Below are 56,466 nucleotides of genomic sequence, written 5' to 3'. Positions count from 1 at the left end.
TGACCAGCGCCGGCTCGTCGGCGAGCGCGGCATTGCCCTCGATCACCGCGCCGGACACCGGCGAATAGACGTCGCTCGCCGCCTTGACGCTTTCCACCACGGCGGCTTCGTCGCCCTTGGACAGACCCTTGCCCTGCTCGGGCACGTCGACGAACACGATGTCGCCGAGCTGCCCCTGCGCATAATCGGAAATGCCGACGGTGCCGGTCTGGCCGTCGATCCGGATCCACTCATGATCCTCGGTAAAATAACGGCTCATCTTTACTTCGCTCCTCGGAAGTAGCGGTGGGGGACGAAAGGCATGGCGGTGACGGTCGCCGCATGGGTTTTGCCGCGCTGTGACAGCTGGATGCGGGTGCCGGGCGTGGCCATCGCGAGCGGAACGTATGCCATCGCGATCGGTGCCCCGACGCTCGGCGCGAAGCCGCCAGAAGTGACGCGGCCGATTTCGGCGCCGCTCGCGTCGATGACCGTGGCTCCCTCGCGGACGGGCTGGCGGCCCTCGACCAGCAGGCCGACGCGCTTGGTGGCGGGGCCGGACTCACGCTCGGCGAGGATGCGCGCGGCGGCGGGGAAATCGGCGGCTTCGCGGCGACGCTTGAACAGCGCGAAGCCGAGATCGGCGGCGACCGGCGTCGTTTCGGGCGAAAGATCGTGGCCGTAGAGCGGGAGGCCAGCCTCAAGGCGGAGCGAATCGCGCGCGCCAAGGCCAATCGGTTTCACCTCTGGCTGTGCGGTGAGCGCATCGGCGAACGCCTCGGCGGCCTCTGCCGGGACGGAGATTTCGAAGCCGTCCTCGCCGGTGTAGCCCGAGCGGCTGATCCACAGATCGTGGCCCTGCCAATCGAAGCTGCCTGCCTGCATGAAGACCATCGTCTCGACGCCGGGGATCAGGCGGGACAGTGCGTCGACCGCCTTTGGACCCTGCAACGCGAGCAGCGCGTGATCTTCCATGAGGTTGAGCGTGATCTCGTCGGGCAGATGCTCGATCATATGACCGATGTCGTCATATTTGGTCGCGCCGTTGACGACCATATAGACTTGCTCGCCGTCTTCCTCGCTCGCCGCCTGGCGAGTGAGCATCAGATCGTCGAGGATGCCGCCATTCTCGTCGAGCAGCAGCGAATAACGTGCGCGATTGAAGGCGAGGCCGGCGATGTCGGCGGGCATCAGCGCCTCGAGCGCGGGGACGACGCCCTCGCCGCGGAAGGTAATCTGGCCCATGTGACTGACGTCGAACAGGCCGGCGCTTTCACGCGTCCAGAGATGCTCGGCCATGATGCCCTCGTACTGGACGGGCATCCAATAGCCGGCGAACTCGACCATCCGGCCACCGCGGGCGCGGTGCCAACCATCGAGCGGCAGGGCCAAGGTTTCTATGATGACGTCTTCGTCGTGGTCGCTCATGGCGCATTCCGTCTGCAAGGGCGATCGTACCCGCTCTGGCGAGAGATACGAACCGAACCCCCTCTGTCACGGAACCTGAGAGCTTTCCTCCTGCTTGCGCGGAGTTACCCCTTCGGTGGGCCATGCCGAAGCAAGGCCGCTTTCCAGAGCGTCGAATCGGGCAAGCGCGGTCCCTGATGCCTGAGAGATTCCGGGGTGGTTGCTCCTTCGGCGGCGACGTGATGGCCTGAAAGACCTGTCGCACTCTCCCGCGCGCCCACGCCGGTTGCCCGGCATCGACCTGGCGCGCTGTGGCGGGGTGTGCGGGGCGAGTCAATCTGGCAATCGATAGGGGCCTTTGTCGCTCGTCATCATTCCAGACGTGCGCTTCTTTGGATGGCTCCCACCTAACGTCACCCGGCCTGGTGCCGGGATCCAGGGCTCCGCGAACTCAGCGGCGCCGGACGCGCGGACGGCTGGATGCCGGCACGAGGCCGGCATGACGGGGGTAGCGCGGCGGCAGCGCCGCGTCGCGTGTTAACGCTGCGCGTTGTAGCGCAGCTGGTCGTTGGTGAGCTGGAAACCGACCAAAGATTCGAAGCTCGCCGCCAACACCGCCTGCCGCACTTCCGGCGCGGCGAGTGGATCGAGCGCGGCATCCTGATCACCCGCCTTGCGCTTGCGCGTCAGCCGGTCGCGGACGTCCTGCGGCAGGGTTGCGGCGGCGCGGTTGACGTTGGCCGACGCCTGCGCGCTGGTGCTCGCCAGCGCCTGACCGGTATCAAAGTGCAGCGCAACCTGACCGATGCGCTTCGCCACCACCTGCGTACCGCCGCGCACCACTGTGATAAAATAGGGCAAGGTCACGTCGCGCGGGCCGTCTGTGCGCGTGCGGCGCGCGCGCACGTCGAACGTCACGTTGCTGACCACTTCGGCACCGGTTTCATCGCAGGTGCCGCGCACGTTGGTGAGCACCGCCGTCACGTCGATCGCGCTGGCATCGGTGCTGGTCGCCGGATCGAACAGGGTGATGTCGCCCGTGCCCGCAGGCACGCCGACGATCGGGCAAGCGGTGCGCACCGCCGTGATGCCGACACCCCCGTCAAGCGAGAGCTCACCGGTCTTGGCGCACCCGCCGACGAGCAGAGCAAGAGCGACGGGAGCGGCAATGAGGCGGAATGACACGGGCTAAGACACCTTGATACGATACCGACGCGCTCATAACCGCCTTCCGTGCGGGCAGGCAATCGCGTAAGCGGCGGGCCATGACAGACAAGCCCGTGCTCGAACTGCTGATCGCCGCGCCGCGCGGCTTCTGCGCCGGGGTCGACCGTGCGATCCGCATCGTCGAGCTGGCGATCGAGAAGCATGGCGCGCCCGTCTATGTCCGTCACGAAATCGTTCACAACAAGTTCGTCGTGGACAGCCTCAAGGCCAAGGGCGCGGTGTTCGTGGAGGAACTGAACGAGGTGCCCGACGGCGCGCCGGTGGTGTTCTCCGCGCATGGCGTGCCCAAGTCGGTACCCGCGAACGCCCAGGCGCGCGGGCTGGACTATCTGGACGCCACCTGCCCGCTCGTTTCCAAGGTGCACCGCCAGGCGGAGCGGCTGGTAGCAGCGGGGCGGCATATCGTGTTCATCGGGCACCAGGGGCATCCCGAGGTGATCGGCACCTTCGGCCAGGTTCCCGAGGGATCGATGACGCTGGTTGAGGATGTGGAGGATGCGGAGGCGTTCGCGCCGGCCGATCCGGACAATCTCGCCTTTCTGACTCAGACCACCTTGTCGGTGGACGACACGGCGGAAGTGGTGCGCACGCTACAGCGCCGCTTCCCCAACATGCAGCCGCCGCGCGGCGAGGACATCTGCTACGCCACGTCGAACCGCCAGGCGGCGGTGAAGGCGATCGCAAGCGCCTGCGACGCGGTGCTGGTGATCGGGGCACCCAATTCGTCGAACTCGGTACGGCTGGTGGAAGTGGCGGAGCGCGAGGGCGTTCGCGCAGCGCTGATCCAGCGCGCGAGCGATCTCGACTGGGCGTTCCTTGAGGGCGTGGGAACGCTGGGGGTGAGCGCCGGGGCGTCGGCGCCGGAATTGCTGGTGCGCGAACTGGTCGATCTGCTCTCGACGCGGTACGAGGTGACCGAGCGCGAGGAAGAGACGACGCGCGAGACCATTGCGTTCAAGCTGCCGCGCGCGCTGGAAGCGGCGGCCTGACCTTCCGTTCGGGCTGAGCTTGTCGAAGCCCTGCCCTTCCTCTTGAAAAAGTACAGCCCTTCGACAAGCGCAGGGCGAGCGGGGTATGTGGTGGCCGTTTACACGCATGTTTCTGCCGAAGCGCTTTCGGCCTTTCTCGCGCGTTATGACGTCGGCGAGTTGGTCTCCGCCAAGGGCATCGCCGAGGGGGTGGAGAATTCCAACTACCTCGTTGATACAACGCGGGGCCGTTTTATCCTGACCCTGTACGAGAAGCGAGTGGCGGCAGATGACTTGCCGTTCTTCATGGCGTTGCTCGATCATTTGGACGCCAAGGGGCTGCCGGTGCCGCCGGCGATCAAGGATCGCGACGGGCGTGAGATCCAGGAACTGGCGGGTCGGCCCGCTTGCCTGATCAAGTTCCTGTCGGGCGTGTCGCTATCGCATCCCACGCCGGCGCAGGCGCTTGCGGCGGGCGAGGCGATGGGGGCGATGCACCGCGCGGTTGCGGATTTCGCGCCGACACGCGCCAATTCGATGGGCGTCGAGACGTGGCGGCCGCTCTTCGAGCGCTGTGGGCGCAGCCTCGATGACATCGCGCCGGGGTTGTATGATGATCTCGGCAAGGCGCTGGAAAGCGTGCTGGCGCGCTGGCCCGGCGATGCGCTGGATCGTGGCGCGATCCATGCCGATCTGTTTCCGGACAATGTGCTGATGCTCGGCGATCAAGTGGCGGGGCTGATCGACTTCTACTTCGCGTGTACCGACATCCGTGTTTATGACTTGGCCGTGATGCACAGCGCCTGGTCGTTCGACGCGCAGGGGCGCGGCTTTGATGCGGGCGTCGGTGACGGGCTGATCGCCGGCTATGAACGGCACTTCCCGCTGTCGGCGTTCGAGCGCGCGCAGTTCAACACGCTGGCGAGCGGTGCGTGCATCCGCTTCGCGCTGTCCCGGGCCTGGGATTGGCTGAACACGCCGCCGGACGCCCTGGTCGTGCGCAAGGATCCGCTCGCCTATGTCCGCCGCCTCAAACATTATGATCCGGAATTGGTAAAGCGTTCTGCATGAGTGAAATGACGAAGGTCGAGGCGTTCACCGATGGCGCGTGCAAGGGCAATCCTGGCCCTGGCGGCTGGGGCGCGGTGCTGCGCATGGGTGAGCATGAAAAGGAATTGTCAGGGGGCGAGCCGCTGACCACCAACAACCGCATGGAACTGACGGCCGCGATCGAGGCGCTGCGCGCGTTCACGCGGCCATGCCACGTCACGCTCTACACCGACAGCCGCTATGTCATGGACGGGCTGACCAAGTGGATTCACGGCTGGCGCAAGAACGGGTGGAAGACAGCGGACAAGAAGCCGGTGAAGAATGCCGAGCTTTGGCAGGCGCTTCTCGACGCAAGCGAGCGCCACCGGGTGGAATGGCAATGGGTAAAGGGCCATGCCGGGCACCCGGAGAATGAGCGTGCGGATCGGCTGGCCAGCGATGCTGCAATGGCGGCGGGGCGGCGGTAGTGATAGATAGAGCATAAGTTGTCCCGCCGAGGCGTCCCACAAGCCCCGGACTACGAGAACACGACGCCCAGATCACTAGAACTTGCGGGTTTTCCGTTGAAATCGAGACAACTTCGCTTGTCATAGAACACCATAAGTTGTCCGCGGGGCTCGTCTTAGCCCTGCGAACTGGCGCGGGGCCTCATCAGAGCCGCTGACGCGTCACGGCAATCGTCGCCGCGGGAATCGTGGCTTCGAACAGCACACGATCGACCGAGACCGCGCCGACGACGCTCGTCGACGCTCGCCCACGCACATCCACAAACCATGCAACGGAGGAATTCCATGGATTCCGACGAACCGAACCTGCGGCTCGTCGCGCCCCATCGGCGCGAGGAGGTTTCCCGACGCATCCGCGTGCTCCGCGGCTACCTCAAGGCACCTGGGCTGGCGGCCGCCAAGGCAGCATCCGCCGAGCTCGGTCTGTCGCTCAGCTCTTTCTACAATCTGGCGAGGGCCTGGTCGTCCATGCAGCAGCCAGAGATGCTGCAAGGCGCAGGTAAGCCGCGCCACCGCAGGGACGAGCTGTCCGACGAGCAGCGCGACATCTTCGAGGAGGTCTCGAAAACCACGACCGAGACGGTGCTGCAGCGCGTGATCGACCAGGCCTCCGAATTGGGAGCGGCGCGCGGCGTCGAGATGCCGAGCTGGAACACGTCCCGCACCCATCTGCGCAAACTGCTTGGGGCGCGCCTTCCCGACACGTCCTTCGCAGCCGGCGCCACGTTCGCCATCGATCACGTGGCGCTCGACCTGCCTGTCAAAGATGGTGACCGCGTCACAATGCCCGTGGCATCCTTGGTGCTGCGCATGGACGACGCATCGGTCGTAGGCGTCGACCTGGACCTCGACAGCCCATCCGCCATGGCAGCCCGCACCGCCGTCGCGATCGCCAGGTCGACGATGGTGGCCGATATCACACCCGAGGCCATGCTGGCCGCCGAAGTCTTTCCCGGCGACGAGTGGCAGCGACTGGCCGACGATCTGCGCGACATGCCGCTGAAGTTGCGGCTCTTCGATCGAGAGCGGCTGGGACGAAAGGGGCCGGCGATGACGATGCTCGCCGAGCGCATCGCAGGCATCAGGATCAAGCCGCGACTCGCCGGTCGCGCCCGAGACCAGCGCCCAGCGACGCTGCCGGCCGGAGCGACGCCACTCTCGCTCAATGAGGCTAAGGCCCTCGTCCTGGAGCGCTGGATCACGCACTGACCAGCAGAACACAGGCGACTGGCTGGTCACGGCTGTAGCGGGATACGAACGGACATGCGGGCCGCGAGGATGTCGGCACAGCGCCCGGCCTGAGCCGCCGCCGCGGCGATGCGATCGCATCCGTCTCGCCATGACGGCACTGCAGACAGAACGGTCCGCACCGCAGTGATGTGATCCAACCCTTCGGTCTGCAGACTCAGTTGTCCGGCCAGGGCCGGATCCACCTTGGAGACGGCATCAATAAGGGCGACGCGGCGCTCAAGATTATGGTCACGCACGGCCTCCCCCATTAGTGCGGCTGCGTCGATAATGCGGAGCGTGCGGGCGCCCGAACCGTGGATGGGCGGTTCGCCCCGCGAATACGCGCGGGGATGTAGGCTGACGCGTCCGACCCTGTGGCCGAGAAGCCCAACGAGACCACGTCCAAAGCGACGCTCGCCGTCTGACAGTGCATCCACGACGCCGCCAGGCACCGCCGAGAACGCCACAGCTCCGAATGCCGCGAGTACATCGGGTAGAATGACCTTCAAGCGGCCGAAGGCGCGTTCGGATTTCCCGACGTTGCCAAAGCCCTCCTCGAAGCCGCGCCACGTCTCCAACAGCATGGCCTCCGAGCGCACGATCGGCCCAGCAGCCCATCCTACGATAACCCGGCTGGCGGTTTCGACACCTAGGCAGACGGCCAGCATACCGCCTCCGTCCTCGGGAAGAATGCGCATGGCGGTGCCGCTGAAGTCCACAAGGGCTTCCCTTCCGAGTGTCGTGGCCAGCTCCTCGTATCCGGCGGAGAGGCGCGCCGAAGCCTCCCGCAGTAGCCTCGTCGCCGTCTGCCTCGACATCGGCGCGGACGCCTCCGCAACCAGTCGGTCGGCGAGATGCGGGGCAGTCACCACGCCGCCTTCCGCCTTCAGCAGTTCCAAGGCCATGCCCGCCTCTTCCTGCCTGCCATGGCCCACCTTGCGCGGGGCACGTCCCATGAAGGGGACGACCGACCGAAGCGAACGGCTGCGTTTCCATCGCTGGCGCAGACGGAAGAAGGCGATCCGGTCCATGCCCAGTCTCGCTGCGGCATTCGACAATGACCGGCCTCGCTCCTCGTCCAAGACGCCATCGAGACGCTGGGAGGCAACGAGCCGACGATCAGGGGACATCGATCGCGCTATCGCCAACTCCTCGATCGGAGGCCCACCGGGCCAGGCCTCGTGCATCAGCGTTTCGAGCCAATCATCCGGATCGTCTTGGGACATCGCCATGTTGCATTCTTAGATGAGTATGTTGACCGAAACCAGCACCGCACCTAGATCGGCCATGTTGCACTCTTAAAAGAGTATGTCTCATGGGCCTCAAGTTTGATGCGGAAGGATGGCCTGACGGGCTGAACATCTCGCTCACACCGCTCCGCCGGGTGATCAGGCGCTCCTCCGTCATCTGCAATGGCTGGAGTCGCACTCAAAAGCACCCTCTCGGATACCTGCCCGGCGAGTCGCAGAACGAGCTACTGGTCTCGATGCTGGCAGAGATGGATCCCGGCATCACCGCCATCACGGCGCAGCCTACCAAAATCACCACCTCCACGCGCTCGGGCATCCTGTTCTCCCACGTGCCTGACTACGCCATGGTGCTGGATGGCGTCGGCGTACTGGTGGAGGCCAAGCCCGACGACAAGGCGGCTCGTCCCGACACCATCGAACGTCTGCGTTGCGCGGCCAAGTTGGCAAATGACTGTGGCTACGACTACCGATTGGCGCTCGGCGGCGAGATGCTCGCGGACCGTCGGCTGCCTGGCATCGAGACGATCTGGCGCCAGTTCCGCCCCGACATTCCCGAAACGCTGCGCCTGCGGCCGGCAGCATCCTGCGCAAGGGAAGGATGGTGATTCGTGACCTGCTCACCGAAGTCAGGCGCACTGGCGGCATGGACGGGACGACCTTCGAGCAGGTCTTGTCGCTGATCGCGTCCGGTCATGTCTTCTTCGATCACGACGCGCCGGTGGACGAGGGTGCGATGGTGCGCTTCCCAGACCGCCGCGCCCTGCCCGACACGTTGCTGCCTAGCAGGCGGCCGCACGATCCAATCGGGTCCGAGGTGACGCCATGAGCTATGCGAACATCGTAGTCGGCGCCTCCATCAAATACATCAATTAGCACTGGGACTTTCAACGGCGCCAGGAAGCACGCACGGAGTGGCGGTCCGACACGACCTACGAGGTCGTCAACTTCACTGATTTCGAGCTGCAGAAGCGGATCCGTCTTGGCGAAGTCGTCCTTGACGACGGGGATGGCGTCGTGCCCGCCGACGGCAAGCCCTCGGCGATCCATGGGGTGACGAAGGCCAGTCCGGAGGACCTCGAGGAGGGTCGACGGGCCCTCATCTACGTCAAAGCCATCCACGAATGCGGTCTCTACGGCACTAGGAACCGGGCTGGCGAGTGGAAGTCCTGCATTGCGGACACCTGGAAGCGCCACGGTCAGAACTGGACTAGGCTGCGCGGTCGCCGAATGGGCAACCCCGTGCCGGCCCCTTCGCTGAAGACCGTACAGCGGCTGGTGGTGAAGGGCGGGACCAACCCGACGCTTGAGAAGCTAACGCCTCGTCACCGGGCGAAGGGCAATCGTGACCGCCGCTACGACGAGGACTTCCTCGAGTTCATCATCGCCAAGGTCGACGAGCAGTATCTTCAGCGGCCGGCGATCAACATCTACGACTTCAAGGCTTGGCTAGCGGTCGAGACGAAGAAGGAGAACGTCAAGCGGGCGGCCATCGGCTTGTCGGCGTTCCCCGAGGCCGGGGTCACCGCCATCGAGAACTGCGTCGCGGAGTTCGACCAGGAAGAGGTAGTCAGGCGCCGCTATGGTGAGCAGTCTGCCTTCATCACCTACGGCTCGGCCGAAGCGCAGAAGGCACCTCAGGCGCCACTCGACCGGGCAGAGTTCGACGCCACCGTGACCGACCTGTTCGTAGTTGACGACGAGACGATGCTGCCGCTGGGACGCGCGACGTTCGTGGGTGGCAAGGACCGCTGCACCGGCATGCCGCTCAGCTGGACGACCACCTTCGAGAAACCGAGCATCCTGGCGCTCAGCCAGAGTCTCCGCAATGCCGTCCTGAGCAAGGATTACGTCGAGGAGCTGAACGAGACCGCCGGCTGGACCATCCGCCACAAATGCGAGACGTTCGGCGTGCCAAAGACGCTGGTGCTCGACCGCGGACTCGAGAATCTCGCCGAAAGCATCGCCATGATGGCGACCAAGCTCGGCATCAACCGCATCCTGATCATGGCCCGAAAGAAGCCGTGGCTGAAGGGCGCGATCGAGCGGATGATCCGAACCATGTCGGAGTCCGTCCTCCACATCGCTCCGGGAACGACCTTTCACAACGCGCTGATGAAGATGGGCTACGATCCGAAGAGGGACACGGTCGTCACCGTGTCGGCCCTCGACCACGCGCTGCACAAGTTCTTCATCGACATCTATCCGAGGGGCGGAGAGCGAACTCATAACAACAAGCGCCGCATCGACGTTTGGCGGGACCTGACACGCAAGTTCCCCGTGCGGAGCGTCGGCGATGTCCAGCGCGTCAACCACCTGTTCGGACGGACCGAAACCGCCGTCCCCGGTCGGCATGGCATCAACTACGAGAACATGCAGTTCTTCTCCAAGCGCCTCCTCGCCGAGCGCAAGTCTGCCAAGTTCCAGAAGGCGCTGGATCGTCAGGGGGGCGTGATCCAGTTCCACGTCGACCCGGCGAATCTCGGCGTCATCCACGTGGTCCTGCCCCACCTAGACGAGACCATCCGCGTGCCCGTCGCGCCCAAGTGGCAGGACTACGCCAACGGCCTGTCGCTGTGGCATCACAGGCGCATCCGCGAGTTCGCCCGCGAGAGCAGCAGGAGTGCCAACGAGGCGGACTCGCTGACGGAGTGCAAGGCCGAGCTCATCGCCATGATGCGCGAGCAGATGCAGGGCCGCCGTGGCACCGTCAGGGCGGCACAGACCGTCGCGCGCATGGAGGGCGTCAACCGCATCGCGCGTGCGGGAAGCGACGCCTCCACGGCAGTGCCCGGCTCCGATGCGCACACGCGTCAGGAGGAGGCGAAGGTCGCCGAGAAGGCGAAGAAGGCCGTCGCCAAGGCTGCGGCCAAGCCCGCTCCACGGCAGAACCGTAGGAGACGCGGCGATCCGCGCGGGAAAACCAGCATCAATCTTACGGCCACCAAGACGGTCGACACCAGCGCGCCGGGCGTCCTCGACACCGACGGGGCGGCACCGACCAGGAAGAAGGGCTACAGGGCATGAGCGACGATATCCCGTGGTCGCAGATGCCACAGGACATTCGCCTGCAGCATCTGGGCAAGCTCTTCGTCGAACGCGACATCGAGACGCAGATCGCCTCGATGCTCGACCGGATGCGGCAGTCCCGACGGATCTACGACGAGCCGCGCAACGCCGTGATCACCGGCGAAACGGGCGTGGGCAAGTCCAAGATCTTCGCCCGCTATCTCGCGGCCAACCCCACCAGGCGTGACGACGACGGCAACATCGTCCGGCCGGTTATCCTGGTGGACATCCGCCACAGCTCGTCACCTCGCGCCGTCGCGCAGTCCATCCTCAAGGGCCTCGGCATCACCAAGGGATTGCAGGCGGCGAACGTGACCGATCTCGCCCGCCAGGCGAAGTACAACCTCGTGAGACAGCGCGTGGAGCTCGTGATGCTCGACGAATTCCACAACACGCTGACTGACGCCGGAAACATCCGGGAGGAGACCCGGTCCAACCGCATCGCCGAATGGGTGAAGGATCTCTGCAAGACGAAGGACCGCACACCGGAATGGCCCGACGGCACGCAGGACGAGAACATCCCTTTCGCCATGATCGGCACCCGCAAGGTGCTGAATATCGTCAACGCCAATCAGAACCCGGAACTGGCCAGCCTCACACCGTTCAACATTAGCATCCCGCGCTACCGGTTCGAGGGACAGGAAGGCATCAAGGAGTTCGAAGCCTTCCTCCAGAAGCTGGACAACGAATTGCCCTTCGACGACTTCAGCGGCCTCGCGAAGGGCGGCCTGGCCGAGAAGATCCACATCGCCACCTACGGTCTGTTGCGCCAGATCCACCACCTGATCACCTACGCCGCCGAACTCGCCATCGTGGAGGGGGACGCCGGCATCCGCGAGCACCACCTGCACCGCTCGATCGAGGACCAGCGCAACCTGCTGCAGTCCAACCTGCTCGTGGACGAGGACGAGAAGGGTCGCGTCGTCGTAAACCCCTTCCCTGCACCCATCCTGTCCTCCGCCAAGGGTCCTGCGCGGAAGAAGAGCGGCTGGAAGGCCGAGTGACCGTGGCACGTGAAAGCGGCATGCTGCCGCTCGTCGTCCGACCGATGGAGGAGGAGAGCGTCGTCGGACTGATCGGCCGCCAGGCCGACGCCCTCTGTGCATCGTTCGCCGCAATGCTCAAGCACCTCGGTGTCCGGGCGAGCTTCATGCTCTCTGACGAGCAGTGGACGCGATTGGCGGGAGCACTGGGCCTCAACGAGGCCACCCTGTCCGGCATGCGCCGCCACGAGGTCCGGCTCGGCAGGGAAAGCGGCGCCATCCGCATGCTCGGACAGACCCTGCGCTATCACCTGGTCGTCCACGGAGCGCTGCGCGTCTGTCCCGCCTGCCTGGCGGAGGGTCGACCGATGCTCGAGCGCTGGGACATCGCCCACGCACCGGTGTGCCTCAGGCATTCCAAGCAGCTGGTCGACACCTGCCGATGCGGGAAGCCGCTCTCACCCCGCTATAGGGGCAGCAGGATCTCGACCAGCTGCCTCTGCGGCTCACCCTTCGCGACACTTGATGCCAGTCCGGCTAGGCCAGGCCTGATCTCGATGGAAGGATCGTCGACAAGGCGATCTCCGGATGCGACCACGACGAACTCGATCCGGTGCTTCGTCGGCTGCCGCTGTCCGACATCCTCAGCATCGCGCACGTCGTGGGCGTGGCCGACACCACGCCGGCATCGGAAGATCGGCATGTCGAGCCGAGGGGGGCGGTCTACGGCTCGGTGCGCGTCGCCGCCGACCACGCGGACGTTGCCAGCATGGCGGACCTCATTGAGGCAGCGGCACCGTACCTCATGTCGTGGAGCGATGCCTATCCGCGTCTGCTGTCCAATGTCGCCTGTCGCAACGAGGCGGCCGGCACCAACGACGCCGACAGCGTGTTCGCCACCGCCATCGGTCGCACGCTGCGCCGTCCTCCCCGCGGCATCGACGGCATCCCACTCGCCTGCATGACGGAGGCGGTGGAGCTGTTCTGCCAGGAGAGGCACGGCGTGAAACCGCGCAAAGCCTCGCATCGACGGGACAGCCCGGTCGGGCGCAAGATCGCGCCGCATCTGACGCGCCGCAAGCTCGCCGCCGCCATCGGAGTGGCGCCGCAGGCCCCGTTGCTCGCGCGCATCTTCGACGGCGTGATTCGACTGTTTGATGACAAGGACTACGCCAATCGCCACGAGGCAGAGCGTCTTGCAGATCTCGTTGAGCAGGAGGTGCTGCGTCGCTGGAACAACACCCACGAGACGATCTCGCTTGATCGAGCCGCGCGATCCCTGAACCATCCGACATCGACGCACCGACCGACGGACTGGATGATCGAGGAACTGCTGGTGCCAGTCGACGTGGAAGAACTCGGCATCGACGACGTGCTGGTCGCTCGGCGCGGAGGACGCAACTTCCTCAAGTCTGATGTCGACGCTCTCATCGATCGCATCGCCTCCCGAGTCGAGTTGGTGGACAGCGATACGGAGATGTTCGGGTTCGAGATCTTCGCGCGATGCCGAAAGTTCCACGGCGGCGGTTGGCCGCGCTTGGATTTCATCAGGGCGTTCCTCGATGGACGCATCCGTGCACGATCGACCATCGAGCGGCCGAAGCTCGCGGAGATGTGGTTCCACCTCGACGACGTCCGCAACCTAGCGCTGGAGCACCGCGTCAAAGCGGTTCTCGAGAAGGACGTGTTCGCTATCGCGCACCGCTGCCGCACATTCGTCACCGCCATCTGGGATAGAAATCCCGATCATTTCACCGACTACCACCTGCGCCATCTCCGGCGCACCGAAGCCGTGCGGTTCGTCGACGTCCGGAACACGACCGAAGGACGCGACCGGCCGTTATATCACTTCTCGCTCGTCGACCTCCTGGAGCGTGCGGCACTGCTTCAGGGCCCGTCGCTCTCGCCGCTGGTAGACAAGGTTCTGCGAGACCACCGCAACGCGAAAAAGCCGTGCGATCGCGTGGTCGTTGGCCCGACGGAGCAGGAGGCTAACACATACATCTCAGCCATCGCCGCTCAGATGAAGAATACCCTCGCAGGCGATGGGATGCGACTGCCATCACCGAACCCCCACGTGCCTACCCTGCCGGGCTGGCGCCGAACGGGCGACCGGGCACGCGCTTCGCGTGCCCCCACCTGCAAGGCGCCAAGCGCTGCCGGCGTTGCCCTGCCTCGGGACAAGTTATGCGATTGAACCATCATGGCGCTGGACAACTTATGAGGAGGTGCCGAACATCTTCTCCAATCGATGGGTCGTCCACATCACGAGAGAGGAAAAGGCAGTGGCGGGACAACTTATGCCCGATCCATCAGGTAGATCCTCTTTTTCCTTCCCGCGGCGCGGGGAGGATGGGGTTAGGTGAACCGCGTTGGTGCGTAGCGTTCGATGTCAAGATCCAGGTTCGGATCTTCACCCAGCAGCAGGGCCGCGCCGATCCGGGCGGCGGCAGGAGCGGTCTGGATGCCGAAGCCGCCTTGCCCGGCGAACCAGAAGAAGCCGGGCGTGTGTGCGGCAAATCCGTAGATCGGCAAACGATCCGGGGCAAAGCTGCGCAGGCCGGCCCATTTCCGTTCAACTTGCGTGACTCGCCAATCGACCGCCTGCTCGAATCGGTCGATCGCCACGGCCACGTCGAGCTCCTCCGGCTGGGCATCGGTCGGATCGGACGGAGCCTCGTCATGCGGGCTCAGCCACAGCCGCCCGCCCGCCTCCGGTTTGAAATAGAAGTCTCCGCCGACGTGAACAACGTGCGGCACGCCCGCAGCCGGCGCGGGGTCGGTTTTCAGCTGCACCATGGTGCGGCGGTACGGCTGGACGCCGAGCGGCGATGCGCCGGCAATGCGGGCGACGCCATCCGCCCAGGCGCCAGCCGCATCGACCAGCACTGCGGCTTCATAGCCACCGCCCGTGGTCCCGATCTGCCAGCGGCCATCCACACGCTGCGCCGACGTGAGTGCTGCACGCAGGACGAGTTGCGCCCCGCCCTTTCGCGCACGCGCCAGCGCATCGGCGTGAAGCGCCGCGACATCGATATAGGAGCAGGTCGGCTCCATGATGCCGATCGTCCAGCCCGGCCGCAGCCCGGGAACGTAATCGTGCGGATCGACCGCGTGCAGCGCCACGCCGCTGCCTGCAAAACCATCCAGCAACGCCGCCGCCTGCGCCTTGTCACTCGCCCGACCGATATGCAGCGAGCCGAGCGGATCGAGGAAACCGCCGGCGCGCAGCGCGTCGCCCGACGCAGTCGTGAGCGGCTGGATGCCCGGGCCGCCGTAAGTCTCGGACCAGAACGCCGCCGACCGGCCGGTCGCGTGATAGCCGGCTACATCCTCCGCTTCGATCAGCAGCACGCGCGCACGATCGCCGATTTCGGCAGCGAGCGTCGCGCCGGCGATGCCAGCGCCGACAATGGCGATGTCCCAAATCATCGGGCGTTTGTGGCGAGAAAGGTGTCGATCGCGGCCAGCGCACGGTCGCGTACCGGATCGACCTCGCGCAATATCTCATGCGCCGATTCATGCCCGAAGCGCAGCAATTCGGCGTTCGGAAGCCGCCCGGCGACCTCGACCGCGGCCCTCGGATCGACCAGGCCATCGGCATCGGCGACCAGCATCAGGATTGGGATCCCCAGCGTCGCCAGCCGCGGATCTTCGCGTTGCGCACGAGTCGAGGCAAAGGCTTCGACCAGCCATGACCAGCTCGGCGGGCCGAGCCTGATCTCCGGCGTCTGCTCGTACCAATAATGCTCGTCCGAATAGCGTTCGGGATGGTTGGTCAGCAGTTTTTGGCGTGACGTGAGGCTCGCCGGGCGCTCGTTCGCCTTCCACGCGGGGCGCGCCGGATCACCTAGCGCCCGCATCAGCCGTGCGAGCCGCTCGGCCAAACGCGACCCGATCGGTCCCTTCAGGCCGAGCATCGGTGCGATCAGAACAGCCGCGTCGGGCTTCACGACACCTTCCAGCATCGCGCGCAAGGCCAAATGGCCGCCCATCGAATGCCCCATCAGCACGCGCGGCCCCGCCACATCCCATTGCTGCCAGAAAGCGGCGAGGTCAGCGATCAGCGGCGCGAAACTATCGGCATGGCCGACATGGGGATCGGCGGAAAGTCGGCCCGATCCGCCCTGCCCGCGCCAGTCGAATGCGGTGACGGACCAGCCGGCATCATGCCAATGCGCGAACGATTCGAAATACTTCTCGAACACATCCGCCCGCCCGGTCTGAAACAGGATGCCGCCACGGCTCCCCGCTTTGGCGGCGCGCCAGTCGAAACGGCGAAGCTGCCAGCCATCGCGTGCCCGCCAATGGGCGATCGTCGCGTCGGCGGGGATCGCACGGCGGGTCGGGGCATGCGTATTCATCGCGAGATCGCGTGGTTACGGTTTCGCAAGCCATTCCGTCTAGTGCTTGCCCGGCATGGGGTGGGATTTTCTTTCCTGGGGGCTGCCGGCGGTGCTGGGGCTGCTGCTCGTTTCGGCGGGCATTGAGGATGCGCGCGTGCGCGAGATCGCCAATTGGAAGAATGCGGTGATCGCGCTGCTCGCCCCATTGTGGTGGGTGTCGATCGGCCTGGCGCCGTGGCCGGACATGGCATTGCAGCTTGGTATCGCCCTGCTGGTGCTGGTGCTGTTCGCGGTTGCTTTCCACTTCGGTCAGATGGGCGGCGGTGACGTGAAGCTGATCGCCGCGATCGCATTGTGGCTGCCGATCACGCCGTTGCTTCGATTGCTGGTCGTCATGTCGCTAGTTGGCGGGGCACTGACGATAGTGATGCTAATTGATCACAGGTTCCGGAAAGCTGGCGGCACGCCGGAAATCCCATACGGCGTTGCCATCGCAATAGCCGGTTTGATGGGGCTGCGCGAACCGCTTCTTAACCACTTCACGTAATTATACCGCATCTTGGGCAACATTGGCCAGCGCCGAGGCGAAAGGCACGTTATTTCATGGATAGTCGCAAGGTCATATTGCTGGTGGGGGCGCTCATCGTCGCGGCGATCACTGCCTTCATGGCACGCACGCTGATCATGGGCACCAGCACGCCGACGGCGATGGCCGTGCCGGGCGAGGCTCCGGTACCGACGGGACCGAAGGTGTTGGTCGCCACGCGAGCGCTTCCCATTGGCACGATCATCGATCCCGGATCGATCAAGTTCCAGCCGTGGCCGGCCGAGCTGGTCGAAGGGGCCTACTTCCAGGAAGGCGCCGAATTCGACATGAAGAACGTGCTCGGCACGGTGGTGCGCAACGCCATCACCGCGGGGCAGCCGGTGACGCAGGGCGCGCTGGTGAAGCCGGGCGATCGCGGTTTCCTCGCCGCTGCGCTCGGGCCGGGCATGCGCGCCGTGACCGTGCCGGTGTCGACCCAGTCTTCGGTCGCGGGCTTCGTCTTTCCGGGCGACCGCATCGACCTGCTGCTGACGCAGACCGTCGAGGGCGGCGGCGATGGCCCGCCGCTGAAGGCCGCCGAGACGATCATGCGCAACCTGCGCGTGCTCGCCACGGACCAGAGCACCAAGCAGGAAAAGGATGAGGCCGGCAACACCGTCGTGCGCACCTTCTCCACCGTGACGATCGAGGCGACGCCCAAGATCGCCGAGGAGATCGCGGTGGCGCAGACGCTTGGCTCGATCTCGCTGTCGCTGCGCTCGATCGCGGACAACGCCGCCGAGCTGGAGCAGGCGATTGCCTCGGGCGCGGTGAAGGTGCCGGACGGCAGCGATCCGAAGGCCGAGCGCGCGATGATGCTGCAACTCGCCAGCGCGCCGCAGACCGGCAACTCCACCTATGCCGTCGGTGCCGACGTGTCGCGCTTCCAGCGCCGCACGGTTCCGGGGAAGAGCGAGCAGCCGTCGATGGTGATGGCCGGGCCGCCGGGTCCGGGGGCCGCGCCCGCCACTGCCTATCCGGGGGCTCCGGTGCGTGTCTCCGGACCGGTGGTGCGGATCGCGCGAGGAAACAACGTGACCGAAGTGCCGGTCGGGGGGAAGAACTGAGATGCGCCTTCGTTCAACAACGATCGGCCGGCCGCTTGCCGTGGCGCTTGCCGCCGCCGCAATGACGATCACGCCCGCCGCCGCCCCAGCGCAGAATGCGGCGGTGCGCAGCGAGGGCGGCACGCTTCAGGTCGCGACCAATCGCGGGCAGCTGATCACGCTGTCGCGGCCGATGAGCGACCTGTTCGTGGCCAATCCGGAAATCGCCGACGTCCAGGTCCGCTCGCCGACGCAGCTGTATGTGTTCGGCAAGAAGGCCGGCGAGACGACTGTCTCGGCGACCGCGAAGAGCGGGGCGGTGGTCTATGCCACCACCGTTCGGGTCGGGAACAACTTCGATTCGCTCGGCCAGATGCTGGCGCTGGCGATGCCGGAGGCTAACGTCACCGCGACGACGCTGAACGGCATCGTGCTGCTGACCGGCACCGTTGCCAGCCCGGATGACGGCGCGGAGGCCGAGCGACTGGTGCAGGCTTTCGTCGGGGAAGGCACGACGGTGGTCAGTCGCCTGCGCACCGCGACGCCGCTGCAGGTAAACCTGCAGGTGCGCTTCGCCGAGGTGACGCGCAGCTTCGCCAAGAACATTGGCGCGAATCTAACAACGATTGACGGAACGGGCGGATTTAAGTTCGGCGTCGGTAGCGGTCGTCCGGTCGGGACCATCACTACTGATCCACGACTCCCACTTGGGGTCGGTGGCACCGTGCAAGGCTATACGATCGACCCCACATCGATCACCTATCTGCCTAACGGTCAGATCGATCCAACTTCGATTAGAATGGTACAGCGCGCAGGAACGACGATCACGCCGGGTTCAGACCGTACGACGCTCGGCTTTCTCACCAAACTGCTCGGGTTAAACCTTGCTGGCGCGCTCGACCTGGGTGAGCGGATTGGCCAGGTGACGAGCCTTGCCAACCCGAACCTCACCGCGTTGTCGGGCGAGACCGGTACCTTCCTCGCCGGCGGCGAAATCCCGATCCCCATCGCGCAAGGGCTTGGCGGCGTAGGCGTCGAGTATAAGCAATATGGCGTCAGCCTGGCCTATACCCCGACGGTGCTGGCGGATGGCCGCATCTCGCTTCGGGTGCGCCCCGAAGTGTCGCAGCTCGATTATTCGAACGCGGTGACGGTGAGCGGTGCGCAGGTCCCGGGTCTGACGACGCGGCGGACCGAGACGACCGTGGAGCTCGGTTCCGGACAGAGCTTCATGATCGCCGGCCTGCTGCAGAACAACCATAACAATTCGATCGAAAAGACGCCGGGGGTCGGCGATGTTCCGATCTTGGGCGCGCTGTTCCGCTCCAACGGCTTTCAGCGCGGCGAAACCGAGCTGGTGATCGTGATCACGCCGTATCTGGTGCAGCCGGTGAACGGCAACGACATCAAGCTGCCCACCGATGGCTACAAGTCGCCCACCGATGTGGAGCGCATCCTGATGGGCCAGCTGTCGTCGGGCACCACCGGCGGCGACCGGCCCAAGCCCTCGCTCGAAGCAGGCCCGCCCGCCGCGCCCGCGATCGGCGCGACGACGCCGATCATGCCGGCAATCCCCGTGCCGCTGCCCGGCAAGGAGGATGACGGCAAGGACGCCAAGGCGAGCCGCAAGGGGAAGAAGGGCAAGAACGCTGCGCCCGTCCCCGGCTTTTCGATCAACTGATGGCAACGGTGAGGAACAGCACCATGCGCACGCACACTTTCCTTCTCGGCCTTGCCCCGGCCCTGCTGATCGGCGGGTGCGGTGGCACGCAGAACCGCGGGCTCGAGTCGGTCCACCAGCCGGTCGTCGCTCGCGCCGATTACGCCTTTGACGTCGGCAGCGGCCCGGACGGGCTTGCACCGGGCGAGGCACAGCGGCTTGGCGCCTGGATGGGCTCGCTGCGGGTCGGCTATGGCGATCGCATCGCGGTCGACGATCCATCGCGCGATGCCGCGACCCGCGCGGATATCGCCAATGCGGCAGCAAGATTCGGCCTGCTGGTGTCTGACGAGGCGCCAGTCACCCCTGCCCCAATTGCGCCGGGCACCGCGCGCGTGGTGATCAGCCGGGCGCGCGCTTATGTGCCGGGCTGCCCCGATCACAGCCGCATGTATCAGCCCGATTACGACGCGCACACGTCGTCAAACCAGGGTTGCGCGGTGAATTCCAACCTCGCCGCGATGGTCGCGAACCCGACCGATCTGGTGCGCGGCGAAGGAGCACGCGGCTTCTCCGATCCGGCGGTCGCGACCAAGGCGATCGACCGCTTCCGCAAGGCCGAGCCGACCGGCGGCGGTGGCACCACGGTGCGCGCGGAGAGCGCAGGCGGTGGCGGCGGCGGTGGCGGCAGCTCGGGCGGGGGGCGCTGACATGAACGCACCCTGGAAACCAGCGGGCGCAGCCAACCGCGAACCGTTCGTGGCTTATGTCTGCGACGAGAATACGGCGGAGGCGCTTCGCCCGATCGTCAGCGAAATGGGCTGGTCGGCGGAAAAAGTGAATCGCGGCGGGCTGCGCAATGCCGTGCAGTCACTCTCCGTCACCGCGTCGCCACACGTTTTGTTCGTCGACCTCGCCGAATCGGGCGATCCGCTCAACGACATCAACTCGCTCGCCGAAGTGTGCGAACCCGGCACGATCGTGATCGCCGCCGGGCAGGTCAACGACGTGCGCTTGTATCGCGATCTCGTCGCCAGCGGCATTCAGGATTATCTGCTCAAGCCGCTCAGCCCCGATGTGGTGCGCGATACCTTTGCGCATGCGCAGGCGCTGCTCAGCACGCCCAAGGTGATCGAAGCGGTTGCCGAGCATCCGCATTGCTCGGTGGCGGTGATCGGCACGCGGGGCGGCGCCGGCGCATCGACCATTGCCACCTCGCTCGCCTGGCTGATGAGCGACAAGGAGCGGCGCTCGACGGCGCTGCTCGATCTCGATGTCCATTTCGGCACGGGTGCGCTTGCGCTCGATCTGGAGCCCGGGCGCGGCCTCACCGACGCGATCGAGAATCCAAGCCGCATCGACGGGCTGTTCATCGAACGGGCCATGGTGCGAGCCTCCGACAAACTGGCGGTGCTGTCGGCCGAAGCGCCGATCAACTCGCCGGTCGTGACGGACGGCGGCGCCTTCCACCAGTTGCAGGAGGAGATGCGCGCCGCATTTGAAGCGACGGTGGTCGACATGCCGCGCGGCATGCTGGTCACCCATCCGCACCTCGTTCACGACATGCAGACGGTGGTGATCGTCACCGAACTGACGCTGGCGGCGGCGCGCGACAGCATCCGCTTGCTGTCTTGGCTGAGATCGCATGCGCCCGAAGCGCAGGTGCTGGTGCTCGCCAACAAGGTGCATCCCGGCCAGCAGCTGGAGATCTCCCGCAAGGACTTCGAGACATCAATCGAACGCAAGATCGATTACCTCGTCCCGTTCGATCAGAAACTGGCGGCACAGGCCGCAAAGCTCGGCAAGCCGCTGTACGAAGTGGGCAAGACATCGAAGACGGTCGCCCCGATCGCCGAACTCGTCACGCGCCTGTGCTTCATCAGCAGCGACGCTGATCCGATCAAGGGCAAGGCGCGTCGCGGCCTGACCGGCACGTCGCTGATGGGGAAGTTTGCGGATTTGAAAGGGTTGATGCCCAAGAAGCCGGGCAAGCGCTGATCCGTCACCTGGCGGACGGCTGAAGTGGGAGAACGGAGCGCGACATGCCCCTGTTACCGGTGATCACCCTGGCGATCGGCGCGCTTATCACGCTGGGCCTCCTGTACGTCGCGCTGTCCGGCCCGTCGCCGCAGCGCGCCGGCAATCGGCGGCTGGCAGCGATGCGCGAGCGCCACGCGGTGTCGCCGACCGCAGTGGTGGAGGCGCAGATGCGCCGGATCACCGGGCGTAGCGCTACCAAGGCGGATGCCGCCGCCATGCGCTTCCTGCCGCGCCCCGAGGAGTTGCAGAAGCGGCTTAACATGACGGGGAAGAACTGGACCGTCGGTAAATACGGCGGCGCCACGATTGCGGTGTTCCTCGGCACCATGCTGTTGATGTGGATGATCGGCCTGCCGCTGCTGCTCGCCTTTTTTCTGGGCCTGGCGCTTGGCGCCGGCCTGCCGCACTTCATCGTCGGCTTCTTCATCAAGCGGCGCGTCGCGGCCTTTAACGCGAAGTTCCCGGACGCGATCGAACTGCTGGTGCGGGGCCTGCGCTCGGGCCTTCCGATCACCGAGACGATGGCAGTGGTCGGCAGCGAAGTGGCCGGCCCGGTCGGCGAGGAATTCCGGTCGGTGGCTGACAAGATGAAGATCGGCCGATCGATGGACATAGCGTTGCAGGAAACCGCAGACCGGCTGGGGACCGCGGAATTTCAGTTCTTCGTCATCACCATCTCGATCCAGCGCGAAACCGGCGGCAACCTCGCCGAAACGCTGCAAAACCTCGCCAGCGTCCTGCGCCAGCGCGGCCAGATGAAGCTGAAGATCAAGGCGATGTCATCCGAATCAAAGGCTTCGGCGATGATCATCGGCGCGCTGCCGTTCATCGTCTTCATCCTGATCTGGTTCGTGAACGGCGCGTACATGCAGAACTTCTTCGTTGATCCGCGCCTGATCGTCGCTGGCGGCGGCGGGCTCATCTGGATGGGCATCGGCGCATTCATCATGGCCAAGATGGTCAATTTCGAGATCTGATGATGGAACCGACACAAGGCCCGACGTTGCTTGGCGTGGATGTATTGTGGGTCGCCACGATCCTGTCGGCGATCGCCGCGGGCGCGGTTTTCGTCGCCATCTATGCCGCGCTCAGCGTGCGCGATCCGATGGCCAAACGCGTCAAGGCGCTCAATGATCGGCGCGAGCAGCTGAAGGCCGGCATCACTGCCTCCACCAGCAAGCGACGCGCCAAGCTGGTGCAGAAGAACGAGCATGCGGATCGGATCCGCACGCTGCTCGAATCGCTCAAGGTTCTGCAGGACAGCCAGGTTAAGGAGGCGCAGACAAAGCTGCTTCAGGCCGGTATCCGAAAGAAGGAATGGGCGGTCGGCGTGATCTTCGGCCGGCTGATCCTGCCGCTCGTGATCGGCGGTTTCATGGTGTTCGTGGTCTATGGCACCAACACGTTCGCCGAATGGTCCGCGCTGAAGCGCTACGGCCTGGTCGCGGGCACGTTCATCCTGAGCTACAAAGCGCCCGACATCTATCTCAAGAACAAGATCACCAAGCGGTCGGATGCAATCCGCAAGGGCCTGCCCGATGCGCTCGACTTGCTGGTGATCTGCGCCGAGGCCGGCTTGACGGTGGACGCTGCCTTTCACCGTGTCGCGAAGGAATTGGGCAAGGCTTATCCCGAGCTTGGCGACGAATTCGCGCTCACCGCGATCGAGCTTGGATTCCTCACCGATCGGCGCTCCGCATTCGAGAATTTCGCCAACCGAGTTGCGCTGGACGAAGTGAAGGGCATCGTCACGACAATGGTGCAGACCGAGAAGTACGGCACGCCGCTGGCAAGCGCGCTGCGTGTGCTGTCCGCCGAATTCCGCAACGAGCGCATGATGCGCGCGGAAGAGAAAGCCGCGCGATTGCCGGCGATCATGACCATTCCGCTGATCATGTTCATCCTGCCCGTGCTGTTCATCGTCATCCTCGGGCCCGCCGCCTGCTCGATCAGCGACGCGTTCCTCAACGGCAACATCTGAAAGCCCTATCTGCGGCCGGGGAACGCCGTCTGGAGAGCATCGTTAGGCATCCGTAACAGGAGGAACGCCGATGCTCTTCACGACGCCGACGCAATGGCTGGCGCTGGCCGTGGCGCTGATCGCCGGCTGGCTGTTCGGGTTGGCGAGCCATCCCGGTGGCCGCAAGTGGAAGCAGCGCTACGCCGACGAACGCGATGTGCATGGCCGCAACCGCAAGGACTATGACGCGCGGCTCGCGGAGCGGGACGCGCGAATCAAAGAACTGGAGCGCGAGAATGCGCGGCTGGCGAAGGCCGCTCCGGTGGCGGCGCCTGTGACGACGCACGCGCCGGTGGCGGCTCATGCGCCGATCGCCCAGACGGCGGCACGCCCCGCGGGTACGATGCGGGCGCGTTGGTTCGACTGGCAGAACCGCGTTGGCACCAACGGGTGAGGCTGACCGGTCAGACCGGTTGAAGCGTAGGCCTCAAGAGGCCGGGGCGCAGCCTGTGAAGATGATCAGCGGCAGACCTATGCGGGGGTGTACAGCCCTACCGAACCAGCGTCATGCTGAACTTGTTTCAGCATCCACCGTGCAGCAGAACACGGCGCGTCCGCTGACGGGTGGACCCTGAACAAGTTCAGGGTGAGGCCTTCATCGGAGGCCGCGTCTTCTTCTGCCCTGAGCGAAGGCGGCGCCTGGAGCAGCTCGAAACATTCAGCCGCGACATAACGCGAGCATCTCTCACGCCGACTCCCCCTCCCCGTCCGCGACGGAGAGGGGAGCGCCACCGCTTACTTCGCCTTCAGCGCCGCCTGGGCGGCGGCAAGCCGAGCGATCGGCACGCGGTACGGCGACGCCGATACGTAATCCAAGCCTACGCTTTCGCAAAAGGCGATCGACGCCGGATCGCCGCCATGTTCGCCGCAGATGCCGAGCTTGATACCCGATCGAGTCGCCCGCCCGCGCTCGGCGGCGAGGCTGATGAGTTCGCCGACACCGTCAACGTCGATGCTGACGAACGGATCCTTGGCGTAGATCCCCTGCTCCACGTACGAACCTAGGAAGCGGCCCGCGTCGTCGCGGCTGACGCCAAGCGTGGTCTGCGTCAGATCGTTGGTGCCGAACGAGAAGAACTCGCCCGCCTCGGCGATCTCGCCTGCACGCAGCGCGGCGCGCGGCAGCTCGATCATCGTGCCGACGAGATACTCGACCGTCTTGCCGCGCTCCTCGAACACCGACTTGGCGGTGCGATCGACCACGGCCTTCATCAGCTCCAGCTCGCGCTTGGTGGCAACCAGCGGGATCATGATCTCGGGGATCGGCGCCTCGCCGCTCTTCTCCGCCACGTCGAGCGCGGCCTCGAAGATCGCGCGCGCCTGCATCTCGTAGATTTCGGGATAGGTGACGCCGAGGCGGCAGCCGCGATGCCCGAGCATCGGGTTGAACTCATGGAGCTCACCCGCGCGGCGCTTCAGCGTGTCGACGTCGACACCGGCGGCGGTGGCGACTTCGGCGAACTCGGCTTCCTCGTGCGGCAGGAACTCGTGCAGCGGCGGATCGAGCAGCCGCACCGTCACTGGCAGGCCAGCCATGACCTCGAAGATCGCCTGGAAGTCGCTGCGCTGTTCCGGCAGCAGTTTCTCCAGCGCCGCGCGACGCCCCTTCTCGTCCTCCGCGAGGATCATCTGGCGCACTGCGGTGATGCGGTCGGCCTCGAAGAACATATGCTCGGTGCGGCACAGGCCGACACCTTCGGCGCCGAAATCGCGCGCCGTCTGGCAGTCGAGCGGCGTCTCGGCATTGGCGCGCACCTTGAGGCGGCGAACCTCGTCGGCCCATTCCATCAGCGTGCCGAAATCACCGGCCAGCTCTGGCTGGATCGTCGCGACCTCACCGGCCATCACCTCGCCGGTGGTGCCGTCGATGGTGAGCAGGTCACCCTCGCGCACCTCGCGGCCGGAGATGCGCGCGATCTTCGCCTTGTTGTCGATCGAGAGCGCACCGGCGCCCGACACGCATGGCCGACCCATGCCGCGCGCTACCACTGCCGCGTGGCTGGTCATGCCGCCGCGTGCCGTGAGAATGCCCTTTGCCGCGTGCATGCCGTGGATGTCCTCCGGCGACGTCTCGGTGCGCACCAAGATTACCGACTTGCCATCCGCCGCCATCTTCTCTGCGGTGTCGGCGTCGAACACCGCCGCGCCCGATGCGGCGCCGGGGGAAGCGGGCAGCCCCTTGGTCAGCACGTCGCGCTTGGCGTTCGGATCGAGCGTCGGGTGGAGCAACTGGTCCAGCGCTTGCGGATCGACGCGCGCGATCGCCTCGTCGCGGGTAATCAGCCCTTCCGCGGCCATGTCGACCGCGATCTTGAGCGCCGCCTTCGCCGTGCGCTTGCCCGAGCGCGTCTGGAGCATCCAGAGCTTGCCCTGTTGCACCGTGAACTCGATGTCCTGCATGTCGCGGTAATGCCGCTCCAGCCGGTCGAACACGGCGGCGAGCTCGGCATAGGCCTCTGGCATGGCCTCTTCCATGCTGAGCGGCTTGGCGCCCGCCTCTTCGCGCGCCGTCTTGGTGAGATATTGCGGCGTGCGGATGCCGGCGACGACGTCCTCGCCCTGCGCATTGATCAGGAACTCGCCATAATAGGCATTGTGCCCGGCCGAGGGATCGCGCGTGAAGGCGACGCCGGTCGCGGACGTATCGCCCATGTTGCCGAACACCATCGCCTGGATGTTGACGGCCGTGCCCCAGCCGCCCGGAATGTCGTTCAGCCGGCGATAGACCTTGGCACGATCCGACTGCCACGATCCGAACACCGCGCCGACCGCGCCCCACAACTGATCGTGCACATCCTGCGGAAACGGAGCGCCCTGCTGTTCCTGGACCAGCTTTTTGAACTCGGCGACGAGCGCCTTCCAGTCATCGGCCGACAGCTCGGTATCGAGCGTGAAGCCATTATCTTCCTTAGCAACCTCAAGCGCTTCCTCGAACGCGCCGTGATCGAGCCCGAGCACCACGTCCGAATACATCTGGATGAAGCGGCGATAGCTGTCCCAGGCGAAGCGCTCGTCATTCGACGTTTTGGCGAGCCCTTCGACCGTCTCGTCATTGAGGCCTAGATTGAGGACGGTATCCATCATCCCCGGCATCGACACGCGCGCGCCCGAGCGGACCGAAACGAGCAGGGGGTCGGACGCATCGCCGAACTTCTTGCCGGTGATCGCTTCGATATGCGCAAGGCCATCGGCCACTTCCTGGCGCAGGCTGTCCGGAAACGCCTCGCCTTCTTCATAATAGCGCGTGCACATCGCGGTGCTGATGGTGAAGCCCGGCGGCACCGGCAGGCCAATCGACGCCATCTCGGCAAGGTTCGCGCCCTTGCCGCCCAGGAGGTTCTTGTCCCCGCTACCGCCATCGGAGACGCCGCCGCCGAAGCGATAGACGTAGCGTTCATCCGTCTGGGGTTTCACCGCCGTCGCCATCATCTCGTCTCCTGTATTCGTTTTGCGCTGCAACACACGGGCAAACGCCCGATTGCAAGAACAAAGCTGCCCCTGACTGAATGTAACCGTTTACCCGTGCCTTATCCCTCGATCCGCGAGAAATCGGCCACCCCGTGAACCGCATCACGCACCCGGGCGAGCAGAGCGAGACGGGCCGCGCGCTTGGCGGGATCGGCATCGTTGACCGTAACCTGGTCGAAGAACGAATCAATCGGCGCACGAAGCGTGGCGAGCGCTGCCATTGCGGCTTCGAAGTCCTCGCGCGCGATGGCGTCCTTCGCTGCGGGTTCCGCCGTGTCGAGCGCCTGAGTGAGGGCGGCTTCGGCTGTGTCGGGCGCGGCGTTGCTCGCTGCGCCCTCGGGCACCCCGCCCTCCTTCTTGAGGATGTTCGCGGCGCGCTTGTAGCCGGCGAGCAGGTTCGCACCGTCTTCGGTGTCGACGAATGCCTGGAGCGCCTTCACTCGGGCGAGCAGGCGAACGAGATCGTCCTCCCCGCCGAGCGCGAACACCGCGTCGATCAGGTCGTGGCGGACGCCGGCCTCCCGCTGCTGGACCTTGAGGCGGTCGGCGAAGAAATCGAGCACGTCGGCATTTACCGCGCGAGCGAGCGGAAAGCGAAGCCCGTTGTCGAGTACGAGCGCGACTATGCCCAGGGCCGAGCGACGTAGGGCGAACGGATCCTTAGACCCGCTGGGCTTGAGATCCGCGCCAAAGAACTGGCCGATGCTATCCAGCTTGTCCGCCAGCGATACCGCCACCGTCACCGGAGCGGTGGGCACGTCATCGCCCTGCCCGACCGGCTTGTAGTGATCGCGGATCGCAGCGGCCACGGCCGGGTGCTCTCCCTGGCGCTCGGCATAATAGCCGCCCATTACGCCCTGCAATTCGGGGAACTCGCCGACCATGCCGGTGACGAGATCGGCCTTGGCGAGCCGCGCCGCGCGCTCGGCATGCTCGGGGTCCGCGCCTGGTACGATGCCTTCGTCCACCAGCCAGCGCGCGAGCTTGGCGACGCGCTCTACCTTATCGGCGACGGTGCCGAGCTTTTCGTGGAAGACGATCTTTTCGAGCTTCTTCGCCTGCTCATCGAGCGGCACCTTGAGGTCCGTCTCGTAGAAGAAGCGGGCATCGGAGAGGCGAGCGGCCAACACCTTGCGGTTGCCCTCGACGATCTTCGCGCCATCATCCGCCGCATCGATATTGGCGGTGCAGATGAAGGCGTTGGCGAGCTTTCCGTCCGCGTCGCGGCACACGAAATACTTCTGGTTCACGCGCGCGGTGAGCTGGATCACCTCCGGCGGCACGTCGAGAAACGCCGCGTCGAAGCGGCCGAGCAGCGGCACCGGCCATTCGGTAAGGCCGGCATTCTCCGCCACCAGCCCTTCGTCCTCGACCAGCCTCAGACCGGCCTTGTTGGCCGCCATCTTCGCACCGATCGCAATGGTGGTACGGCGCTCGTCCTGGTCGACGATGACGTGACAAGCGCGCAGCTTCTCGACGTAATCCGTCGCGGAGCCGATGGTGATCACGCCGGGGTGATGGAAGCGATGGCCGACTGTGGCGGCGCCGCTCTCCACACCGGCGATGGTGCAGGGCACGACCTCTTCGCCGAACAGCGCGACAATGCCTTGCAGCGGGCGCACCCAGCGCGGGCTCTCCGTGGAAAGCGACGGAGCACCCCAGCGCATCGACTTGGGCCAAGGGAAGCCGCGCACGATCGCCGGGATCGCCTCGACGAGCACATCGGCGGTCGCACGGCCCGGCTTGTCGATCACCGCGAACCACACGCCATCACGATCGACCAGCTGCTCCTGCGAGAGGCCGGTCTTGCGGAGAAAGCCCTCCAGCGCCTGCGGCGGCGCGGAGGTGCGCGGGCCCTTGAGTTCCTCGCTCACCGCCTGCGTGGCATCGGGCAGGTTGCGCGCGATCAGCGCCAGGCGGCGCGGCGTGGCATAGGTGAGGAGTGCGCCGGCGGCGAGGCCAGCCTTGGCGAGTTCCGCCGCGAACAGGCGGGCGAGATCCTCGCGCGCCTTGTCCTGCATGCGGGCGGGGATTTCTTCCGAGCGGAGCTCAAGGAGGAAGTCGGTCATGCGTGGCGGCCTTGGATTTGTTCACGCGAAGGCGCGAAGACGCGAAGAGAAAGGAAGGTTTGCTCGCGCGGCGGCGCGGAGGGCGCAGAGGTGCTGCGCTGGTTGCCAGGGAGTGCGGCAGCAATCACTGACTTGTTGCTGCCGCGAAACAGGGCCGCAAGCGTCACGCCCCCGCGTCCTCTGCGCCTCTGCGCGAAACCAGTCTTCGCGCCTTCGCGGCTTCGCGTGAACAAACTCACGCCGCCCACCCGTTCTTCTCCATGTACGATGCGCAAGCGCCTTTCGCCAAATCGCGCACGCGGCCGATATACGCCTGCCGCTCCGCCACCGAGATCACACCGCGCGCGTTGAGCAGGTTGAAGATGTGGCTCGCCTCGATCGCCTGTTCATAGGCTGGGATCGGCAGCTTCGCGTCCAAGCAGCGCGCACATTCCGCCTCCGCCTTGCGGAACAAGTCGAACAGCGCATCGGTCTCCGCGACCTCGAAGTTCCACGTCGACATCTGCCGCTCGTTTTCGAGGAACACGTCGCCGTAGCTCACGCCGGCGTCGTTGAACCGCAGGTCGTACACATTGTCGACATCCTGGATGTACATCGCCAGCCGTTCGAGCCCGTAGGTCAGCTCGCCCGCGACGGGCTTGCAGTCAAAGCCGCCCATCTGCTGGAAATAGGTGAACTGGGTCACCTCCATCCCGTCGCACCAGACCTCCCAGCCGAGCCCCCAGGCGCCCAGCGTCGGGCTTTCCCAATCGTCCTCGACGAAGCGGATGTCGTGGCGCGTGAAATCGATGCCGATCGCCGCCAGGCTGCCGAGATACAGCTCCTGCAAGTCCGGCGGGCTCGGCTTCATGATCACCTGATATTGGTAATAATGCTGCAGCCGATTGGGGTTCTCGCCATAGCGGCCGTCGGTCGGGCGACGGCTCGGCTGGACAAAGGCGGCGTTCCACGCATCGGGGCCGAGCGCGCGCAGCGTCGTCGCGGGGTGAAAGGTGCCAGCGCCCATGCGCATGTCATAGGGCTGGAGGATGGCGCATCCGCGCGCGCTCCAATAGGAATGGAGGCGCAGGATCATGTCCTGAAAGCTCAGCGGCGCTTCTGTTGAGGTGGCGTTCATCGCCCGCCGGGCAATGGCGGATGGCTCGCCAACAGGCAAGGGCCGCGCTAGGTTGGCCCTGCTCCGCTCAGGAAGGTCTTCCACACCCGTGTTCCGCCCGTTTGCCCCCCTGTTCGCCTCGCTAGGCCTAGCCTTCGCCCTTCCCGCCTGCGCGCAGCCCGCGCCCGCGGTGCAGCCGCAGGATGCCGATCCGGCGCTTTGGGTGGTGCGGGACAAGGACACAACGATCTATCTGTTCGGCACAATTCATGTGCTGAAGCCGGGCCTCAGCTGGTTCGACGAAGCGGTGAAAAAGGCGTTCGATCGCTCGGGCACGTTGGTGCTGGAGATGGTGGAACCCGATCAGGAAACTCAGCAAAGGGTGGTCGTCTCCAAGGCGTTCGATCCCGCCGGACCAACACTGCTCGAAAAGCTGCCAGCGGAGAAGCGACCTGCGTTTGAAAAGGCGCTGGAGGACAACAAGCTATCGCGCGCCTCGTTCGAGCGGATGCAGCCGTGGTTCGCCGCGATCAGCCTGTCGGTACTGCCGGTGCAGAAGCTGGGTTACCAAGCCCTGAACGGGCCTGAAGGCATCCTGACCGCCGCTGCCGAGGCACAGAAGAAGCAGGTGATGGGGCTGGAAACCTTTGAAGGGCAGATGTCGATCTTCGACTCGCTCTCGCAAAGGGCGCAGGTCCAGCTGCTGACATCCACGGTCGAGGAACTGCCCAAGGCCGGCGAGACGATGGAACGGATGGTTTCGGATTGGTCCAGAGGCAATCCGGAAGGGCTCGCCGCAACGATGAATGAGAGCCTGAAGGAATCGCCGGAAGTCGCCAAGGCATTGCTGGTCGATCGCAATGCGAAATGGGCGGCGTGGATCGCCGAGCGGATGCGCACGCCGGGCCGGGTGTTCATCGCGGTGGGCGCGGGGCATCTCGCCGGGCCGGACAGCGTGCAGGCGCAATTGGGCAAGTACAAGCTGAAGGCGGTGCGAGTTAAGTACTGAGCCGCCGACATCCTCCCCGGCGCGGGGAGGATCGCTTGCCTTTCTGCCCCTCCCCCGCTATGCGCGCCCGCTTCCGTTCCATGGTCATCCCTGGAGGCGTGGCGCGGATAAACACACACCTGTTTCGGAGAATATCGATGAGCGACCAGCTGACGCTCGCAGCCGAGACGCGTGACCGGGTTGGCAAGGGAGCCTCCCGGGCGCTGCGTCGTGACGGCCGCGTCCCCGCCGTGATCTACGGCCAGAACAAGGAACCGACCTCGATCCACCTCGAGGAGAAGGCGCTCGTCAAGGCGCTCGGCACCGGCCACTTCATGAACACCGTGGTGATGGTGAACGGTGAGCGCACCCTGCCCAAGGACGTGCACTTCCACCCCGTCACCGATCGTCCGGTTCACGTCGACTTCCTGCGCATTAGCGCGCACGCGACCGTCACCGTCGCAGTGCCGGTGGTGTTCATCGACGAAGAAGAGGCCCCCGGCCTGAAGAAGGGCGGCGTGTTGAACGTGGTTCGTCACGAGCTGGAGCTGGTATGCGACGCGGCTGAAATCCCGTCGGAAGTCACCATCTCGCTCAAGGGCCTGGACGTCGGCGATTCGCTTCACATCTCCGCCGTCACGCTGCCGCAAGGTACGCAGTCGGCGATCGATGACCGCGATTACACCATCGCGACGGTGGTCGCGCCCTCGGCGCTGAAGTCGAGCGAAGGTGCTGCCGAGGACGCGGGCGAAGCCGCGGGCACGGCCAGCGAGTAATCGTTCAGCTTGTTGCGTACGGATGCGGGCGGGAGGCGGCGACGTCCCCCGCCCGTTTTCGTTTAAACGCTGCCCTAGGCGCCACGAAGTCATCGAACGCGATCAGGAGAATCAACGTGCAACTCTGGGTCGGCCTCGGCAATCCGGGCGCGCAATATGCGATGCACCGCCACAATGTCGGCTTCATGGCGCTTGACGCAATCGCGGCGGTTCACGGCTTCGGTGCGCCGGCCAAGAAGTTCCAAGGCTGGGTGCAGGAAGGCCGGCTGGGCACCCAAAAGGTGCTGCTCCTGAAGCCCGCAACCTTCATGAACGAAAGCGGCCGCAGTGTCGCCGAGGCGCTGCGCTTCTACAAGCTCGGCGCGGATGCCCTGACCGTCTTCCACGACGAACTCGACCTTGCCGCCATGAAGGTGAAGGTGCGCCAGGGCGGTGGGCTTGCGGGGCATAACGGCCTGCGCTCGATCGACCAGCATCTCGGGCCCGATTTCCGCCGAGTCCGCATCGGCATCGGCCACCCCGGACACAAGGACCGGGTCACCGGCCACGTGCTGGGCAATTACGCCAAGAACGAAATCGAACCGCTTAGTGATTTGCTCGGCGCGCTGGCCGCGGAGGCGGCGACGCTTGCCGCAGGCGACGACGTCCGCTTCATGAACGACGTGGCCCTGCGGCTGCAGAGCTGACCGCCGCCCTATTCCTCCGTTCGCAGCAGCACCGCTTCGCCGATCAGCAGGAACAGCAGGAACGGCGCCCAGGCGGCGAGGATCGGAGGATAGGCGCCGAGATTGCCCATCGCGAGCGCGAAATTGTCCGCAACGAAATAGGCAAAGCCCAGCGCCATGCCGATCACCGCGCGGACGAACAGCTTGCCCGAGCGCGCGATGCCGAAAGCCGCAACGGCACCGAGCAGCGGCATCAGCACCGACGACAGCGGCCCAGAGAGCTTATGCCACAGCGCGCCTTCCAGCGCCTTGGTCGGGCGGCCGGCGGCGGCGAGATCGTCGATCGCCTCGTTCAGGGCGCGGAACGACAGGCCATCGGCATTCACTGTCGACAAGGTGAACTGATCGGGCGCCACGCCGCGCGCGATGATGATCGTGCCGGGCTTCGTGACTTGTCCGCTCGCCACGTCGAAGCGGCGCGCCGGCCCGATCGCCCAGCCATCGCCGCTGCGCCGCCCGTTGGGAGCCGTGATGATCGCGCGCAGGCTGCCGCCGTCGCGCTCGTACAGCGTGATGCCGCCGAGCTGCGCGGCGGCACCGCGCCCGCGGATCTGATCGACCTGGATCAGATCGTCACCGGTGCGCACCCAGACGTTTGCGCGATCGCCGCGATCGATCGGCAGCGGCCCGTAGTTCACCTTCTGCCACTGCGCCAAGGTGGCAGTGGAGCGCGAAACGACCCGGTCGTTGAAGGCGAAGCTAAGCACGGCCACGCCGACGCTGGCGATGATCAACGGCGCCAGCACCTGATGCGCGGACATGCCCGATGCCTTCAGCGCGACGATCTCGCTGTTCTGGTTCATCGTGATCAGCGTCAAGATGGTACCCAGCAGCACAGAGAACGGCAGGAAGCGTGCGATGATCTGCGGCACGCGCAGCGACATGTAGTGCCACACTTGCGCATCCGTATTGCCCGGCACCGCCAGGATCTTGCCGGATTCGCCGAGGAGATCGAGCGCCTGAAGGACGAGCACCAGCCCGGCGAGAATGCCGAACGTGCGCACCAGGAACATCCGGCCCATGTAAAGTGCGACAGTACGCGACGGGAAGAACGATGTCATGCGCGCGCCTCCCGCGCGCTGCGGCCGGGCAAGCGCCGGGTGATAGCCTTCAGCGCCTTGCCCGCGCCCCGTTCCAGCGCGCCGATCGGCTGTCCGCCGGGGACATAGGCGAGCATGTAGTACATCCAGATGATCAGCGCCGCGAATATCGCGAACGGCCCCCACAGGGCAATGAAGGGATCGACCCGGCCGAGCTCACCGATCGACGCGGCATATTGGTTGACCTTGTGATAGGCGACGACGAAAACAATCGACAGGAACACGCCTAGTGCGGAGGTCGAGCGTTTCGGCGGTACCCCGAGCGCGACCGCTAGCAGCGGCAGCAAGAACATCATCGCGACTTCGGCGAGCCGGAAATACAATTCGGATTGGCTGGCCTGGCGCAGCTCGGCATTGTTGCTGGTCGCGCCAATGCGGGCGAGTTCGGGGATGGTATATTCAAGGTTGCGACCGCCGCGCGCACGGAACTGCTCAAAGCGCGGCAGATCGATCGGCAGATCGTGGACGCTGAAGGTCAGCACGCGCGGCGTCGGGAAATTCGCGCGATTGTGGATCAGCGTGCCATTGGTGAGGCGAAAGATGATCGTGTTGGGATCGTCGGTGGCGAAGAACTGGCCACGCTGCGCGGTGACGCCGATCCAATCCCCCGCCGGTGTCTGCGCGCGGACGAAGATGCCCGACAGCTCACGCCCCTTGTCGCGGCTACGCTCGATCCGCAGCGTCATGCGATCGCCCAGATGCGTGAACTCACCGACCTTGATCGAAGCGCCAAGCGCGCCGGTGCGCAGCTCGAAGCGCAAGCCCTCGTAAGCATAACGCGCGCGCGGCTGAATGAAGCCGACGATCGCGAGATTGATGAGCGCGAGTCCGATCGCATACATGTACGGCACGCGCAGCAGCCGGCCGTAGCTCATCCCGACGCCGCGCATTACGTCCAGCTCGGACGAGGTGGCGAGGCGGCGGAAGGCGAGCAGGATACCGAGCATCAGCCCGATCGGAATGCCGAGCCCGAGATACTCCGGCAGCAGATTGGCGAGCAGCTGCCACACCACGCTCACCGGCCCGCCCTCGGTAGCGACGAAGTCGAACAGCCGCAGCATGCGATCGAGCACCAGCAGCATCGCGGAGATCACGAGCGTCGAGAACAGCGGCAGCGCGATCAGCCGGGCCATGTAGCGGTCGATCGATTTCATGAGGCGCGGCTGAATATCTCGGTCTGGCGGACGGAGGGCCGGTATAGGCCAGCGGGTGGGGAGTGCCAGCGTTTTTCGGCTCACTCCGCCGCGATGCTGTGGGTCGCATCTGGCCGGCTGCGCCCCAAAGCCTCGGCGATGGCGCGTTCTAGTCCGACGAGGGTGAAGGGCTTGCGCAGCACATGATGGCCGCCAAACATCGCCACGTCATGCGTTTCGCCCGCAAAGCCGGTGACGAACAGCACGGCAACGTTCGCATGACGATAGTCGAGCGCGGCGATCATCTCGGGCCCGGTCTGCCCGGGCATCAGCACGTCGCTCAGGATGAGGTCGATCGGTGCCTGACGATCGAGCAGCGACGGTGCGTCCAGCGGATCGGAGCAGGAGATGGGCCGGTGGCCGAGCTCCTCCAATGCGCCCACGGTGGCCGCGAGCACACGCGGATCGTCCTCCACCACCAGCACGCGCAGGGACTGCAGATCCTGCGGCGTTGCGATCAGGGCCTCATCCTCGGCGGGCTGCTGCAACATCACGGTTTCGAGAGGAAGCATCAGCCGAACGACCGTACCGCGGCCAGGGGTGCTGTCGATCGCGACCTCGCCATCCAATTGGCGCACCAACGAGAAGACTTGGCTGAGCCCAAGACCGGTCCCCTTGCCCACCGGCTTCGTGGTGAAAAACGGCTCAAACACCCGCTCCGCAACCTCGGGCGCCATGCCGCAGCCACTGTCCTGCACCGCGATGACGACATGATCGCGACCGTTGGCGTGCCCGGACTTCGCGGTGATCGTCAGCGTTCCTCGCCCGTCCATGGCGTCGCGTGCGTTGACGGCGAGGTTGAGGATGGCGTTCTCCAGCTGCACGCGATCAACCCGGACGCAGGCGCCGTCGGCTGCGGCGACGATCTCGATCCGAATGCCATCGCCCAGTGTTCGGTCGAGCAGGTCGCGCATGCCGGACAGCAACGCGCCGACCTCAATCAACTCCGGATCGATCGCCCCTTCGCGCGCGAAGGCCAGCAGCCGCCTGGTCAGCTCCGCCGCGCGCGTGGCACCCTCCCTGGCGCTCTCGACATGACGACCGACGTCACCCCCGCCGTTCGCCAGTCCGCGCTGTGCCAGTTCCAGTCCGCCGATCACAACCGCCAGCATGTTGTTAAAGTCGTGCGCAATGCCCCCGGTCAGCTGGCCGATCGCGTCCATCTTCTGGGCTTGGCGCAGGCGCGCCTCCTGGCTGCGCAGCTCCTCCGTCGCCTCAGCCACCGCCAGCGCAAGTTCACCGGCACGCGCGCGCTGCGCATCCGCCTCGGCTTGCGCCCGCGCGCGACCGGTTAGCGCACGGACGGTGAGCCAGCCGAGCGCAATGGCACCGATCAGCAGCAGGACACCAAATGCCGACAGCACGAATGCCGCACGGGTCGAGCGGTCCACCAGCGCCATGGCTGCATTCGTGCGGCGAACCAGCAGGCTGCGCTCCCCGGCAATGATCGAGTCAAGCGCCTGATTGATATCGTCGAGCGCCCTGGACTCGCGGGCCTGGTAGAAACGCGCGAGCGCTTGGGCGTTCTTGCCGTAATTGGTCGATAGCGCGATCAGCGACAACTGCTCGCCGCGCGCCCGATAAGCCACGCGCAGCTTGTCGATCAGCACGTGCTGTTCTTCATTGTCGCGCGTCAGCTTCGACAGCCGACTGATCTGGTCGCCCGCGCGCCGCCAATCTTCGTAATAAAGCTGCCCCAACTGCTGGTCACCGGAGATGACGTAACGGCCCAGCGACGCCTCCGACCGCGCAATCGTGCCCGACAACCTGCCGGCCAGAACCATGACGTCATAGCTGTGCGACTGAAGCGAGACGGCGCGATTACGCTGCTTGTTCGCCTCACCCAGCGTCAGGATCAGCGCGACGAGAACGCCCACGCCGAGCACGCCCATCACGACAAGCGTGATAGTGCGCCAGGCCGAAGCCAGACCTCCACGGGCCCCCGCACCTTCGTCCGCGATCACGGTCGACAGGCCTAGCAGAAGCGGCGACTCGGCGGAAGCAGCCGGTTGGGCGTGCTCAGACGATCACGCCCGTAGCGCGGCCTGCGGCTTCGAACATGCCGATCACGCGCGCCATCTGCTCGCTGGTATGTTCGGCGCAGACGGAGCAGCGCAGCAGGAACATCCCCGCTGGCGTCGCCGGCGGACGCGCGACGTTGACGTAGAGCCCCGCTTCCAGCAGCCCATGCCACATGCGCACAGCCTGCTCCTGATCGTCGAGCAGCACAGCAACGATGGCGGATTCGGGCGCGTCGGTGGGCAGGCGGAAGCCGAGCTGCTTGAGGCCGGCGTGAAGCTGGCGCGTGTTGGCCCACAGCCGCTCACGCTTGTCGGCGGCGTGCATCAGCTTGCGGATCGACGTGGCGGCGGAAGCGACCACCGCCGGCGGCAGGCTTGCCGTGAAGATGTACGGGCGGCAGACGAAGCGCAGGATCTCGAAGCTGGGATGGTTGGAGACGCAGAAGCCCCCCACCGTGCCGACCGACTTGGAAAAGGTGCCGATCACGAAATCGACCTGATCCTCGAGCCCCTGATCCTCGTACACGCCGCGGCCATGTTCGCCGAAGAAGCCCATCGAGTGCGCTTCGTCGACCAGCACCATCGCGCCATGCTTCTTGGCGACGGCGACCATCTCCTTGAGCGGCGCGATGTCGCCGAGCATCGAATAGACGCCCTCGAGCACGACGAGCTTGCCCGGCTCCTTGGGCAGACGGCCCAGCCGCTTGTCGAGATCCTCGACCGAATTGTGGCGAAAGCGGACCACCTCGGCATTGCCCATCGCGCAGCCGTCATAGATGGACGCATGGCTGTCGGCATCGAGAATGATATATTCGCCCTTCGCCGCGATCGCCGAGATCACGCCGAGGTTCGCCTGGTAACCCGTTGAGAAGACGATCGCGCCCGACATGCCGTAGAAGTCGCGAAGCGCGGCTTCGACTTCCATGTGATCGTGGAACGTGCCGTTCAGCGCGCGGCTGCCGTTCGTGCCGGTGCCGAACTTGTCGAAGGCGTTCTTGCCGGCGGCGATCACGTCCGGATCGAACGTCATTCCCATGTAATTGTAGGTGCCGAGCAGGATCGTCTCGCGGCCCTTGATGATCGCGACGGTGGGGCTCTTCACCTCCTCCATGACGATGCCAAAGGGATCGCGCAGGCCGGAGGCGAGCAGCGCCTCACGCTCGGCAATCAATGGTGCGAATTTATCGAACAGGTCGCGCTCCGACGGAACGGTCGGGAGGTCGGCGGGCAAAGCTTCCGCCTGGAGGCCGGTTTCGGTCATAGATTCCTGTCCCAAACCGTTCGTGTCCGGCAACGTCGAGACGCCACGCGCAACATAGGCGGCACGTTCCTCGACATCGCTCGGGACGAACGGGTGCTTAGTTCTTCAGCTTCGCCACGGCGTCGGCGAGTTGGCCGACCGTTTCGATTTCGGCCTGCATGTTCATCGTGATGATGATGTCAAATTCGTCCTCGATCGCGGCGACGAAATCCATCACCGTCAGCGAATCCCATTCCAGATCGCCCTGGAAGGTCGTCGCCTCGGTGACCGTCACGCCCTTCTTGTTGAAAGGCTCGATCTGGGCCGTGATGGTGTCGAAGATGCTGTCGCGGTCGCTCATCGGGGTTCCTTAACGTCCGCGGGCGCAGGTGCCAATCGAATGCGGCCGAAGCGTGGTCATCCCGCGATACCGTACGACCGGGCGGTTCCGGCAAGCCCATCGGCCAGCGGGATGGTCGGCGTCCACAAGGCTGCAGGCGGACGGTATTCGGCGCGCGCAGTCCAATCGGGATGCGTCAAATAGCCCACCCGATCGGCCGTCAGCTTGGCCCCTGTTCCTCGAACGGCGCCGTCCAGCCTGGCGCCAAGCCGAAGCAGCGAGGCCGGCAGATGCAAGGGCACGACGCGCCGGCCGACTGCTCGGCCGATCGCGGCGGAAAGAGCCGCGTGGGTAAGCACTTCCCCGTCATCGACCTCGAACATCGCACGCTGCTCCGGTGCTTCGGCGAGCAGGACGAGCAGTCGCGCGAGATCGTCGACGTGGATCAGCGACACCTTCCCCGGCGGCGGCAGCAGCGCCAGGCCGTAGCGCGCCAGCCTGAACAGATCCCGCATCTCCGTGTCGCCGGGGCCATAGACCCCGCTCGGCCGAACGATCGCCCAGTCCGCACCGCTCGCCACAACCAGCTCCTCAGCCTCTCGCTTCGACCAGCCGTAGTTCGACAGATCCGGCTCTCGCGCCGACAGTGAGGAGACATGGACAAAGCGCCGCGATCCGCTCGCCGCGATCATCTGACGCGTGCCGTCGATATTACCGGTGATGAAGCCGGCACGGTCGGGCGCGTTGACCACCCCCGCGATATGGATCACCGCAACGGCCCCGCTCACCAACTCGGTCAGACTTGCAGCATCGTCCAGAGCGCCGTTCACCCAGGTAACGCCGGCGCGTGGCGGCTGCGGCCGGCGGGTCAGCGCGCGTACGTAATGCCCGGCGGCCAACGCGCGCTCGATCGTCGCACGCCCGACGAAGCCTGTACCGCCGGTGAGCGCGAGGATCACAGCAGCGCCATGTGATTGCGATGAACCAGCGCCGATCGCGGAGCATAGCCGAGCAACACCTCATGCTCCTCGCTGCGCCGGCCGAGCAGGCGCTGCATCTCGGCGGCGTCATATTCCGCCAGACCGCGCGCGATCGGCCCGGCCGGCCCGTGAATCGCAACCACGTCGCCGCGACCAAATGCCCCCTCGATCATTGTCGCGCCCGCGGCGAGCAGGCTGCGGCCGTCGGCAAGCGCCTGTGCCGCGCCCGCGTCGATCTCGATCCTCCCCTTCACCGTTAGCCGGCCGGCGAGCCAGGCCTTGCGCGCCCGGGCGCGCCGTTCGGGAAGAAACATGGTGTGGCGCGCATCGATGGAAAGCGGTCGCTCGACCCGCCCGGACGCGATGGCGAGCGCGACGCCCGCCCCCGTCGCGATCCGCGCCGCTTCGATCTTGGAAACCATGCCGCCGGATCCCATGCCCGAAGCCGAGCCATCATCCGCCATGTCGGCGATCCGCCCATCGATCCGGTCGACCTGCGCGATATGCACCGCGCCCGGCTGCGCAGGATTGCGGTCGTACAGCCCATCAATATCCGACAAGAGGATCACCCCCTGCGCGCCCGCAGCCTGTGCAACGCGCGCGGCGAGCCGATCATTGTCGCCAAAACGGATTTCGGCGGTAGCCACGCTGTCATTCTCGTTGATTACCGGCACCGTGCCGAGTTGAAGCAGGCGCCCGAGCGTGGCAGCCGCGTTGAGATAGCGCCGGCGATCTTCGAGATCGTCAAGCGTGACGAGCATCTGCGCTGCCGTCAGTTCTTCGGCGGCGAGCACCTCCGCCCAGGTCTGGCTGAGCAGGATCTGCCCGGTCGCGGCGGCGGCTTGCGCATCCTCCAGGCTGGCACGCCCGCCACGCGGCAGGCCGAGCCGCCGCGCGCCCAACGCGATCGCCCCGGACGAAACGATCGCAACCTGCTGACCCGCGCGCGTCCGGTCAGCCACGTCCGCCGCAATGCCGGCGAGCCAATCGCGACGTACGGCGCCTGACGGATCGACAAGCAACGCCGATCCGATCTTGATTACGAGGCGAGCACAGGAGGCGGGCGCGAACAGCATCGCGAACCGCGATAAGCCGGCAACGGCGGATGGGAAAGGGCGCTTGGAGCCCTTCCCCGCCCCCGCTTAGCGCGGCAACATGGTGCTGCGGGCGATCTTGGCGACTAGACCCGGCATGCCGGCATAGTTCGCCTTGTAATACGGTGAACCCTTGTCGAGCACCGCGCTGAGACGACGGTGCGCTTCGCCAAGCGCATGGTACGGCAGGCCCGGCAGCAGATGGTGCAGCGCATGGTAGCGCAGCCCGACCGGCGCCCACAAAGCCGGCAGCGTCGACGGCGGCGGAACGTTGACCGAGTCGAGATATTGCGCCGTCACCGTCATGGCCTCGCCGTCATTCTCCCACAGATGGGCGACCAGTGTGCGCAGCTGGTTGATCACCGCGACGCCCGAAGCGACCGCCATGGCGATGCCGAAGGCACGCAGTGGGATTGTGCCAGTGGCGACCAGCGCAATCAGCGCCATCGCCCAAAGCGCGCAGGCCGCCTCTATCCGGTTCCATTGGCTGGCAAACGCCCCCTCCGGCATGCGGCGGCGGAACCCCGGATTGATCGCCAGCGCCGAATAGCGCTCGACGACGATCCGGCGCAGGCCCGGTACGATCATCGACAGCGGAGAAAGCACGCCATAGCGGAAGATCAGCGCAACCGGCGCCAAGGCGGCAACCAGCACGAACACCGGCAGTGACCAGGGCTTCATCAGCGCGAGCGGCAGATACTCGGGGTCCTCCGACGTGCCGTACCGCGTCTTGGCATGGTGAAGGTTGTGGACGCCTTCGTACATGAACGACGGCACCAACATAGGCACGCCAATGAAGATATTATAGCCCAACCGGAAGTGCGGCAGCGACGCATGCTTCACATGGGTGAGCTCGTGAATGAAGCTCATGCCACGGTACAACGCGAACATCGCAACGACACCGGCAACCAGCGTCAGCCACAAGGGGCCGGCTGCAATCGCCACACCAAGCGCAACATAACCGAGCAGCGCCGAACCGATGAAGTCGGCCCAGTACACCGCGGGGCGCGGCGCATTGAGATCCCGCGTCAACTCAGCGGCAGCCTTGAGCATCGCGCGATCGTCAGCGATCGGCGCGCGTGCGGCCTGCACAGCCGGTGTGCGGTCGAGAGTCATGGTCGTCATGGGCATGTCCATTGCCCCAAGATAGTGGCGAGACGGTGGCTGGAACAGGCGTGATCCCGGCGGAAAGGCCGCTCGCCATGATCGCCTGCGGCGATTACAGGACGGGGCATGACAGGCTCCCTCACCATCCGCCCGGTCGTGACCAAGCGTGACCGGCGCACCTTTGTCGATGTTCCCTTTCGGCTCTATCGCGACGATCCGAACTGGGTGCCGCCGTTGAAGGGCGAGGCGCTGGGGCTACTCACGCCAGAGAAAAACGGCTGGTACAGCCATGCCAAGGTGCAGCTGTTCCTGGCGGAACGTAACGGCGCCACGGTTGGCCGCATCTCGGCGCACATCGATACGCTGGCCCTTGAGATGCCCGCGGCGCAAGGGTTCGGCCCCGGCACCGGCCAGTGGGGGCTGATGGAGGCCGAGGACGAAGGCGTGTTCCGCGCCCTAATCGAACGTGCCGAGCAATGGCTGCGCGAGCAGGGCATGACTCGCGTGCTCGGCCCCATCTCCCAATCCGTGTGGGAGGAGCCAGGGCTGCTAATCGAGGGCTTCGATCATCCACCCACGGTGATGATGGGCCATGCCAAGCCTGCTTATCGCGGCTGGATCGAGGCGGCGGGCTACGCGCCAGCCAAACAGCTGATGACTTACGAACTGGACATCACGCAGGACTTCCCCCCGATCGTTCAGCGCATCATCAAATCGGGCGAGAAGAACCCGCGCATCAACGTGCGCGAGGTCGATAAGTCGCGTTTCGATGAAGAGGCAGCAATCATCCTTCGCATCCTCAACGATGCCTGGAGCGACAACTGGGGTTTCGTTCCCCTCACCCCGCCCGAAATCCGGGACGTCGGCGTCAAGCTGAAGCCGATCGTGTTCAACGACCTGATCCGGATCGCGGAGGTGGACGGCAAGCCCGTCGCCTTCATGATCACTTTGCCCGATCTGAACGAGCCACTGGCGAACTTGGGCGGTTCGCTGTGGCCGTTCGGCTGGGCCAAGCTCCTCCTGTGGCTGCGCCGCCCCAAGGTGCGGACGATGCGCGTGCCGCTGATGGGGGTGATCAAGGATCTGCAATCATCACGCATGGCGAGCCAGCTGGCCTTCATGATGATCGAATACATCCGCCGCGCCTCAGTGGAACGCTATGGCGCCTCGCGCGGCGAGATCGGATGGATCCTCGACGACAACCAGGGGATGCGGTCGATCGCCGAGACGATCGAGAGCCGCGTCAACAAGGTTTATCAGGTGTACGAGAAGGCGCTGTAGAGCGGTTGGCGAACTTCGCGCCGGCTTCGCGGCAGGCGCTTGGCGCCACCGCGAGGCCGGTACGATCATCCTCTCCTGCCGTGTCCTTGAGCGCCATTGCGCCCCCGAGCTCCGGCACTCAGCGCGTGGCCAGCGGATCGACGCCCTGTGCGACCCATTCGGCGCGCGTCTGGCAATGACGGCGCGGAAGGCGCGAGCCGGTTACGTCGCCGATCACGCACACCCGCCGCATGTCGGTGCTCGGCTTCACGTCCCTGCCCAGCGATTGTTCGGCGGGAGCGATGGGCGCAGGCGCCGGGGCGGGGGCAGGTTCGGGCGCAGCAGTGCCGAGGGCGAGCGCGGCGGCGAAAGCGTAGATCGTCATGGCGGGTTCCTTTCAGGTCCGGCAGCGCCCGATCGCGCCGCCGCCTGACACTTTGCATCTGCCGTGCCAAACTGTTGAGGAACGTGTTTTCAATGACTTGGCAAATCAACCCGCGCAGCAAGCACTGATCATAGGCGCTTTTCGCCAAGTGGCGGCGGATCTTGCCGACGCTTCATTGTACGGGTTCGGACACGCACTTGGCCGCTGTTCACCAGCGAACGCGCGATATCGGTAGCTTGTCTAGCAAAAGCGGCGCCGGACGCTACGGGCGCAGGCGCACCCAAGTGGGCGCGTGATCGCTCGCCTTCTCTCGGCCGCGATACTCTTTGTCGACACCAGCCTCGATCAAGCGATCCGCGACCGCGGGCGAGAGCAGGAGGTGATCGATCCGGAAGCCCGCGTCGCGCTGCCAGGCACCCGCCTGATAATCCCAGAAAGTCCACACGCCGCCACCGGGATGGCGGACGCGCAGCGCATCGGTCCACCCCTGCGCCACCAAGGCACGGTAACCTGCGCGGCTTTCCGGCTGCATCAGCGCATCGTCCTTCATCGCGCGGACGGAGAAGGTGTCATCGTCATTGGCAATCACGTTATAGTCACCCGCGAGCACCGCCGGCGTCTCTGAGACCAGAAGGGCACGGGCACGCTGCGACAAGCGCTCGATCCAGCGCAATTTATAGTCGAATTTTGGCCCGGGCTGCGGATTGCCATTCGGCAGGTAGATGGAAGCAACAGCCAGACCGTTCACATCGCATTCGAGATACCGGCTGTGCTCATCCTCCGGTTCGCCCTCCAGCCCGCGCTGCCGCTCGACCGGATCGACACCGCGCGCCAACACGGCCACGCCGTTGAAGCCCTTTTGCCCGTGCCACACCGCACCATAGCCGGCATCGCGCACATCCTGGATCGGAAAGGTTTCGTCGCTGGACTTGAGTTCCTGCAGGCAGACGACATCCGGCTGCTGCTCGGAGAGATATTCCAGCAAGCGCGGCAAGCGCGCCTTGATGCCATTGACGTTGTAGGTGACGATCTTCACGTCAACGGCATTACACCGAGAAGCTGGTGCCGCAACCGCAACCCGACGCAGCGACCGGATTGTCGACCTTGAACGCCGCACCGCCAAGCGATTCGACGTAATCGACCGAAGCGCCGCGAACGAGATCGATGCTCACGTCATCAACCACCAGCCTAACGCCATCCGTTTCCACGACGATGTCGCCCGCGTCCGGTGCGTCCGCAAACCCGAACTTATACTGAAACCCCGAACAGCCCCCCCCCTCAACCGAGAGGCGGAGGATCGCAGACTTATTCTGCTTGGCCGCAATGGCGGCAACCCGAGCCGCAGCGGCGGGTGTCAGGGCGATGTCGGTGGCGAGCGTAGCCATGACGAAGAGATAAGGCCCCCTGCCCCCGCCCGCAACCGGACTGATCCTTGGAACACCAATAAGCGGACGATCAATGGTCGTGAGCGTCCTGCGCCGCCGGGCCGGTTGTCGACACCGGGATCTGACCGACCGAACGATCCTGTACGGCCAGCAGATAATCCGCAGTGGTCAGGAACGGCACCGGATTCACCGCACGCCCGTCGATACGCACTTCATAATGAAGGTGCGAGCCGGTCGATCGGCCGGTCGACCCCATCAGGCCGATGATCTGGCCACGGCGAACCCGTGCATTGTCGCCGACAATGATCTTCGACAGATGGGCGTAGCGGGTCGCGATACCCTTTCCGTGATTTACCTCGACCATGTTGCCATAACCGCCCTGTCGGGCAGCATGGTTCACGATGCCATCGGCGGTTGCATAGATCGGCGTGCCGACCGGCCCGGGAATGTCGACGCCGGCGTGCATCGCAGCGGTGCCGCGGAAGGGATCGCTGCGCACCCCGAAGTTGCTGGTGAAGCGAAGATGCGCCACCGGCTGAACCGACGGGATCGAGATCACACCCTGTTCCAGCGTGTCGAGCTTCTTCCAGGTCATGAACAGCGAACGGAACTGGGCGTCGGCGTTCAGATCCGCGGTTGCTTCCGCACTCGCCGCCGGGATCAGCGGTCCACCCATTGCCTCAAGCTTGCGGCCCTTCACGAGACGCTCGGGCCGTAACCCGCGCTCACGAATTTCGCTGGTGGCGAGCGAATAACGGTCGTTGAGCTGGTTCAACGCCACTTCTGCCAGCATCGCCTGCCGACGCTCGACCTTGCCGAACGGCGCCAGCGCGAATGCCGCCAGCCGATCACCGTTCGGATCGATCTTGAGCGTGGCGAGCGCCAGCTTCTTTTCGTCACCAACGCCGGTCAGCGCAGCAGCGAGCAGCGCCTGGCGCTGCTCCAGCCGGGTGGCATGCTGTTCCGCGCTCTTGCGAACAGCGGCGACCCGAGTCTGCATGCTTTCGAGCTTGCGCTCCATGCCGGCGATGCGCTGCTCGGCCTGCGGCGCGGCAGTGAGGCCTGCCGCCGATGCGGCCTGCCCGGTCGCGGTTGCGGCGCCGTAACCGGCAAAGGCCACCACCACGGCCGCAGCGCTGGCCGCCACGCCTTGTGACAGGCCGTTCAGGCGCAGACGGCGAACCGAGCGCCCGTCATGAAAGATCACGTTACGCGGCGAAAAGAGAAGGCGGGCGCCAGCAGCGATGCGGTTAGCCGACGCGAAAGAAATGTTGGTCATCGAACCCCGAGCGAGATCGTTGAAACGATAGACGCCGAGGCGACCCGACGCGCTTTGATTCTTCAAAACTGGTCTGGATTGCGGCCCCCCGCACCCGGACATCCGCAACTGGCCTGTTCTTCGTGGGTTAGGCAATAGCGCCGTAGTAATCCCGCGTCAGGCCGGCAGAGTCACGCGCCGAGTCGTTGAACGGACCCTTCACGATCCCGCGAAATTGCGTTCCGATCAGCGCCTGCCAATGCGTGGCGGGGGTCAGGCCGCCGTCTTCGCAGGCGATCTCGAACCATTTGGTGCCAAAGCGAACGTGTCGGATTTCATCGGAATAGATGCGGTGCAGGATGCGCGCGCTGGTGTGATCACCGGCCCCATGGAACCGCTCCACCGTCATCGGTGTCACGTCGAGTCCGCGCGCTTCCAGCGCCATCGGAACCACCGCGAGCCGCGCCAGCGCATCCCCCGCCGTGGCACTTGCCGCCTCCCAAAGCCCGTCATGGGCCGGCAGCGCACCGTAGAAGCTGCCAAGCGAACGAAGGCGACGATCGAGAATGGCGAAATGCATCGCTTCGTCCGCCCCGACCGAAATCCAGTCATCCACGAACGCGCGCGGAAACTGCGCGCCGAAGCGCGCCGCCATGTCGAAGGCGAGGTCAATCGCCACGAACTCGATGTGCGCCAGCGCGTGCAGCAGCGCGAGGCGCCCGCGTTCCGAGCCGCCCTTGCCGCGCTTGGGCATGCGGTTCGGCGGCAACAGCTCGGGTCGGTCCGGCCGCGCTGGCTCCTCGGGCATTTCCACATTGAACCGGTGATCGAGCTTGCCTTTTCGCCACGCACGTGCGGCGTGGCGAGCGGCCCTCACCTTCTCGAGCGGCTCGGCAGTTTCGAGGACAATGCGCGCCGCCTCGGCAATGCTGGTCACAGCTGGCGGGCCGCTTCCAGCACCGCCGCGGCATGGCCGGCGACCTTTACCTTGCGCCATTCGCGCGCGACCTTTCTGGCACCGTCGAAAAGGAAGGTGGCGCGCTCGATCCCCATATAGGTGCGGCCGTACATCGACTTCTCGACCCAGGTGCCGAACGCCTCGCAAGCCGCCCCATCCTCGTCGCTCGCGAGCGGAACCGCGAGCTCGTATTTGGCGATGAACTTCTCGTGCTTCTTGGGCGCATCCTTCGAGATCCCGAGCACATGGACGCCGGCGGCCGCGAAATCAGCCGCAAGCGCGGAAAAGTCCTGCGCCTCCCGCGTGCAGCCAGCGGTGTCGTCCTTGGGATAAAAATACACAACAAGCGGCAGCGGCTGATCGCGCAGACGCAGCGCAGTGCCATCGGTTGCCGTCACCGTTACGTCAGGCAGCGTTTCCATGCGTCACTCCTTTCCACGCGGCCGTAACTTCCTCCCGCGCGCTGTCCAGCGCGGCCAGCACGGCGGCCCAGTCCGGCAACTGCAGCGCACGGGCGATCAGCGTCCGGGTGGCGGCGGCCTCCGGTTCGGCCGCATCGGGCGCGACCAATCGCAGCGTCACGATGAGCCGGGTGAGAAGGTCATGCGCCGCGGCCAGGCGGGGGGGCAGATCAAGCTCCGCAATGGCGCGACCAAGGTTGGGATCGAAGCCGGTGCGCCTCATGAGCTGCATGACGTGAACCGCAAATTCCAAGTCGACCAGACCGCCCGGCAGCAGCTTCGCATCGAGCGGCCCCATCGGCGGCTTGTGCGCCGCCATTTCTGCCCGCATCGTCAAGGCGTCGGCGGAAATATCGCGCTCGGGTCGATCCCCGTGTAGGACGCTTGCGATGATGTCGCTCAAGGCGCGGCGCGCTTCCGCAGACCCGAACACCGGGCGAGCGCGGGTCAGCGCCATATGCTCCCACGTCCAGGCGCTTTCGCGCTGATAGCGGGCGAACGATTCGAAATTGACGACCAGCGGGCCTTGCGCCCCCGATGGGCGCAGCCGCGTGTCGATCGGGTAAAGCGGGCCGGCAGCTGTAGGGACCGACAAAGCGGCGCTCACCCGCTGTGCCAGGCGATTATAGTAAAGCGTCGCGCCCAGCGACTTGGGGCCATCGGACTCCGCCGCAAAATCGCCGGTGAAGAGATAAACGAGGTCGAGATCCGAGGCATGGGTCAACGCCCCGCCACCCAGCCGGCCAAGTGCGAGGATCACGAACTCGCTGTCCGGCACACGCCCATGCGCACGGGCGAACTCGGCGACCGTTGCGCCGGCGAGCACCTCAATCGCCGCCTCCGCCACGCGTGAATAGCCCGCGGCCACGGCAAGCGGATCCGACACGCCGGCGATGATCTGCGCGCCCAATGCAAAGCGATGTTCGCCCACCAGCCGTCGGGCGTGATCGAGCCGCGCTTGAAAGTCATCGCTACGATCACCGACCTGCATGCCGCGGGCGAGCGTTGCCACGTCCGGCATCGCCTCGAACGCCGAGGCGTCGATCAGGCCGTCGAGCAGATCGGGCCGGCGGGCGAGTTCGTCGGCAAGCGTCGGCGCGTGGCTGAGCAATTGCACCAGAAGCGCGGCAAGCGCAGGGCGCGCTTCGAGCAGGCGGAAGATGTTGACCGCACTCGGCAGCCGTTCGAACAAGCGGTCAAGGCGGTTCAGCGCAGCTTCGGGCACCGGCGCCTCTGCCAGTGCGGTGACGAGGCCCGGCAACACCGCCTCCAGCGCCGATTGGGCAGCCGCGCTGCGCAGCGCGGGATAGCGCGCCCCGCGCCACGTGGCGATCCGTGCGGCGGCCGATGGCGGGTCGGCGAACCTCGCCTCGGCTAGCCGACCGACCAGCACCTCGGTATCGCTCGACAGGGCCGTCGTGGGCGGCGGCGCCAATCGGCCGAAGATGTCCGCGACGCGCGTGACATGCGGTTCCAGGTAGGCGAGCAACGCCGCGCCATCGCTGCGCCCATCGAGACGGGCGACCTGATCCAGCGCGTCGCCGAACGGTAGTGCATGGGTCTGGCGATCGTCGATCATCTGCACGCGATGCTCGATCGTGCGCAAAGCGACATAGGCTTCGGACAACGCCGCCGCGTCCCGCGGATCGACTCGACCGGCCTTGGCCAAAGCGGCCAGTGCCGCGCGCGTATCACCCGCGCGCAGATCGGGATCACGCCCGCCGTGGATCAACTGATGGATCTGTGCAAAGAATTCGATCTCGCGGATGCCGCCCCGTCCGCGCTTCAGGTCATAGCCCGGCCCAAAGGTCTGCCCCTGCGAATGATGATCGCGGATGCGGCGCGTGATTTCGAGGATCTCGCCGAGCGCACCAAAATCCAGGCTGCGCCTCCAGATGAACGGCCGGATCGTATCGAGAAACTGTTCGCCTAGTGCGATATCGCCGGCCGCAGGCCGCGCGCGAATAAAGGCGGCGCGCTCCCAAGGCAGTGCTTGCGATTCATAGTAAGCGATCGCCGCTTCAATCGGCAATGCGATGGGGGTGGCCTCGGGGCTCGGCCGAAGCCGTAGATCAACGCGCAAGACATAGCCGTCCGTGTCGCGCGCCTGGAGCAACTCGATCACCCGCCGGCCAATCCGCACCGCTGCATCGACGGGCTCCTCATTGCGGCGTCTCGGCAGCACTGCTGGATCGAAAAGGAAGATGGGATCGATATCCGACGAATAATTGAGCTCCCGGCTACCCTGTTTGCCGAGCGCAATCGCCACGAACCCGCCCGGCGAGGCATCGGGCGTCCGTTCCGTGATCGCTGTCCGGATGGCGAGATCAAGCGCGCCGTCGGCAAAGTCGGTCAGCCTGTTGGTTACCGCCGTTAGGTCGAACACACCCGCCAGATCACCGATTGCGACACGCAATGCGAACCGCCGACGCGCCAGGCGAAGCGCTTTCCCGGCCGGCAGATCGGGATCGAGCACCGGCACCTCCGCCAGTGCCGCAGCGTGCATCGCGCTGTCGCGCTGAAGCAGGTTCGCCAGAAAAGGCGAGCAATCTTGTGCCCTTACCACCGCGTTGGCGATGGCGGCTCCTCTACAGTTTTCGCTTGACAAGCAACTCCCCGCAAAAACAGCCGTGAAACCTTACGGCCTCTTCGCCCGTTCTAGCGCTTATGATGGGACATGAACATCGTCGGCAAGAGCGCAGCAGCGGCGGGTATTTCGTACGCCGTCCTAGGACCACCGATGCGATCGGGGAATCGTTGCGTCACGCTTATGCGGACGCGCGCAACCTTCCCGATGATCTCAGCCGCGCTTTAAGGGCGCTGGAGGGACTGCCTTCACGTCATTGATCGGCAGATCGGATGAAGGACGGCTCAGCGATCCCGGCTGAGTTCGTCCACCTCGTCCATGATCTCGTCGAGCGTCGGCTTCACGTTGGGAATGGCATGATCGGTTCGCGACGTCATGTCGCTGCCGCTCATCAGCGTTTCGAGCGCCACGCGACCGCGTGCAACCCGGCTCTTGATCGTCCCCACGGCGACGCCGCAGATCTCAGCCGCTTCTTCATAAGCGAAGCCGCCCGCACCGACGAGGATCAAGGCCTCGCGCTGGGGCTGCGGCAAATGCAGCAAGGCGCGCTGCATGTCGGCAAGCTCGACATGCTTGTCCTGGCTCGCCGGCGCCGCTAGCAAGCGATCGGCGACCAGATCGTCCCACTCGCCCTTGAAACGCGCGCGACGCATCTGCGACAGATATAGATTGCGCAGGATGATAAAGGTCCAGGCACGCATGTTGGTGCCGGCCTGAAACCGCTTGCGCGCAGCCCAGGCCTTCAACAGCGTCTCCTGCACCAGATCATCGGCAAGGTCGCGGTTGCCGGACAGCGAGCGTCCAAACGCGCGAAGGTGCGGGATGACCTGCGCCAACTGCTTCTTGAACTCGGGGTCGGACAGCGAGACGTGCTCGACCGCAGCCCCGTCGGCCGCGGTGTTATCACGCGGTTCAGCTTCGGTCATATCGTGTCGATCGGTCCCCGCACCGGAAGAATCCGGCATCCTCTCCGCAAGATAGGCATCGCCGGTCTGGTTTGCCAGCCGCTGTGTCAGCATGGTGGCGCCGTTACTGCCGCGCGAACAGCAGAACGGCGAATATCACCACGATGAGCACCAAGGACGCGCCAAGGATGTAGCGCGTCATGTGCGGCGTCGATCCGGCGCGCGCCTCATTGGTGTTCACTTCGATCCTACGGTTCTCGTCAGCCATGATCCGTTAAACGATCGAATTCCGTTTTGGCTCCGTATCGTTTTACGAAATTGGCGCAGTGGACTGATCAAAGAACAGCGCCTGGCTGATCGCCGCCTTCACGGTCGAGCGCTGGAACGGCTTGGTGATCAGGAAGGTCGGCTCCGGCCGCTCCCCGGTCAGCAGGCGCTCCGGAAAGGCGGTGATGAAGATCACCGGCACCTGGAATTCGGACAGGATGTCCTTCACCGCATCGATACCCGACGAATCATCGGCGAGCTGAATGTCGGCAAGCACCAACCCCGGGCGATCCTCGCGTGCCAGTGCCACCGCCTCGTCGCGGGTCACTGCCACACCGGTGACGTCATGGCCCAGATCGCGGACGATGGTCTCGATATCCATCGCAATGATCGGCTCGTCCTCGATGATCAGCACGCGCGCGCGGGTCTGGTTCTCGATCTCTGACAGCGCGTCGGAAACCAGCGTTTCCACCTCGCTCGCCGGGACGTCGATCAGATAGGCCGTGTCCTCAACCGTGAAGCCTTCCATGGCGGTGAGCAGCAGCGCCTGGCGCGACAGGGGCGTCATGCGCGCCAGGCGTGCACGGGCGATTGCTTCCTGATCGTCCACCTCACCCGGGTCTGCCTGTTGATCGTCGTTGGTCGAACTCCAGATCACCTGAAACGTGCGGTAAAGCCCCAGCCGCGGATCCACGTCGCGCGGAAACTCCTCCGGCGCGGCGACGATCGCCTCCAGCGTGGCGCGTACATATTTGTCGCCGTGCGACTGGCTGCCGGTGAGCGCCCGCCCGTATCGACGCAGAAAGGGAAGATGCGGGGCGAGCTGTTGTCCAAGCGACATGAGGCGGAACGACTCCCAATAGATGAAGGCATGGCTTTGACCGCCAACCCTTGATTGATCAACTTCACCGACGACCCCCCGCGGGCGTCACGCGCCCGACGACGCATTTCGTCGTCGGGCATGGAACCATCGAATGGCTTTTTGGTTTCAACGCTCGCCAGCCTTGATCAACAGGCTGGCGCCACGGCCTGTATCCGGCCAAGGAAATTATGGGCATCACACGGAACAGGTGTTTCGGGGGGTAAGCGTTGGTTTCGGACAAGGAAGCGCCAGAGAAGCCGATCAGGAAGAGGGGCGGCACCGCCGTTCAATCCAAGGATCGAGACATGGGTGCGGCGCTGCGGTCGATCTATCAGAAAACGATCGACGAGACCGTGCCGGATGAGTTCATTTCCCTTCTGGGTAAGCTAGACTAGACACAGGCATGGCAACGACGGCGGACGATTCGCGCGTTGGCGCGACCGCGCCGACGTTCATGATGCGCTGGCCCACCGGGGCGAAGCTGCTGGTCATCCTGTCGATCGCGCTGCTGCCGCTCGCGATCATTGCGGTGTTCGCGACGCTGCGAATCACCCAGATCGCCGATACTGAGGCACGCGCGGGCCTGCGCGTCGCATCGGCGGAAAGCGGCCGCGCCATCGCGATCGAGTTGATCGGCGACATGACGGCATTGCGTGCTGCGGTCGATGCGCTGGAATCCGATCCGCATGACGCGCCAAGCTGTGCGCGTGTTCAGGGCGTGTTTGCGCAACAAGCGTTCAACGGCGCTCGCTTTGCCGTGTTCGGCGCGCGCGGACGGCTGCTGTGCGGCAGCAGCTTTCCCGGCGCCCAGAAGGTCGCCAGCCTTGCACGAGACTCAGCCGTCGCTGCCACCATCGACCCAGATGAGGGGCTTTTGCTCGGCGCGGCGAGCGCCTCGCAGCGTGTAACGGCCGCGGCCTTCTTTCCCACCGAATTCTTGGCTGAACTCAGCCGGCCGAGCAGCTTCACGCCCTCCTATGCGGCGACCTTGTCGCAGGGCGATGATCAACTCGTTCTTCAGCCGATGCCGCGGGAAGCGGCGTTCGAGCGGCGCGAAGGGAACGTCACCGATCTGGGGATTGGGGGATTGAAGCTGGCGATGGAGGTACGCACTGCGCCGATCACCTCGCCGCTGGTGATCGCTTTGCTCTTGCCGCTGGTGATGTGGGCCGCGGCAGCCGGCATTGCCTGGTTCGTGGTCGATCGCCTGCTCATTCGCCCGCTTCGCCGGCTGCGCGCCAATGTCGCCGCGTTCACACCCGGCGAGGAACCCGACCCAACCTCGATCCGCATGCTGCCCGCCCAGGAACTGCGCGAGCTTGGCGAAACGTTCCGGGCGCTGACCCGAACAGTGGCGATCCACGAAGCCGGACTCGCGGAGGGGCTTGTCCGCCAGACCAAGCTCACGCGTGAAGTACACCATCGGGTCAAAAACAACCTTCAGGTGATCTCCTCGCTGATCAACTTCCACGCGCGCGGTGCCAAGTCACCCGAAGCTGCGCAGGCTTATGCCTCAATCCAGCGGCGGGTGGACGCGCTCGCGGTGGTTCACCGGAACCATTTCGCCGAAATGGAAGAAAATCGCGGGCTGGGCTTGCGGTCGATGCTCGGGGAACTGGCGTCGAACATCCGAGCTACCGCGGCCGAGGGGACGCAATTAGGGATCCAGCTCGACATCGATCTCTATCTCGTGTCGCAGGACGTCGCGGTCGCCGTCGCCTTTCTCGTCACCGAGCTGATCGAGTTGGCCGTCACATGCGATCCGGCGGCTCAGCTGCGCGTCTCCGTCAAGGAAGCGAGCACAACAGACCGCGCTACGCTGCGCGTATCGTCACGGGCGCTGATCGAAGGCGTCGAACTTCGCGAGGGGTTGGCGACCCGATTCGGCCGCGTGATCGAGGGGCTGTCGCGCCAGTTGCGCGCCCCCCTCCACCATGATCCGCTGACCGGCGCTTACGAGATCACCATCGCGGTGCTCGGCCGCGACTAACCTTTGCGAGATCGTTTCGGGTCCGTCCAACTTTCTTCATAAATTCGTCGGGACTCGGGGAACTGCCCGTAAAGGACGACGTTTTACACTTCGGATAGCGACCTTATGCCCCCCCGCTCTCGCTATCCACGACATAGGCCCGGAAGCGTCAACCCTCCCCCCCCCCGGTGACGCTTCCGGGCCTTATTTCTTCAGGGGCAACTCACTCCGCATCCGAAACGAGGAACGAAGTTGCTGATCGCGCATTTGCGATCGTGTCAGTTCCAATGCGTAGAGGAGTGTCACATGAAGAAGCTGATCGGAATGGCCGTGGTCGCCGGTGCGCTGCTGGTGTCGGCGTGCAACACGGTCGAGGGGGTCGGTCGCGATGTCTCCTCAGCGGGCAGCACCGTTGCTGAAACGGCAAACGACGCCAAGTAACGCCCAACACGGTGTCACGGAAACGGCGGGTGCGGCATCAAGCCGCGCCCGCCGTTTTGATTTGCAGCGATACCGTTGCGCGGCAGCCCGGTCGTAGACTTTACAGCGACATGTGCGCGGCCCGCACTTCGACAAGCTTGGTAGAAGTGGCTCCGCTTCAGTCGCAAAGGCGCTCCCCGCCTGAGAATTGTTGACGCCGCGCTTGTCGAAGCACGCGTTTCCAACATCACTCCCGTAAGAAGCCGAGTGGCGGCCGAAACTCGCCCTTCCTACTCGCCCGCAATCGTCTCAACCGCGTTGTCCAGCTCACGCGCCCGGCGGCGCTCGGTGAACCAGATGCCGATCAGCGCCAGTTCGTAGAGAATGCACAAGGGGATGGCGAGCAGCAGTTGCGAGCCCACGTCCGGCGGCGTCAGCACCGCAGCAATGGCGAATGCCCCGACAATGGCATAGCGGCGCGCGGAAACGAGCTGCTTGCGCGTCACGATGCCGGCACGCTCCAGCAGCATCAACAGCACCGGCAACAGGAAGGCGATCCCGAAGCCGAACAGGAATTGCATGATGAACGACAGGTAATTGCCGATCGAGGGCAATGCGTCCTGGCTCACCCCGCCCACATCGCCCTGGAAGCTCAGCAGGAAGTGCAGCGCCATCGGCACGGCGATGTAATAAGCCATCGCCGCTCCGCCGAGGAACAGCACCGGGGTCGCGAGGATGAACGGCAGCAAGGCCCGCTTCTCATTGCGGTACAAGCCCGGCGCGACGAATTGCCACAGCTGATTGGCGATTACCGGAAAGGAGATCATCATCGCGGCAAAGAACGCGACCTTCACTTGGACAAAGAAGGCCTCGAAGATTTCCGTGTAGATCAGCCGCTTCTGCCCGGCCGAGAGCAGCGGCTGGACCAGGAAGGAGAAGATCGCCTCCGCGAAATAGTAACAAACGCCGAACGCCACCACGACGGCGACGATGCAATACAGCAACCTGCGGCGTAACTCGATCAGATGATCGAGCAACGGCGCGCGAGATTCGTCAAGTTCGTCGGCGGTATTCACGACGGCGCCTTGTTTTGAAGCGCCGGACCCTGGTCACCGGCCTCACTGCCGGCCGCAGCCGGCACCACCGTCGGCTGTTCAACCATCACAGGGCCGTTATCCTCGTCGGGCGGCGGCGGTGCAGGCAAGGGCTCGGCAGGCGTGAGCACCGGATGCTCTCGCATGATCCGCTCATTCTCCGCCTTCCACTTCTTTTCCATCTCGGCGAGTTCGGCCTCGCGCACCATCTCGTCAAAGCCCGAGCGGAACTGCCGCGCCACGCCGCGCGCCTTGCCGACCCAATAGCCCAGGACGCGCAGCGCCTTGGGCAGATCCTTCGGCCCGATCACAAGCAGCGCCACGATCGCGACGACGCCCATTTCGGCGAAATTGAAATCGAGCATATGCGAGTCCGGTGCGAACGATCGTCAGATCAGCGCGCCACCTTGTCGTCATGAACAACCGTGGTCTCGGCTGCCGGACGCGCCGCCTGCTGCGCCTCGATGCGCTGCGAAGGCTTGGCGGGAACATCCTCGTCCTCGTCGGCCATGCCCTTCTTGAAGCTCTTCACACCCTTGGCGACGTCACCCATCATGCTCGAAAAGCGGCCGCCGCCGAGCAGCAGGATCGCGACGATTGCGAGAATAAGAATATGCGGGAGGCTGAAGCTACCCATTGGGATTCTCCTGAAGTCCCGACCATCTAGTCTGGATCGTCAGCCTTTTCCACCGCCAGTTGTTCAAGCGCGAGATCAACGGGATCAAGCAGGCCGGCGGCCCTGAGGTCGTCGATGCCGGGCAGGTCGCGGCGCGATTGCAGCCCGAAATGCACCAGGAAATCCGGCGTGGTGACGAAAGTGAGCGGCCGGCCGGGCACTTCGCGGCGGCCGGCAGGGCGCACCCAACCCGCTTCCATCAGCACGTCGAGCGTGCCTTTTGAAATCTGCACGCCGCGGATCGCCTCGATCTCGGCGCGCGTGACCGGCTCGTGATAGGCGATGATCGCCAGCGTCTCGATCCCGGCGCGCGTCAGGCGGCGGCTATCCTCACGATCACGGCGAAGGAAATGCGCCATGTCACCGGCGGTCTGGAAGTGCCAGCGATCGCCGCGCTGGACCAGATTGATCCCGCGCC

55 protein-coding genes, 1 pseudogene and 2 riboswitches (2 of these 58 running past the window's edge) are annotated in these 56,466 nt (G+C 65.3%); of the genes and pseudogenes, 25 read left to right on the top strand and 31 right to left on the bottom strand.

Annotated features, from left to right (window positions below):
* The 3 genes from gcvH to SPHI_RS07420 all read right to left on the bottom strand — a co-directional run.
* Positions 1-259, bottom strand: the 5' portion of a protein-coding gene (gene gcvH / locus SPHI_RS07430) for a glycine cleavage system protein GcvH (RefSeq protein WP_076744263.1). It extends 113 nt beyond the left edge of the window; the window shows 259 of its 372 coding nt (coding positions 1-259); its start codon is at positions 257-259; its stop codon lies off the left edge, out of view.
* Between the two features lie 2 nt (positions 260-261).
* Positions 262-1,407 (bottom strand): glycine cleavage system aminomethyltransferase GcvT, encoded by a 1,146-nt coding sequence (gene gcvT, locus SPHI_RS07425; protein WP_076744262.1) that lies wholly within the window; start codon positions 1,405-1,407, stop codon positions 262-264.
* Positions 1,408-1,460: 53 nt separating this feature from the next.
* Positions 1,461-1,564: riboswitch (glycine riboswitch) on the bottom strand.
* Positions 1,565-1,668: riboswitch (glycine riboswitch) on the bottom strand.
* Between the two features lie 255 nt (positions 1,669-1,923).
* A complete protein-coding gene (locus SPHI_RS07420; RefSeq protein WP_233130782.1) occupies positions 1,924-2,571 on the bottom strand; it encodes a hypothetical protein in 648 nt (215 codons plus the stop codon).
* A gap of 80 nt (positions 2,572-2,651) precedes the next feature.
* Between SPHI_RS07420 and ispH the strand changes: the two genes are divergently transcribed.
* From ispH to SPHI_RS07400, 4 genes are all read left to right on the top strand, one after another.
* The gene (gene ispH / locus SPHI_RS07415) at positions 2,652-3,602 is read left to right on the top strand and encodes a 4-hydroxy-3-methylbut-2-enyl diphosphate reductase (RefSeq protein ID WP_076744261.1); all 951 of its coding nucleotides are present in this window, start codon (positions 2,652-2,654) and stop codon (positions 3,600-3,602) included.
* A 90-nt stretch (positions 3,603-3,692) separates the two neighbouring features.
* Entirely contained in the window at positions 3,693-4,652 is a 960-nt protein-coding gene (gene thrB / locus SPHI_RS07410; protein WP_076744393.1) for a homoserine kinase, read from the top strand.
* The gene (gene rnhA, locus SPHI_RS07405; RefSeq protein WP_076744260.1) at positions 4,649-5,098 is read left to right on the top strand and encodes a ribonuclease HI; all 450 of its coding nucleotides are present in this window, start codon (positions 4,649-4,651) and stop codon (positions 5,096-5,098) included. The genes thrB and rnhA overlap by 4 nt, the downstream gene beginning before the upstream one ends.
* 324 nt (positions 5,099-5,422) lie before the next feature.
* The gene (locus SPHI_RS07400; RefSeq protein ID WP_076744259.1) at positions 5,423-6,346 is read left to right on the top strand and encodes a hypothetical protein; all 924 of its coding nucleotides are present in this window, start codon (positions 5,423-5,425) and stop codon (positions 6,344-6,346) included.
* Between the two features lie 26 nt (positions 6,347-6,372).
* Here the strand turns inward: SPHI_RS07400 and SPHI_RS07395 are convergent, their stop codons facing one another.
* Positions 6,373-7,599, bottom strand: coding sequence for a COG3415 family protein (locus tag SPHI_RS07395; RefSeq protein ID WP_076744258.1), 1,227 nt, complete (start codon positions 7,597-7,599; stop codon positions 6,373-6,375).
* 83 nt (positions 7,600-7,682) lie between these two features.
* Between SPHI_RS07395 and SPHI_RS07390 the strand changes: the two genes are divergently transcribed.
* The 6 genes and pseudogenes from SPHI_RS07390 (at position 7,683) to SPHI_RS15265 (ending at position 13,863) form a co-directional block, all read left to right on the top strand.
* Complete coding sequence (locus SPHI_RS07390; RefSeq protein ID WP_076744257.1) at positions 7,683-8,222, top strand: hypothetical protein; 540 nt, start codon at positions 7,683-7,685, stop codon at positions 8,220-8,222.
* The gene (locus SPHI_RS07385; protein ID WP_158049649.1) at positions 8,219-8,443 is read left to right on the top strand and encodes a hypothetical protein; all 225 of its coding nucleotides are present in this window, start codon (positions 8,219-8,221) and stop codon (positions 8,441-8,443) included. Before SPHI_RS07390 ends, SPHI_RS07385 begins: the two co-directional genes overlap by 4 nt.
* A gap of 188 nt (positions 8,444-8,631) precedes the next feature.
* Positions 8,632-10,641 carry a transposase family protein gene (locus tag SPHI_RS07380; protein WP_144036170.1) on the top strand — a complete coding sequence of 670 codons (2,010 nt, stop codon included), beginning with the start codon at positions 8,632-8,634 and terminating at the stop codon, positions 10,639-10,641.
* Positions 10,638-11,687 (top strand): ATP-binding protein, encoded by a 1,050-nt coding sequence (locus SPHI_RS07375; protein WP_076744254.1) that lies wholly within the window; start codon positions 10,638-10,640, stop codon positions 11,685-11,687. Before SPHI_RS07380 ends, SPHI_RS07375 begins: the two co-directional genes overlap by 4 nt.
* Before the next feature lie 20 nt (positions 11,688-11,707).
* A pseudogene (locus SPHI_RS15485) lies at positions 11,708-12,082 on the top strand (TniQ family protein); the annotation flags it as partial.
* Positions 12,083-12,279: 197 nt separating this feature from the next.
* Entirely contained in the window at positions 12,280-13,863 is a 1,584-nt protein-coding gene (locus tag SPHI_RS15265; RefSeq protein WP_233130780.1) for a hypothetical protein, read from the top strand.
* Between the two features lie 161 nt (positions 13,864-14,024).
* On the opposite strand, the gene SPHI_RS07360 is transcribed toward SPHI_RS15265, so the two are convergent.
* On the bottom strand, positions 14,025-15,098 hold the full coding sequence (locus tag SPHI_RS07360; RefSeq protein WP_076744251.1) for an NAD(P)/FAD-dependent oxidoreductase: 1,074 nt from the start codon (positions 15,096-15,098) through the stop codon (positions 14,025-14,027).
* Positions 15,095-16,030 (bottom strand): alpha/beta fold hydrolase, encoded by a 936-nt coding sequence (locus SPHI_RS07355; protein ID WP_076744250.1) that lies wholly within the window; start codon positions 16,028-16,030, stop codon positions 15,095-15,097. The genes SPHI_RS07360 and SPHI_RS07355 overlap by 4 nt, the downstream gene beginning before the upstream one ends.
* A gap of 55 nt (positions 16,031-16,085) precedes the next feature.
* Here SPHI_RS07355 and SPHI_RS07350 point away from each other — a divergent pair, with 55 nt between their 5' ends.
* The 8 genes from SPHI_RS07350 (at position 16,086) to SPHI_RS07315 (ending at position 23,758) form a co-directional block, all read left to right on the top strand.
* Entirely contained in the window at positions 16,086-16,559 is a 474-nt protein-coding gene (locus SPHI_RS07350) for an A24 family peptidase (protein ID WP_076744249.1), read from the top strand.
* A 56-nt stretch (positions 16,560-16,615) separates the two neighbouring features.
* On the top strand, positions 16,616-17,665 hold the full coding sequence (cpaB, locus tag SPHI_RS07345; protein ID WP_076744248.1) for a Flp pilus assembly protein CpaB: 1,050 nt from the start codon (positions 16,616-16,618) through the stop codon (positions 17,663-17,665).
* 1 nt (position 17,666) lies between these two features.
* Positions 17,667-19,325, top strand: coding sequence for a type II and III secretion system protein family protein (locus SPHI_RS07340; RefSeq protein ID WP_076744247.1), 1,659 nt, complete (start codon positions 17,667-17,669; stop codon positions 19,323-19,325).
* A 23-nt stretch (positions 19,326-19,348) separates the two neighbouring features.
* The gene (locus tag SPHI_RS07335) at positions 19,349-20,014 is read left to right on the top strand and encodes a CpaD family pilus assembly protein (RefSeq protein WP_198927833.1); all 666 of its coding nucleotides are present in this window, start codon (positions 19,349-19,351) and stop codon (positions 20,012-20,014) included.
* Between the two features lies 1 nt (position 20,015).
* The gene (locus SPHI_RS07330) at positions 20,016-21,302 is read left to right on the top strand and encodes an AAA family ATPase (RefSeq protein WP_076744392.1); all 1,287 of its coding nucleotides are present in this window, start codon (positions 20,016-20,018) and stop codon (positions 21,300-21,302) included.
* 44 nt (positions 21,303-21,346) lie between these two features.
* Positions 21,347-22,321, top strand: a complete 975-nt coding sequence (locus SPHI_RS07325; RefSeq protein WP_076744245.1) for a type II secretion system F family protein — start codon at positions 21,347-21,349, stop codon at positions 22,319-22,321.
* Positions 22,322-22,323: 2 nt separating this feature from the next.
* Positions 22,324-23,325, top strand: a complete 1,002-nt coding sequence (locus SPHI_RS07320; RefSeq protein WP_076744244.1) for a type II secretion system F family protein — start codon at positions 22,324-22,326, stop codon at positions 23,323-23,325.
* 70 nt (positions 23,326-23,395) lie between these two features.
* Positions 23,396-23,758, top strand: coding sequence for a hypothetical protein (locus tag SPHI_RS07315; protein WP_076744243.1), 363 nt, complete (start codon positions 23,396-23,398; stop codon positions 23,756-23,758).
* Positions 23,759-24,099: 341 nt separating this feature from the next.
* On the opposite strand, the gene ppdK is transcribed toward SPHI_RS07315, so the two are convergent.
* The 3 genes from ppdK to SPHI_RS07295 all read right to left on the bottom strand — a co-directional run bounded on the left by ppdK (position 24,100) and on the right by SPHI_RS07295 (position 30,018).
* Positions 24,100-26,790, bottom strand: a complete 2,691-nt coding sequence (ppdK, locus tag SPHI_RS07310; RefSeq protein WP_076744391.1) for a pyruvate, phosphate dikinase — start codon at positions 26,788-26,790, stop codon at positions 24,100-24,102.
* Positions 26,791-26,891: 101 nt separating this feature from the next.
* A complete protein-coding gene (gene glyS, locus SPHI_RS07305; RefSeq protein ID WP_076744242.1) occupies positions 26,892-28,901 on the bottom strand; it encodes a glycine--tRNA ligase subunit beta in 2,010 nt (669 codons plus the stop codon).
* Between the two features lie 235 nt (positions 28,902-29,136).
* Positions 29,137-30,018 carry a glycine--tRNA ligase subunit alpha gene (locus tag SPHI_RS07295; protein ID WP_233130778.1) on the bottom strand — a complete coding sequence of 294 codons (882 nt, stop codon included), beginning with the start codon at positions 30,016-30,018 and terminating at the stop codon, positions 29,137-29,139.
* 88 nt (positions 30,019-30,106) lie between these two features.
* Here SPHI_RS07295 and SPHI_RS07290 point away from each other — a divergent pair, with 88 nt between their 5' ends.
* From SPHI_RS07290 to pth, 3 genes are all read left to right on the top strand, one after another.
* Positions 30,107-31,006 (top strand): TraB/GumN family protein, encoded by a 900-nt coding sequence (locus tag SPHI_RS07290; RefSeq protein ID WP_076744240.1) that lies wholly within the window; start codon positions 30,107-30,109, stop codon positions 31,004-31,006.
* 137 nt (positions 31,007-31,143) lie between these two features.
* Positions 31,144-31,761 (top strand): 50S ribosomal protein L25/general stress protein Ctc, encoded by a 618-nt coding sequence (locus SPHI_RS07285; RefSeq protein WP_076744239.1) that lies wholly within the window; start codon positions 31,144-31,146, stop codon positions 31,759-31,761.
* Between the two features lie 116 nt (positions 31,762-31,877).
* Positions 31,878-32,447, top strand: coding sequence for an aminoacyl-tRNA hydrolase (gene pth, locus SPHI_RS07280; protein ID WP_076744238.1), 570 nt, complete (start codon positions 31,878-31,880; stop codon positions 32,445-32,447).
* A gap of 8 nt (positions 32,448-32,455) precedes the next feature.
* Here pth and lptG read toward each other — a convergent pair whose 3' ends face one another.
* From lptG to SPHI_RS07240, 8 genes are all read right to left on the bottom strand, one after another.
* Positions 32,456-33,547 carry an LPS export ABC transporter permease LptG gene (lptG, locus tag SPHI_RS07275; protein ID WP_076744237.1) on the bottom strand — a complete coding sequence of 364 codons (1,092 nt, stop codon included), beginning with the start codon at positions 33,545-33,547 and terminating at the stop codon, positions 32,456-32,458.
* Positions 33,544-34,740 carry an LPS export ABC transporter permease LptF gene (gene lptF / locus SPHI_RS07270; protein WP_198927832.1) on the bottom strand — a complete coding sequence of 399 codons (1,197 nt, stop codon included), beginning with the start codon at positions 34,738-34,740 and terminating at the stop codon, positions 33,544-33,546. Before lptF ends, lptG begins: the two co-directional genes overlap by 4 nt.
* Positions 34,741-34,820: 80 nt before the next feature.
* Complete coding sequence (locus tag SPHI_RS07265; RefSeq protein ID WP_456299950.1) at positions 34,821-36,740, bottom strand: ATP-binding protein; 1,920 nt, start codon at positions 36,738-36,740, stop codon at positions 34,821-34,823.
* A gap of 58 nt (positions 36,741-36,798) precedes the next feature.
* The gene (gene spt / locus SPHI_RS07260) at positions 36,799-38,061 is read right to left on the bottom strand and encodes a serine palmitoyltransferase (protein ID WP_083719883.1); all 1,263 of its coding nucleotides are present in this window, start codon (positions 38,059-38,061) and stop codon (positions 36,799-36,801) included.
* Positions 38,062-38,158: 97 nt separating this feature from the next.
* Entirely contained in the window at positions 38,159-38,401 is a 243-nt protein-coding gene (locus SPHI_RS07255; RefSeq protein WP_076744235.1) for an acyl carrier protein, read from the bottom strand.
* A gap of 56 nt (positions 38,402-38,457) precedes the next feature.
* Positions 38,458-39,339: an NAD-dependent epimerase/dehydratase family protein gene (locus tag SPHI_RS07250; RefSeq protein ID WP_076744234.1), complete on the bottom strand. Its 882-nt coding sequence runs from the start codon at positions 39,337-39,339 to the stop codon at positions 38,458-38,460.
* Entirely contained in the window at positions 39,336-40,436 is a 1,101-nt protein-coding gene (gene proB / locus SPHI_RS07245; protein WP_076744233.1) for a glutamate 5-kinase, read from the bottom strand. Before proB ends, SPHI_RS07250 begins: the two co-directional genes overlap by 4 nt.
* A 66-nt stretch (positions 40,437-40,502) precedes the next feature.
* Complete coding sequence (locus SPHI_RS07240) at positions 40,503-41,579, bottom strand: fatty acid desaturase family protein (RefSeq protein WP_076744387.1); 1,077 nt, start codon at positions 41,577-41,579, stop codon at positions 40,503-40,505.
* A gap of 108 nt (positions 41,580-41,687) precedes the next feature.
* On the opposite strand from SPHI_RS07240, the gene SPHI_RS07235 reads away from it, so the two are divergent.
* On the top strand, positions 41,688-42,842 hold the full coding sequence (locus SPHI_RS07235; protein ID WP_076744232.1) for an N-acetyltransferase: 1,155 nt from the start codon (positions 41,688-41,690) through the stop codon (positions 42,840-42,842).
* Between the two features lie 118 nt (positions 42,843-42,960).
* Here the strand turns inward: SPHI_RS07235 and SPHI_RS07230 are convergent, their stop codons facing one another.
* The 10 genes from SPHI_RS07230 to SPHI_RS07190 all read right to left on the bottom strand — a co-directional run bounded on the left by SPHI_RS07230 (position 42,961) and on the right by SPHI_RS07190 (position 51,868).
* A complete protein-coding gene (locus SPHI_RS07230) occupies positions 42,961-43,206 on the bottom strand; it encodes a hypothetical protein (protein WP_076744231.1) in 246 nt (81 codons plus the stop codon).
* Between the two features lie 262 nt (positions 43,207-43,468).
* Complete coding sequence (xth, locus tag SPHI_RS07225) at positions 43,469-44,242, bottom strand: exodeoxyribonuclease III (protein ID WP_076744230.1); 774 nt, start codon at positions 44,240-44,242, stop codon at positions 43,469-43,471.
* A gap of 10 nt (positions 44,243-44,252) precedes the next feature.
* Positions 44,253-44,591 (bottom strand): iron-sulfur cluster insertion protein ErpA, encoded by a 339-nt coding sequence (gene erpA, locus SPHI_RS07220; protein ID WP_076744229.1) that lies wholly within the window; start codon positions 44,589-44,591, stop codon positions 44,253-44,255.
* Positions 44,592-44,661: 70 nt separating this feature from the next.
* On the bottom strand, positions 44,662-45,870 hold the full coding sequence (locus SPHI_RS15110) for a M23 family metallopeptidase (RefSeq protein WP_076744386.1): 1,209 nt from the start codon (positions 45,868-45,870) through the stop codon (positions 44,662-44,664).
* 127 nt (positions 45,871-45,997) lie between these two features.
* Positions 45,998-46,786, bottom strand: coding sequence for a ferritin-like domain-containing protein (locus SPHI_RS07210; RefSeq protein ID WP_233130776.1), 789 nt, complete (start codon positions 46,784-46,786; stop codon positions 45,998-46,000).
* Positions 46,783-47,229 (bottom strand): peroxiredoxin, encoded by a 447-nt coding sequence (locus tag SPHI_RS07205; protein WP_076744385.1) that lies wholly within the window; start codon positions 47,227-47,229, stop codon positions 46,783-46,785. Before SPHI_RS07205 ends, SPHI_RS07210 begins: the two co-directional genes overlap by 4 nt.
* Positions 47,213-49,774, bottom strand: coding sequence for a bifunctional [glutamine synthetase] adenylyltransferase/[glutamine synthetase]-adenylyl-L-tyrosine phosphorylase (locus tag SPHI_RS07200; protein ID WP_083719882.1), 2,562 nt, complete (start codon positions 49,772-49,774; stop codon positions 47,213-47,215). Before SPHI_RS07200 ends, SPHI_RS07205 begins: the two co-directional genes overlap by 17 nt.
* Before the next feature lie 365 nt (positions 49,775-50,139).
* A complete protein-coding gene (locus SPHI_RS07195) occupies positions 50,140-50,781 on the bottom strand; it encodes a sigma-70 family RNA polymerase sigma factor (RefSeq protein ID WP_076744382.1) in 642 nt (213 codons plus the stop codon).
* 103 nt (positions 50,782-50,884) lie between these two features.
* The gene (locus SPHI_RS15105; protein WP_198927831.1) at positions 50,885-51,028 is read right to left on the bottom strand and encodes a hypothetical protein; all 144 of its coding nucleotides are present in this window, start codon (positions 51,026-51,028) and stop codon (positions 50,885-50,887) included.
* A 42-nt stretch (positions 51,029-51,070) separates the two neighbouring features.
* Entirely contained in the window at positions 51,071-51,868 is a 798-nt protein-coding gene (locus tag SPHI_RS07190; RefSeq protein ID WP_076744227.1) for a response regulator, read from the bottom strand.
* A 326-nt stretch (positions 51,869-52,194) separates the two neighbouring features.
* On the opposite strand from SPHI_RS07190, the gene SPHI_RS15410 reads away from it, so the two are divergent.
* The 3 genes from SPHI_RS15410 (at position 52,195) to SPHI_RS07180 (ending at position 54,299) form a co-directional block, all read left to right on the top strand.
* On the top strand, positions 52,195-52,284 hold the full coding sequence (locus tag SPHI_RS15410; protein ID WP_158049647.1) for a NepR family anti-sigma factor: 90 nt from the start codon (positions 52,195-52,197) through the stop codon (positions 52,282-52,284).
* Between the two features lie 8 nt (positions 52,285-52,292).
* Complete coding sequence (locus SPHI_RS07185) at positions 52,293-53,879, top strand: sensor histidine kinase (RefSeq protein ID WP_083719881.1); 1,587 nt, start codon at positions 52,293-52,295, stop codon at positions 53,877-53,879.
* A 285-nt stretch (positions 53,880-54,164) separates the two neighbouring features.
* Positions 54,165-54,299 carry an entericidin A/B family lipoprotein gene (locus SPHI_RS07180; protein WP_076744226.1) on the top strand — a complete coding sequence of 45 codons (135 nt, stop codon included), beginning with the start codon at positions 54,165-54,167 and terminating at the stop codon, positions 54,297-54,299.
* Between the two features lie 269 nt (positions 54,300-54,568).
* Here SPHI_RS07180 and tatC read toward each other — a convergent pair whose 3' ends face one another.
* The 4 genes in view from tatC to scpB are tightly spaced (at most 29 nt apart) and all read right to left on the bottom strand, a layout consistent with a single transcriptional unit that may run on beyond the window.
* Positions 54,569-55,354 (bottom strand): twin-arginine translocase subunit TatC, encoded by a 786-nt coding sequence (gene tatC, locus SPHI_RS07175; protein WP_076744225.1) that lies wholly within the window; start codon positions 55,352-55,354, stop codon positions 54,569-54,571.
* Positions 55,351-55,737: a Sec-independent protein translocase protein TatB gene (gene tatB, locus SPHI_RS07170; RefSeq protein WP_076744224.1), complete on the bottom strand. Its 387-nt coding sequence runs from the start codon at positions 55,735-55,737 to the stop codon at positions 55,351-55,353. The genes tatC and tatB overlap by 4 nt, the downstream gene beginning before the upstream one ends.
* Positions 55,738-55,766: 29 nt before the next feature.
* Positions 55,767-56,009, bottom strand: coding sequence for a Sec-independent protein translocase family protein (locus SPHI_RS07165; protein WP_076744223.1), 243 nt, complete (start codon positions 56,007-56,009; stop codon positions 55,767-55,769).
* Positions 56,010-56,035: 26 nt separating this feature from the next.
* Positions 56,036-56,466, bottom strand: partial view of an SMC-Scp complex subunit ScpB gene (gene scpB, locus SPHI_RS07160; RefSeq protein WP_076744222.1) — the 3' portion only. The gene runs 145 nt beyond the window's last position; the window shows 431 of its 576 coding nt (coding positions 146-576); its start codon lies off the right edge, out of view — the gene reads right to left on this strand; the stop codon is at positions 56,036-56,038.

Origin of the sequence: Sphingomonas jeddahensis, assembly GCF_001981525.1 — a bacterium.
Lineage (GTDB): Bacteria > Pseudomonadota > Alphaproteobacteria > Sphingomonadales > Sphingomonadaceae > Sphingomonas > Sphingomonas jeddahensis.
The sequence above is the reverse complement of the archived record's forward strand: the minus strand, read 5'-3'. Positions and strand labels throughout refer to the sequence as shown.

What these genes read in the sequence shown, in the direction of transcription:
- gcvT (WP_076744262.1), bottom strand. Translation starts at nt 1,407, where the DNA reads ATGAGCGACCACGACGAAGACGTCATCATAGAAACCTTGGCCCTGCCG.
- ispH (WP_076744261.1), top strand. Translation starts at nt 2,652, where the DNA reads ATGACAGACAAGCCCGTGCTCGAACTGCTGATCGCCGCGCCGCGCGGC.
- rnhA (WP_076744260.1), top strand. Translation starts at nt 4,649, where the DNA reads ATGAGTGAAATGACGAAGGTCGAGGCGTTCACCGATGGCGCGTGCAAG.
- SPHI_RS07400 (WP_076744259.1), top strand. Translation starts at nt 5,423, where the DNA reads ATGGATTCCGACGAACCGAACCTGCGGCTCGTCGCGCCCCATCGGCGC.
- SPHI_RS07395 (WP_076744258.1), bottom strand. Translation starts at nt 7,599, where the DNA reads ATGGCGATGTCCCAAGACGATCCGGATGATTGGCTCGAAACGCTGATG.
- SPHI_RS07390 (WP_076744257.1), top strand. Translation starts at nt 7,683, where the DNA reads ATGGGCCTCAAGTTTGATGCGGAAGGATGGCCTGACGGGCTGAACATC.
- SPHI_RS07375 (WP_076744254.1), top strand. Translation starts at nt 10,638, where the DNA reads ATGAGCGACGATATCCCGTGGTCGCAGATGCCACAGGACATTCGCCTG.
- SPHI_RS07360 (WP_076744251.1), bottom strand. Translation starts at nt 15,098, where the DNA reads ATGATTTGGGACATCGCCATTGTCGGCGCTGGCATCGCCGGCGCGACG.
- SPHI_RS07355 (WP_076744250.1), bottom strand. Translation starts at nt 16,030, where the DNA reads ATGAATACGCATGCCCCGACCCGCCGTGCGATCCCCGCCGACGCGACG.
- SPHI_RS07350 (WP_076744249.1), top strand. Translation starts at nt 16,086, where the DNA reads ATGGGGTGGGATTTTCTTTCCTGGGGGCTGCCGGCGGTGCTGGGGCTG.
- cpaB (WP_076744248.1), top strand. Translation starts at nt 16,616, where the DNA reads ATGGATAGTCGCAAGGTCATATTGCTGGTGGGGGCGCTCATCGTCGCG.
- SPHI_RS07340 (WP_076744247.1), top strand. Translation starts at nt 17,667, where the DNA reads ATGCGCCTTCGTTCAACAACGATCGGCCGGCCGCTTGCCGTGGCGCTT.
- SPHI_RS07335 (WP_198927833.1), top strand. Translation starts at nt 19,349, where the DNA reads ATGCGCACGCACACTTTCCTTCTCGGCCTTGCCCCGGCCCTGCTGATC.
- SPHI_RS07330 (WP_076744392.1), top strand. Translation starts at nt 20,016, where the DNA reads ATGAACGCACCCTGGAAACCAGCGGGCGCAGCCAACCGCGAACCGTTC.
- SPHI_RS07325 (WP_076744245.1), top strand. Translation starts at nt 21,347, where the DNA reads ATGCCCCTGTTACCGGTGATCACCCTGGCGATCGGCGCGCTTATCACG.
- SPHI_RS07320 (WP_076744244.1), top strand. Translation starts at nt 22,324, where the DNA reads ATGGAACCGACACAAGGCCCGACGTTGCTTGGCGTGGATGTATTGTGG.
- SPHI_RS07315 (WP_076744243.1), top strand. Translation starts at nt 23,396, where the DNA reads ATGCTCTTCACGACGCCGACGCAATGGCTGGCGCTGGCCGTGGCGCTG.
- ppdK (WP_076744391.1), bottom strand. Translation starts at nt 26,790, where the DNA reads ATGGCGACGGCGGTGAAACCCCAGACGGATGAACGCTACGTCTATCGC.
- glyS (WP_076744242.1), bottom strand. Translation starts at nt 28,901, where the DNA reads ATGACCGACTTCCTCCTTGAGCTCCGCTCGGAAGAAATCCCCGCCCGC.
- SPHI_RS07295 (WP_233130778.1), bottom strand. Translation starts at nt 30,018, where the DNA reads ATGAACGCCACCTCAACAGAAGCGCCGCTGAGCTTTCAGGACATGATC.
- SPHI_RS07285 (WP_076744239.1), top strand. Translation starts at nt 31,144, where the DNA reads ATGAGCGACCAGCTGACGCTCGCAGCCGAGACGCGTGACCGGGTTGGC.
- lptG (WP_076744237.1), bottom strand. Translation starts at nt 33,547, where the DNA reads ATGACATCGTTCTTCCCGTCGCGTACTGTCGCACTTTACATGGGCCGG.
- lptF (WP_198927832.1), bottom strand. Translation starts at nt 34,740, where the DNA reads ATGAAATCGATCGACCGCTACATGGCCCGGCTGATCGCGCTGCCGCTG.
- spt (WP_083719883.1), bottom strand. Translation starts at nt 38,061, where the DNA reads ATGACCGAAACCGGCCTCCAGGCGGAAGCTTTGCCCGCCGACCTCCCG.
- SPHI_RS07255 (WP_076744235.1), bottom strand. Translation starts at nt 38,401, where the DNA reads ATGAGCGACCGCGACAGCATCTTCGACACCATCACGGCCCAGATCGAG.
- proB (WP_076744233.1), bottom strand. Translation starts at nt 40,436, where the DNA reads ATGCTGTTCGCGCCCGCCTCCTGTGCTCGCCTCGTAATCAAGATCGGA.
- SPHI_RS07240 (WP_076744387.1), bottom strand. Translation starts at nt 41,579, where the DNA reads ATGACGACCATGACTCTCGACCGCACACCGGCTGTGCAGGCCGCACGC.
- SPHI_RS07235 (WP_076744232.1), top strand. Translation starts at nt 41,688, where the DNA reads ATGACAGGCTCCCTCACCATCCGCCCGGTCGTGACCAAGCGTGACCGG.
- SPHI_RS07230 (WP_076744231.1), bottom strand. Translation starts at nt 43,206, where the DNA reads ATGACGATCTACGCTTTCGCCGCCGCGCTCGCCCTCGGCACTGCTGCG.
- erpA (WP_076744229.1), bottom strand. Translation starts at nt 44,591, where the DNA reads ATGGCTACGCTCGCCACCGACATCGCCCTGACACCCGCCGCTGCGGCT.
- SPHI_RS15110 (WP_076744386.1), bottom strand. Translation starts at nt 45,870, where the DNA reads ATGACCAACATTTCTTTCGCGTCGGCTAACCGCATCGCTGCTGGCGCC.
- SPHI_RS07205 (WP_076744385.1), bottom strand. Translation starts at nt 47,229, where the DNA reads ATGGAAACGCTGCCTGACGTAACGGTGACGGCAACCGATGGCACTGCG.
- SPHI_RS07200 (WP_083719882.1), bottom strand. Translation starts at nt 49,774, where the DNA reads ATGCACGCTGCGGCACTGGCGGAGGTGCCGGTGCTCGATCCCGATCTG.
- SPHI_RS07195 (WP_076744382.1), bottom strand. Translation starts at nt 50,781, where the DNA reads ATGACCGAAGCTGAACCGCGTGATAACACCGCGGCCGACGGGGCTGCG.
- SPHI_RS15105 (WP_198927831.1), bottom strand. Translation starts at nt 51,028, where the DNA reads ATGGCTGACGAGAACCGTAGGATCGAAGTGAACACCAATGAGGCGCGC.
- SPHI_RS07190 (WP_076744227.1), bottom strand. Translation starts at nt 51,868, where the DNA reads ATGTCGCTTGGACAACAGCTCGCCCCGCATCTTCCCTTTCTGCGTCGA.
- SPHI_RS15410 (WP_158049647.1), top strand. Translation starts at nt 52,195, where the DNA reads ATGGGTGCGGCGCTGCGGTCGATCTATCAGAAAACGATCGACGAGACC.
- SPHI_RS07185 (WP_083719881.1), top strand. Translation starts at nt 52,293, where the DNA reads ATGGCAACGACGGCGGACGATTCGCGCGTTGGCGCGACCGCGCCGACG.
- SPHI_RS07180 (WP_076744226.1), top strand. Translation starts at nt 54,165, where the DNA reads ATGAAGAAGCTGATCGGAATGGCCGTGGTCGCCGGTGCGCTGCTGGTG.
- tatB (WP_076744224.1), bottom strand. Translation starts at nt 55,737, where the DNA reads ATGCTCGATTTCAATTTCGCCGAAATGGGCGTCGTCGCGATCGTGGCG.
- SPHI_RS07165 (WP_076744223.1), bottom strand. Translation starts at nt 56,009, where the DNA reads ATGGGTAGCTTCAGCCTCCCGCATATTCTTATTCTCGCAATCGTCGCG.